The organism is Rufibacter roseus, from assembly GCF_001647285.1.
Lineage (GTDB): Bacteria > Bacteroidota > Bacteroidia > Cytophagales > Hymenobacteraceae > Nibribacter > Nibribacter roseus.
Map to the genome: position 1 here is coordinate 115,344 of NZ_LRML01000004.1, position 57,671 is coordinate 173,014.

Here is a 57,671-nt window from a genome sequence, read left to right on the forward strand (position 1 = left end):
AATGGCTCAGTTGGGGTAACGGCATCAAAAGAAGGTCCAATTCTTATCTCATCTACTTCTATGTTGCCAGTACCTCTTCCGGCTGAATTAAGTTGCCGGAAAGCAATACCCGCCAACGCAGTAGTAGGGGCACCAGCAGTAGCAGTGTACATTGGCTCCGGCTCTTCCGTTCCACCAAGGGTTGGATTCACCCAGATGCTGGAAGAGTTAGAGGTCATATCATGCCGGAACACAATGAGGTATGTTTCTCCAATGGTAAAGTCTATAGGGCTGGTACCAAACATTTCTGTGCCAGATACTGGAGTGGTTGGGCCTCCGGCATTAGTGTTATTCAAGATACCAATGTTGAATGTGTTTGGTGCACTACCGGCTCTTACATATACCCGGGCCTGATAAGGAGTAGATCCTGCGGCTCTCACAAAATGCATGAAGTAGTTGCCTATGGTGCCGTTATCTAACAAGCCGTCGGTATCTAATACTCTTACTAAGGCTGAACCATAAAGGGTACCCGAGGTAACGGGCGTATCAAACAAACGGTTTAGATATTCTGAGTTAGTAGATCTCAGCACTACTTTATCACCCTGTGAAGTTTTCAAACCTGAGTAGGACAGGCTACCACTTTGCTTCATTGTTTCATCAGGCGTGCCAAGGGCGGTTATCCATCCGTTATAGCCAGCTAAGGTACCAGGTCCAGTAAAAGGCTCGTAAAAAGTTTGGGCAGAAGCCTCTAAACTCACTAAGCCAAGACCTGTAACTAAAAGTAATTTCAATGTTTGTAAGGGTTTCATCATAGAATAAAGTAAGGGGTTAATTAAAACACATTTGTATAAAAAATACTGAAAAAGAACGCTTTAACTATAGGCAAATATATTTATTTCAGTTGCTTCACCTAATAATTACCACATAATTTTATAACCACTACCATAAGTTTGACCAAACATCTTACTGCCGCAGCGCCTGCAGAGAGGTACTTGCCTTTGCACATTCAACATAGGCATCAGTATATTAAGCATTAGGTTTATATACAAAATCTCTAGCTTCAAAGCAGATATTACAACCAATACCCTTCTCTTTTTCATTGACTTCTCTCTTTGAAAGCTAATAAAAAAATTCATAACAATCTGTAAATCAATGCATAAAAACAAAGCATTACTGCTAATCATGCAACTTTACCTCCTTCAAAAGTGTTTTCTAAACATGAAGAAGGTACACGAAGAAAATGTAATTCCGCTCTTTCAGGAAGAGCAAAAACAACAGGATTCGGCGTGGCGGAAATCTATTCCGGCGCAGGTGTTCCTGAACTACTTTTTTGCCATCAACTACCATATAAACCATAGTGCAGACGAGGCAGGCTTAGGCCATCAAGTGTTTTTCCGGCAGCATTCTGCTGAATTAACAGAACAGGACTTAAGAAGCCTAACCAAAATTCTGCACAACTCCTGGAGCACTGAATATGCTCTAAGAGCTACGGCAGAGTTAGGCGATGACACTTACCTGCGGAATGCGTTACACTGGACATTCCCGCAGGCTTATTATGCGGTGTTTGCTGGTTTGCAGGCTTTTTTGTTCACCTTGGGCATTAAAACAAACCAAGAGGCTGCCATTAGAAGGGAAGCTGGAAGATTAGTGGTGAAAAACGCCTACCCTAGAGCTATTGGCTTTTACGCTGCCGGCCCCTACGGTGACTTCAGTATTCACCGGTTGCCACTGGCTGGCTATAAGCCAGGCCTACAGATTGCCGGTAAAGAAATAGAGGCACAGGCACAGGTGGGGCAGTTTTTACGCACTACCAGAAAACTAGCAGCCACTACTATACGGCAACAGGTACAGAGTAACCCGGCAACCGCTATTAGGAGCAACAAAACCGGTGAAATTCTGGAGAAATGGTCGGCGCAGCATTGGCAACAGATTACCTGGCGCATGGGTTACACTACTCTTTTCGACTTGCTGAGTCGCTTACGAATCTCCTCAACCCAAAAAGAAATAGACCGTTTTGTTGAGGCAGAGATAGATTTTAAGCTATTTCATGAGTCGCTGCTGTCTATTGTCAGCTACTTAAATGGTATACATGAAAGTTATGTGGCAAAGGCCATGGGCATAGAACAGTATCAGCAGCTGGTAAAAGAGCTGCCAGAACACTTAAAGCACAGCTTTGTAGAGGCAAGGCTGCACAAACAGGTAGAACCACTCTTTTTAGAAGGAGGCTCTACCATGCAATTGTCTGCAGCTGCTTAATGCTATGAGTGCGGGAGTAAATTTTAAGATTGCTGTTTTCGGCCTGTTTTTCTAAAAACAGCGAAAACGTTTTATCCTCCCAACAATTCCTCACCACCATCTTCAAATTTCTAAGCTATTCATAACTGAAGCGCTCAATAGAAACACCTTTGGCTCCGGCCTCTTTCAAGGCCTCTATGGCACATTGTTTAATTTGGTTTAGCTTCAATTCATGATCTCTGAAAAGATTCATCACTTCAGGTGCTACAGAATCTGGGTCGGCGGCGGCTTCCATTTGCCCAGCCTGGGCAATAGTAAAACACATCGCTTTTATTTTTTCGCCGGTCATCCGTACCTGCCCCGCATTGAACTTGAGAAGATCCTGGTTGATGTAGTCCCGTACAAAATCACCCTCGTCTATATCTGTTTCGGCCAATCTGATCACCTCCTGGTAGCTTCTTTTGTGCAGAAATTCTTTTAAGGTAGGCTGCAAAGCTTTACGTACCTGAGGGTCACTTATTTGGTGGGCATAGATAAGTATATTGAACAACCAGCGTAGAGTGCCGTCGTTTTCTTCAAATATCAAACTTAATTCACATTTCATAGTTCAGAAAATTAGTCCTGTCTTAAACGTAGTTTTCACGCTTGTGGTCGGTTTGGTGGCAAAAGGCATCTGTTACCCTGCTTTACTTTCTGAAGTTGAAGAAGTGTTTTAGACCTAATTTTCCAAAAAGAGGCCTAAAACACTGCTGTAGGGTTAGCTTTAAACTGAAAAACCTGCTGTTGGCAATAGAGTATGTTTGAAAGAAACGAAAACTGCCTAAACCTCTTCATGTCTGCGAATTATTTCCGAAATTTGCGGTTTGATTTTTAGAATCCACTGAACAAGACGTTTCCATGCAATTAAGCGAACAGGAACTGCGCCGGCGCCATGAGCGCGAAGAGCTACAGAAGATGGGCATTAACCCCTACCCTTCCGAACTTTTTGACGTGACTGCCACGGCCAAAGAAATAAAGGACAACTACGACCCAGAGCAGAATAATTACCAAGAGGTAAGCCTGGCGGGCCGCTTAATGAGCCGCCGCGTCATGGGCAAGGCCTCGTTTGCCGAGCTTATGGATAGCTCAGGCCGCATCCAGATTTACGTATCTCGTGATGACATCGCCCCGGGCGAAAACAAAGACCTGTACAACACCGTGTTCAAGAAGATGCTGGACATTGGTGACTTTATTGGTGTAAAGGGCTATGTGTTCAAAACACAGGTAGGCGAAACCTCAGTGCACGTGACGGAACTGAAACTGCTCACTAAGTCATTGAAGCCATTACCTATTGTAAAGCGTGAGGTTGACGAGAATGGCGTAGAGCACGTATATGATGCCTTCACCGATCCAGAACTGCGTTACCGTCAGCGTTACGTGGACTTGGTGGTAAACCCTGAGGTGCGTGAGACTTTCATTAAGCGCACCAAACTGGTGAACACCATGCGTGATTACCTGAACGAACGCGGATACTTAGAGGTGGAAACCCCTATTCTTCAGCCGTTGTACGGCGGTGCTGCTGCCCGTCCGTTCAAAACGCACCACAACACCCTTGATATGACGCTGTACCTGCGTATTGCCAATGAGCTGTACCTGAAGCGCTTGATAGTGGGTGGGTTTGACGGTGTGTACGAGTTCTCCAAAGATTTCCGGAACGAAGGCATGAGTCGTTTCCACAATCCAGAATTCACGCAGGTGGAGCTTTATGTAGCCTACAAAGACTACTATTGGATGATGGATCTGGTGGAAGAGATGGTAGAGAAGGTAGCCTTAGCGCTTCACGGAACAACTGAGGTGCAGGTAGGGGAAAACAAAATCAACTTCGCCCGCCCTTGGAAACGTTTCACCATGTTTGAAGCCATTGAGCACTTCACCAAGATTGATATCTCTGAAATGGACGAGCCGCAGTTGCGCGAAACTGCTGCCGGCCTAGGCATCAAGCTTGATCCGAACATCGGCAAAGGCAAAATCATTGATGAAATCTTCGGCGAGATGTGTGAGGGGAAATTGATCCAACCAACCTTCATCACAGACTATCCGGTAGAGATGAGCCCGCTGGCAAAGAAACACCGCAGCAAAGAAGGTTTGGTTGAGCGTTTTGAGGCAATCTGTAACGGTAAAGAGATCTGCAACGCCTTCTCTGAGTTGAATGACCCTATTGACCAGCGCGCCCGTTTTGAAGAGCAGTTGGAGTTAGGAAAACGCGGCGACACTGAAGCCATGGTGCTGGATGAAGACTTCCTTCGTGCTTTGGAATATGGTATGCCGCCAACGGCTGGTCTGGGCATAGGTATTGATCGGTTGAGCATGATCATGACCAACTCACCGTCTATACAGGAAGTACTGTTCTTCCCACAGATGAAGCCAGAGAATAACTAATGTGCTGATGTGCTCCTAAAGTACGTCAGCTTGAAAACAGAAGCGGCTGCCAAGAAGGCAGCCGCTTCTGTTTTAGGCCTACTATTAGAAAAACAAGCTCAAAACGTAACAGCGAGCCCCTGCTCCTCAAGTGAGATAACCTAAACAGAACCTGTATAAATGCAGAAAGCCTTCCCCGTCTGGGAAGGCTTTCCATATTGATTAAATGATTTCTTATTTGCTACTGTTGTTCTGCTGACTAAACCATCACCGCATCCCTTACGATTCTTCGCGAGTTTCAGCGCCGACTTTCTGCTTAGCTTAGCTTCATCGGTTTCGCATAAACCATTTAACCAATCATTCTTACTTTCTTTAACGGCACTGCCTACACAAGGTTACAGAACGGTTAAAGATTTTATGTCAGATGTTAGGCACTAGCGTTAGATCCTCCGCCAGAACCGGTAGAATCTCCGCTTCCGCTTGAAGCAGCTTTCTTACCTTTTCCTCTTCCGGTGGTACCACCTTTGGTGTTTCCATCGGCAGAACCATCGTTCCCGCCGTTAGGTATACCATCTAAGTGCGAAGTTGGTGTAGTGTTAGAACCGGTTTGAACCACATCGGCACTTCCGCCGGCATTACCGCCAACAGGCAGTTTGCTCAACAGTGCACCTGCGCTTGTAGAGAGTGCCTGTAATTGCTCCATGCTGGCTTGCAGTTTAGACTCCAGGTCTTGCCCTAATTTAGAAGCTGACTTTTTCAAGTTGCCACGAGAAACCTCGCCAGTTTCAGGGGCCATTAATATACCTGCCACTACTCCGGCACTAGCACCGGCCAAAAGAGCCAGGATGATTTTTCCGCTATTGTCTTTCATCGTTTTATTTGTTTTAAAGGAACAAGATCATTCAGATACACCGTATATGCACTACATAGTGTATATACCATATTAACGGGAAACCATATATTAGGTTATCTGCCACAATTTATGGGACTGAATGCAATGCTTTTCCTTAGGCTCCTGCGCCAGTTCCACCGTCGGCGGTAGTACCGGTAGAGGCATCGGCTCCAACAGAGGCAGTAGTACTTGCATCGTTTCCTTCGCCGTTCAACAAGCTAGTCAAGCCACCTAATTTCTCAATATATGTAGATAGTTGTCCGTTAAAGCCTTCGGCCACTTGTCCGGCCAATTTCAATAGGCCATCACGAGAATCTTTTCCGGTGGTAGGTGCCATTAAAATTCCGGCTACTACGCCAGCGGCAGCTCCTGCGGCAGCGGCAATCAAAATTTTGGTGTTGTCGTTTTTCATGGTTTTAAAATATTAAGGGTTTTAGTTTAAGAATGAACAAAGCTTAAAGTTGTCGCATTGCCTGCGTTCTTTAGAAGCATAACGCAAATATTGTAAGATATATATATTCAATTCCTTTACGTATTAATTTTGATGAGGTTAGGTGTTTATCGCTTCCTTTTCAGAAATTATCCGAAAAAGATCTAAACCCAGCTTCAGCCCCATATCTAACCAACGTATACGCTACAAGAACACTGCACTATGAAAAATTACCTTTACCTCCTTTGCTTGGGCACAGCCCTCACTGCGGCATCATGCAAGAGTACTCAGCAAGACGACACCGCCTGCGTTGACCCCTCTAAAATTGACCCCAATGGCGCTTGTACCATGCAGTACGACCCCGTGTGTGGCTGCGATCAGAAAACTTATAGTAATGCCTGCATGGCCGACAAAGCTGGAGTAACCTCTTACACCAAGGGTGAATGCCCAGACGCTAAATAGACTCAAGACTCAAGATGGTACTGCATGTACCGACACCAGATGCATATGAGCGAAAAGAAATATATTTTACAAAACAAACCTTTTGTGGTACCCACCACCGACGGCAAGCTAATTGAAGAACACTTCGGTTTAGCCAGTACCCAAACCCAGACTTTTAGCGTTGCCTACATGGTGGCTCCGCCTAATTGGTCAGAACCTCACCAAACGCCAGAATTTGACGAAGTAACCATAGTGCTGCGTGGCCGGAAACAAATTGAGATTGATGGCGAAACGGTTGTACTGGCAGCAGGCCAGACGCTTTTGATAAAAGGTGGGGCCCGCATCCGTTACTCTAATCCGTTTGAGGAAGAATGCGAATACTGGTCAGTTTGTGTACCAGCTTTTGACATGAACACTGTTAATCGGGAGGAAGAATAGAAAGTGCGCCTATTCTAGATTGTAAAGGTTTATGAAGGATGTTGTTAGTTCTTCACTGAGGCTACAAATCCTGTTTTATGCCTACTTTATGAAAAACACCTCAAAATCGCTACAGATTATGCCGATTTTGAGGTGTTTCTTATTCAATTGTAAAGGAACTTGTAAGGCCCACACAAAAATTACGAGGCAGTTTGTCTACGCCAAAAATTGCTCTGGAATGAATTCCCTTTTGCCCGAGGAGTTCCATGAATAGATCAGAGGCACCGTTTACCACTTCAGGAGATTCATCCCAGTCATCTGCTGCCTGAAAGTAAGCATCAATATGGTTGAGCCCAACAATTTTGCTTAAGCCAATTTTCTGGTGGACTTGAGCAATTACATTCAGTGCGCAAAGCTGCATTGCCTTGTATCCCTCCGGTGTTGTTACACCATGGCCCAAGCACCCCTGATACAGGAACTCCCCATTCATGATCGGAAATTGTATAGCTACGTAGGCAATATCTTTCCTGATGTTTACAGAAACATAATTGCCTCCAGGCACAGACACCTGTGGCAGGCTCAACCCGAGCTCCATTAGTTTACTTTCAAAGTCCATCTAAAAGAAATAATCGAACTCTTCATAACCATGAAAGAACTTGCCTACACACTTAGCGCCAGAAGTTCTTTGGCACTCTGGAAGGCGTTTTCTGAAGGATTGGCTCCGGCAATCATCTGCGCAATTTCAAGCACCCGCTCCTCGTGGCTCAGCTGCCTGATGCGGCTAATGGTGCGGTCGGCGCGGTCTTCTTTGTACACAAAGTAATGAGTATCGCCCTGGGCAGCCATTTGTGGCAAGTGCGAAATACAGATCAACTGGTGCTTCTGAGACATCTGCTGCATCATGCGGCCCACTTTAACAGCTATCTCTCCTGAAATACCCGTATCAATTTCATCAAAAATAATGGTGGGCAGCGCGGTTTTATCGGCTAGCAGGTACTTTACGCAGAGCATGAGGCGCGAGAATTCACCTCCTGAAGCTGCTTTGCTTAGGGTTTGAGGCGCGGCACCTTTGTTGGCACTGAATAAAATGTTCACCACATCAATACCCGTTGGTCCTGGGGCAGAAGTTTTATGCTCTACCACCACGCGCGCGTTTGGCATGCCCAACTCAGTAAGCAAGCCATGGAGTTCGTTCTGGAACGTTTCAAAAACTTTGGTACGGCTCTCAGACAACTGGGCAGCACGCTCATTTACCTCGGCTAAAGCCAAGTCTAAAGCTTTTCTGGTTTTCTCCAGCGCCACATCAAGACTGTGCACGCTGCCCACCTTAGTTTCCAACTCCGCCTGAATAGCCAGCAACTCTTCATTCGTACGCACCTGGTGCTTCCGCTGGAGGGTGTAAATCAGGTCCAGACGCTCCTGCAACTGCTCCGCCCTTTGCGGGTCGGCCTCTGTTTTGCGTTCGGCATCTTCCAGTTCACCGGCAATATCAGATAGCTCAATCAGGCAGCTGTCCAGACGCTCTTTTAATGTTTGAAAGTTAGCTCCAAACTCAGTTACCTGCCCAACCAAATGGCTGGCTTCTTTGATAGCTCCGGCGGCATTGTATTCGCTTTCGGTCAGGTACTGCAAAGTCTGGCTCAGCTTCAGCTTTATTTCCTCGGCGTGCTCCAGTTGCTTTAGCTCCGTTTCGTGACTTTCCTGCTCCTCAGGCTGCAGGTTGGCATCGGTTAGCTCGTTCAACAAATAGGTATTGAAATCGAGTTCTTTCTGCGACTGCGCCATTTGCGCTTCCAGATTCTGGTACTCGCGCTCCAGTTTCCGGTAGGTCTTGTAAGCCGAAGTATATTGGGAGCGCAGGTTCTCGTTCTGGGCGTACAAATCCAGAATGTTTAATTGGTACGCAGGGTCTCCCAGCAAGAGTGTATCATGCTGCGAGTGAATATCCATCAGGAACTCACCTATGCGGCGCAAGGTCTCCAGCGTTACAGGAGTGTCATTGATGAAAGCCCTTGACTTACCCGATGGACTGATCTCGCGGCGCAGCAGGCTAATGGGCTCAAAGTCCAGGTCTTCCTCTTCAAAGAAAGACTGCAGCTTGTATTCAGCAATGTTAAAGGCCCCTTCAATCACACATTTCTGCTCCTGATTGAACAAGAGCTTTGAGTCGGCGCGATTACCCAGCAGTAACCCAATAGCCCCCAGCATGATAGATTTACCGGCCCCGGTTTCTCCGGTAATAATATTAAGCAACGGCGAAGGCTGTAACTCCAGCTGCTCAATGAGGGCGTAATTCTTTATTTTTAAATCTACGAGCATAGAGGTAGATACACCTGATTCAGGGCTTGAGGTTCTGTCTTTTTACAAAGACAAATATGCCAATTTATTTAGTATGAATGCTAATATATATAGCCTTAGTTCCAGCTTTTTGAAGGAAAATTTTGCTCAACACAACAACTCCAAAAATCCTTCTTCGGCAGCAACTGTATCTTCTATTTTCACTGAAAGTAAAGATATCAATTGACTGTTCCTCTACGAAGCTGTTTTAGAGCTACTTTTTCAAAATTAGGCAAAAAACGGAAAGAATGAGTAGCCGCATAAAGGGCATGAAGCTCAGGAAAGAGCTATCTTCTGGTCAAGGCTTCGTACTTGGCTCTGTTAGTGGGATCAATTTGAGTCAGAAGCTCAAAGGCCTGCTGCTTCTGTTCTGGAGCTGCCGCCGTGAAAACGTTGGTTAATTCAGATGATTTTGCCTCGAAAAAAGAACGGAGGGCTGCCGCGCCTGGCCGCACGCGTACTACCCGCTGTATGTTCTGTAGTGCTTCCAGAACGTTTTGGCGGGCTACCTCTTTGTCCTGCGCCATAACATCCAGCCCCTGACGGTGGTACAGGTAAATGGCAGCGCGCAACGGCTCAAACTGCGGATCAAGCAGATTGTTCAAGAGCCAGTAGCGGCTTCGGGCGTCATCATTCGCGCTCCAACCCCCACCGGTATTACCCGCCGATTGCACCAGGCTCACAATGTTATTGGCCTCAGTATAAGCGTTGGCTCCACCCAGTCTCGCAAATGTGTCTTGGTCTACGCCTATAATTGTATAAGCATAGAAGGAGAGCAATGCCATTAAGTTAGAAGTGTAGGTGTTGGGAGAGAACTGTAAAGGTTGGGCAGGGTTGTACTCAAAAGCGAACTTAGTATCTACAAAAGATAGAACAGTGGTTTCATAACCAGAGCCGTAGGTTGGCCTGCTAGAGATAATTTGGGTATTTGCCTCAAAAAGCCCAACCCTTGGCATAGCCCGCAAGGTGATAAACATCTTGCACCGGATCTTTTCTTCGTTCTGGTAGTATTCATTTGTCCAGCGGGTGTTGTTCATTATTTCAGAAATGGCGTTTTGCATTTGCTGAAACACCTGCCGGTCAGTGGCCTGTACCTGATCGCTGTTCACGATCACTTCACACCGCAGCTCTTGCGCCTTCACCGCAAAAGGCAGTAGAAGAAATAGCCCAACCACCCATATTAATCTTTTTGCCAACATGCCCACTCAGTTTTTATTGATTCCAGAATATCCTGCGCTACCTGTTCTTTTGCTTTCAGCTCGTACTCCTCTACCGTGTGCGGCTTTACAATGGTGATTTTGTTTGTATCATGCCGGAAGCCAGCCCCTGTGTCACGCAGAGAGTTCAGCACCACCATGTCCAGATTTTTCTTCTGCAGTTTCGCTTGGGCGTTCTGCAACTCCTGATCCGTTTCAAGAGCGAACCCAACAGCAAATTGATCTGACCTTTTCTGCTGCCCCAAGGTTGCTGCTATATCAACGTTCTTTACGAGTTGAATAGTAAAAGAATCGTCGCTTTTTTTTATTTTGGAAGTAGCCACCTGCTGTGGTTTATAGTCAGCTACGGCAGCGGCAAATACCCATACGTCGGTTTCGGCGGCCAAAGGTTGGCAGGCAGCAAACATATCATCTGCTGACATTACATTGATCACCTCCACGTTGGGGTGTTCCAGCCTTAAAGCGGTTGGCCCTGAAACTAAAAACACCTGCGCCCCCTGCTCAGCAAAACAACGAGCCAACGCATAGCCCATTTTACCGGTAGAGTGATTTCCTATAAAACGCACCGGGTCTATGGGTTCATAGGTGGGTCCAGCCGTAATTAAAACTTTCTTGCCGCTAAACAATTGCACGGGAGGTAAAATACTGTTCTAGGTGTTGCACAATTTCTTCTGGTTCCGCCATACGCCCCTGCCCTACCAAACCGCTGGCCAGTTCGCCGTAACCAGCTTCTATGATATGGTTGCCATAAGACTTCAACAACCTAAAGTTCTCCTGTACCGCCGGATGTTGGTACATGTCCAGATCCATGGCGGGAGCCACAAACACAGGGCATCTGGCTGATAGATAAGTGGCCGAAAGAAGGTTATCACAGAGGCCGCGTGCGAATTTAGCTACCGTGTTAGCACTGGCCGGTGCCACCACCAGAGCATCGGCCCACAGCCCCAGTTCCACGTGGTTATTCCACTGGCCAGACTGGTCATTGCGCACAAACTCTGTAAGTGCCGGTCTTTTAGATAAGGTGGCTAAAGTAACAGGGGTTATAAAAGCAGAAGCAGAAGTGGTCAGGATCACCTGCACTTCTGCTTCTGCTTTTACCAGCAGGCGTACCAGCATGGCCGCTTTATAAGCCGCAATGCTGCCGCACACCCCCAGTAGTATTTTCTTATGCCGAAGCATACCAGACTACCTTATAAGGCGGAAGAGGTTTGCTCTTCGTCGTCAGCTTTACGGAAGTAAACTTTTCCTTCCACAAACTCTTCAATGGCCATGTTGGTAGGCTTGGGCATACGCTCGTAATACTTAGAGATTTCAATCTGCTCGCGGTTCTCGAATACCTCCTCCAGGTTATCAACGGTAGTGGCAAACTCAGCTAATTTAGAGTTCAATTCTTCTTTCACCTTTACCGCAATCTGGTTTGCACGCTTTGAAATGATGGATACAGACTCATAAACGTTGCCGGTTTCAGCCGCCAGGTCAGAGACATTACGGGTAACGATGGATGCTGGTACTTGTGCCATATATCTAGTGAATTGAGTGTTTACAAATTATTTATTAGTGGCCGTGGCAGCGGCCGGTTCATTCTTTTTCAGCCTTTCAATCTCTTTCAGGCTTGAATCATAAAGTCCTTCGGCAGCCCGTAGATACTTGCTCTGCGGGTATGCATCTACAAATGCCTGATAGAAGGCAATTACCTCCAGAAAACGTTCGCGTTGCTTAGCCTCGATACTTTGTTTAGCGTAACTATGCTGAGCATCTATACGCAGGTAAGCGGCTTCTTCATTAAATGAGGAAGACGGAAAATCTCTGCGAAAGTTCTCCAGGGCTACAACAGCAGCTTTGAAATACTGCGGATCATATTTTGTGAGCTTATGATTCAGCTTGGCGTTTTCAAAAGCTTTTAGCTCAATCTTGTAAGCTAGCTCATCATACACAGAGTTTGCCTCTGGCATAAATTTACTTTCAGGGTAACGGCGCATAAACTCCTGTAAAGCCGACATTGCCTGCACGGTATTTTGCTGGTCCAGGTTGTGGCTAGGAGATTCATTCACCAATGACTTTGCGTTCATGTAGGCAGCTTCTTCCGCATACTGACTGCGCGGGAACGTCTGACCAAATGAAATAAAGTGGTACGAGCTCTCTAAGTAAAGCCCCTGATGGTATTTAGTGTTTGCGTACAAGAAATTAGCCCGCTCATACTCGCTGCGGCCTTTCAGCAAAGGCATTAAGTCTTCTAAAAGCGAACCCGCTTTATCGTACTCCTTTTCTTCATAGTACTGTAGTGCCGCCGCGTATTTTTTATCTACGTCGTCACTTTTCATTAATTTATTGAATTTACCGCAGCCGCTCAACAGTATTACAGAGAGCAGCAAGGGCAAAAAGGAAAGGATGCGTTGGGTCATAAGCGCGCAAAAATAACAAAAATCTTTTATATAATCACTGAACGATTGGCAAGCCTGCTAAGTATACTGCCGGTTTACTCTACTTCAAACTTCTTTAAGCCTGTTCCCTTTTGCTGAACTGGTGTCTTTGGAGGGGGGCTTTGGGTACGGGTTGGTTGTTTTTTAGGACTAACAGCGGGGGTTTTGGCTTTGGGAGTACTTTTTGCCGGAGTTGCCGCTTTTGTGCTTTTCGTGGTGCCCGATTTAGGTTGCCCTTGGTCAGCTACGTTTCTCTTGCCTGTTCTTGGCTCCAAGACCACGCTACGGGTGGGTCTTTGCTCTGAGAGCCACTCAAAACCTTTAAGCCTCCGCTCAGGCTCTTTCAACTCATGCGGAGGCACCAGTTTGGCATCGGGCTCGGTTAAGAAAGTAATGAATTGCACCTGCCCGTTATCAAACAACATGCGCATGTCACTGCAAAAGGCACGGTTCATTCCCATATTGGTTGTGTCACCTTGCAAAGCAAAATACAGGCTTTCTCCGTTTCCGTTTACATCAACCCGTCTGATCTTACCTTCCCCAAAATGGGCTGTCATGTTACGGCCTTTTATCTGGTTGAAATTCTCCAGCGTATCTTGTGACACGGCAAATGAATTACCAAAAAGCTGCATCTGGCGCAAGGTATTGTTTTGCAGACGCAGAATCACACTATCAGCCGTCAACTGGTTTTTGCTGGCCCATAGCCTGGGGTTGCGGTTCATGTAAATAACCGAGTCGTTCAGGTTGTAGGTCAGTGAATCGCACAGCGCCTGCATGTCTGACTTGAAAATGCGCACATCTGGGTAGGCATACAGCATGCCTTTCTTGGTTTTATCAACCATGTTTTCTACTGAATACAAGGTATCTGCTGAGAGGTACATGGTGTCTTTTGCGGAGATAGAACGCATAACCGGGCTACCGTACACCTTCGCCCGCCCCTGAGACCGCCAATATTTAGCTACATTTCCGGTGATAACGGTGCTGTCTTTTATAGCGGTCATAGACACGTTACGGGTGGCCGTGTAGAACTCCTGCACTTTGTCATAGGTCAGCACGTCTCCCCTAATCAGATAATCCGGAGTTTTGATGCTGGCATTACCTCTGAAATTAGATTCACGCGTAACGGTATTATAGGTACCGCGGGTGGCGTATAATGTACCATCTGGAGATTTGATAGTAGTGGGTCCGAAGAATTCCACTACTTTGGTGACCGTATTGTAGGCCATGGTATCAGAAAGCACCTCCGCATTCTGCCCCTTGTACACCACGTTCTTTTTAAAAGAAAGCACTTTATCAGTGGTGGTATAAGTACCGAACTGGCTTTTAATGGTGTAGTCTGGGCCTACAATATTGCCGGTTTGGGTATAATATGCCCGTTTGGCATTCAGATCATAGTCAAGTGCCGGAGTTGACAAGGTCATTTCCTGATCGCGCAGCACTACGTTGCCCCGCATGTTGGCAACCCGCTTGGTACCGTCATAGCTGGCAGTATTGCTGGTGGCATGCATGGTTTCCTGGGTAATGTTCACGTTGCTGAACACCTCCAGCCGGTTACGGTCGTTTGCGTATTGATAGGCAGAGTCTGATGTAACAGTGGTACCGCCCTGACGCATGACCACATTGCCTAATAACCGGCGAATGGGTTCTCCATTATAAGTACCGGCCTGTAATGTATTGGCAGAAACCTCTACCGGTTGGCCCCCGCCCTGCGCAAAAGCAGTTACCGACCAAAGCACGGATAAAAGAGATACTACTATTACCTTTGTGAAATTCATTAACAACTTAATAAAGAGTTAGGCCAGTTAAATAGGTGCTCGGCTGGTAAGCCATAAGCATTAAAGCTAAACTCAGAGACAAAACTACTAAAAATACCCTTCCTTCACTGATGCTCCAGAAAGTTTTACACTATATAAATACCCACCAGTTGGCTGGTACAGAGACCAAAATCTTGGCGGCCGTCAGCGGAGGCCTAGACTCTGTGGTACTGGCCGATGTGCTGCACCGTCTCAAGCTGCCTTTTGCCGTGCTGCACTGCAACTTTGGCCTCAGGGGCGAAGAGTCAGACGCCGACGAGCTGTTCGTGCGCAAACTGGCGAAGCAATACAGCGTGCCCTTTTACTCAGAGCAGTTCCAAACCCAGGCTTTTGCCGAACAGGAGGGCATTTCCATTCAAATGGCGGCCCGCGCCCTGCGGTACACCTGGTTTGAGCAAATGCGCCAGCAGCTGGGGTATGATGTCATTGCCACGGCGCACCACCAATCTGACGCGCTGGAAACGGTGCTCCTGAACCTGGTGCGTGGCACCGGTTTGGCCGGTCTTCATGGCATCTCGCCCAAGAACAACCACCTCATCCGGCCATTGCTCTGTCTGGCAAAAGACGACCTGTACGACTGGCTCACTTCTAAACGCCTGGCTTGGAGAGAAGATTCCAGCAATGAGAGCCGAAAATACTCCCGAAACCTGATTCGTCACGAGGTGATTCCGCACCTCAAGGAGCTAAACCCCAACCTAGACCAAACATTTACCCAAACACTGGAGCGACTGCAAGGCGCCGAGGCCGTGTTTTTGGCCTCTTTTCAAGAAATCAAGGCTAAAACGCAACGCACAGAGAACGGTGTTACCTACCTGCGTATTGCCCCTTTGCAAAACAGTCCTTCCCCGACCGTGCTGCTACACGAGCTGCTAAAACCGTTCCACTTTTCTTATGTACAGGCGCAAGAGATTGCGGCTGCCTGGGATGGCCAATCAGGTAAAACCTTCACCTCCCCTACCCACGTGCTGGTAAAAGACCGCGAGGAACTGGTGATTACCCTTAAAAATCTGGAAAGCTTTGGTAGTATCAACTTACCCGAAGAAGCCACTGAAGTCCGTTTTGGGCCTTATTTAGCCAAAATAAGCCGAAAACCTGCCGAGGGCTATAAAGTACCGCGCGGCAAAAACGTAGCCGCCCTTGATGCCGATTTACTTAAGTTCCCTCTTAAACTGCGCCCCTGGAAAGAAGGAGACTGGTTTATACCATTGGGCATGAACGGCAAAAAGAAAGTGAGCGATCTGCTGATAGACCGAAAGGTGCCGGCTAACCTGAAGCCCAATGTCTGGGTTTTGGTTTCAGATGCCTCTCTGACCTGGGTGCTGGGCCAACAACTCGACAACCGGTTCAAGGTCACCGAAAACACCCAGGAAGTGCTGGAAATCACTTTACATTAATTGTTGATTGCTGATTGATAATTTGCCCAGCTTGAGGATTAGCCACCTAGCTATACCTATAGGTAACGAAATGACAGTAGCAGACTGTTTTGGGTCTGTTTTTCAGAAAATGGCCTGAAAACAGGGCAAAAATTATCTTTACTTAAAAGAACAATCAACAAATAGCAACCAACAATTAGCAATTAATTTCCTAGCTGACGCACTTTTATTTAATTTCGCCGCAAACATTTTAATATAGTCTAACCAAACCCAAGCATAATGAAAGTAACTGTAGTTGGAGCCGGAAACGTAGGGGCCACCTGTGCCGACGTGTTGGCATACCGCGAAATCGCCAATGAAGTAGTGTTAGTGGATATCAAAGAAGGCTTCGCTGAAGGCAAAGCTCTGGATATCTGGCAGAAATCACCTATCAACTTGTATGACACCCGCACCGTGGGTGTAACCAATGATTACAGCCGCACCGCCAATTCAGACGTGGTAGTGATCACTTCTGGTTTGCCGCGTAAGCCAGGCATGACCCGCGACGACCTGATCAGCACCAATGCTGGTATTGTTCGTTCCGTGACCGAGAACGTGATAAAGCACTCTCCGGAGGCTATCATTATAGTGGTTTCTAACCCGCTAGACGTAATGACTTACGCCGCGCACCTTACTTCTAAGCTGCCACGCACGAAGGTGATGGGTATGGCCGGTATCTTAGACACTGCCCGTTACCGCGCTTTCCTGGCTGAAGAGCTGAACGTGTCCCCAAAAGACATTCAGGCGGTATTGATGGGTGGCCACGGCGATACTATGGTTCCGCTTCCGCGTTACACTACCGTAGGTGGTATTCCAGTAACTGAACTGATTGACTCTGCCAAATTAGACGCTATTGTAGACCGCACCAAAAACGGTGGTGGCGAGCTGGTGAAACTAATGGGCACTTCAGCCTGGTACGCTCCGGGTTCAGCAGCTGCTCAAATGGTAGAAGCCATTGTACGTGACCAGAAGCGCGTATTCCCGGTTTGCATTAAGCTGGAAGGCGAGTACGGCATCAACGGCACTTACTTAGGTGTGCCAGTTGTGTTAGGCAAAAACGGCATTGAGAAAGTAATTGAACTGCAACTGAACGAAGACGAAATGGCGCTTCTGAAAGCTTCAGAGAAAGCCGTACGCGAGGTAATGGATGTGTTAGACAACATGCCTGCTAACTCCTAATCATAGTTGATTCTTATAAAAGAAGCCCGGCCACAAGGTCGGGCTTCTTGCGTTTTAGGGCTATTTTTTGAAAAACAGACTAAAAACAGCGCCTTTACCGCATACATTATATTTCACTGCCTTTTTCTTAATGCAGCAATGGTATGGCACCCACTCTGCCTTTACAGATAATTTATAATCATTCAATTCTGGCCAGCTTACCGTAAGAAACCAGTCTTAAAACCGACTAACAGAGTAATAACTTCTGATATCGGTTCAGATTACCTGATTCCTACTCAGTTTCGTAATCATATAAGGAGTGGGGAAATTCCCGACGTATCTAACTACTTGTGAATTAGATCAAAATTTGTATCTTACTGCTATAATATTTAAGACAATGGATATTTCAATTTGGTGGTTATGGTTAGTGGCCGGCATTCTGCTTATAGTGGGCGAAATGTTCACGGTCAGCTTTTATTTCCTCTGGCTGGGTATAGCTGCTCTGGTTGCAGCCGTTCTTTCTTATTTCTTCCCTGAAACGTATTGGCTTCCGCCCGCTGCTGCCAGCGTAACGGGCCTCTTGCTTATAATTTTCACCAAACCGCTTACCGCCCGGGCCAGCATAGCCAAAGGTTTTGATGACCCTGTCCATTTTATGGCCAATCGGGTAGGCGAAATCATTGAGCCCGTGACTCCTACCCGGCTGGGGCTAGTTAAAGTAGGCACGGAAGTGTGGTCGGCTAGTGCTCAGGAAGCATTGTACCCCGGGCAGCAAGTCTTGGTGGTCAGCCAAAGCAGCACGGTGCTGCAGGTGAAACCCTTGGTGGATGAGTTACAGGCAAACCCTCCTCAGCAAGCAGGTATTTAACATCATTCTCCTTAACTAAAGCTTTTTATTTAACCAGCAGCTCTGAGCGTACCAGCTGGTCCTTTCCTTTCTAAACCCACCCTTAAAAAAACTATGACCACATCTCTTATTATTCTTGGTGCCGTTATTCTGTTGATGGCCATGTCTATCCGAATCATCCAGCAACAGCGGGTGGCGGTGGTAGAACGGCTGGGCAAGTTCCAGCGCCTCATGCACCCCGGCCTGAACCTCTTCATACCTTTTATGGATAGGGTGCGGGTGTACCACGATTTACGCATTCAGCAGGCCAATGTGCCACCGCAGACGGTTATTACCCGCGACAACGTACAAGTGCTCATTGACACCATTGTCTTCTATCAGGTTGTGGGACCAGAGCAGGCCACTTATGGTATTTTTGACTATGTAATGGGCGTGCGGAACATCACCACCGCCACCATGCGCCAGATTATCGGAAATCTGGAACTAGACGAAACCTTGTCAGGACGCGAGCGCATTTCCGCTGAAATCAGAACCGCTTTGGACGAGGCCACCGAGAAGTGGGGCGTGCGTATTGAGCGTGTAGAGGTAATTGACATAAAGCCGCCGCTTGACATTCAAGAGGCCATGGACAAGCAGATGAAAGCCGAGCGTTACCGCCGCGCCACCATTCTGGAAGCCGAAGCCGCCAAACAAGACATGATCCTTCGGGCTGAAGGTGACAAGACCAGTAAGATTCTTAGAGCCGAAGGGGAACGTGCTTCCGCTGAGTTACAGGCCTTGGGTGAAGCCCGCGCCATTTCAGACGTGGCTGAAGCCGAGAAAAGACGAATCCAACTTCTTATTGAGGCCGGCCTAGATGATAGGGTGCTAACCTACCAATCGTTTGAGGCACTGGAGAAGATTGCCATGGGGCCAGCTAATAAAATTTTCATCCCTACCACCGCTGTGGAAACCCTGGGCAGCATTGGCGCCATCGGCGACATGCTGAAAGCCAGCGGTACAGGGAAAGCTTAAGCTGTTTTAGACCTATTTTAGAGAAAACAGTCCCAAAACAAAAAGAAGGCCCTGATGGATAACCATCAGGGCCTTCTTTTTGCCTAAGCTTTGTTGTTGTTGTTGTTGTTGTTGTTGTTGTGTGTAGAGTTAGCGCAGCGCTCTACGCACAGCCGGACAGCCAATCTCCAGATTGGCGTTGCATATCAGATAGTATAGCTTGTCAGAAGCAAGATTTAAAGGATGCAATTGGCAGCGGCTACTGGCACAGACACTAGCAGGTCTGAAAGACACTGCTAGGTCTTTTGGTCAACCCTTGATTCTGTCTAAATAGAAAGCTATGTTTCTTGCCCCCTTAACCCCAAAATCGAACAACGAATAACTAATTACGCCCCCCTACTTCTGGCTTGCCTTAAACAGTTTCTGCTTTTCTTCTTTCGTAAGGCTTTCGTAACCTGATACAGAGATCTTGTCTAGAATCTGATCTATTTCTATTTGGGACGGGGACATGGAGCCTGAGTGAGATGGGCTCTGCGCTCTTGTGGAAGCAGAGGTACCAGAGCTGTATGGCCGGCTGGGGTTGTTATAAGCCACCTTTAGCGGACGGCGCTTCTGGAACAGGCCACTGAAAAAGCCCAATACCGCCTGCACCGGACGCCCCAGGTCAGTGCCGCTTTGCAGTTGTTTTATGTACAGGAACCCGAGCAGAGCACCGCCAATGTGCGCAATATTTCCGCCTGCGTTACCGCCTGTTGCCCCAGAAATAGACAAGAGCACCATCACCGCAGCTATGTACTTTATCCGCACCGGGCCTATCAAAATCAAGTTGAAGGTGTAGTTGGGCAACAATGTGGCGGCGGCTACCATTACGGCAATCACACTGCCAGATGCACCAATCATAACGGCGTTTCCCTGGCTGTACAAATAGGGAATAGTATTTTGAGCCAGCAGAAACAACAGACCTCCGGCCAAGCCACCCAACACATACAAGTTCACCAAGCGCTTATCTCCTAAATACTCCCGCACCAACATCCCAAACCAATACAAATTCAGCATGTTGAAGATGATGTGCAGAAAATCCAGGTGCGTGAAGAAATAGGTAATGATCGTCCAGGGCCGGTACGCAAACATACCCATGTCTGATGGTATCCTGAAAAAGCTCATCAGATACGCAAAGGCGGCGGGGCCGGCGGTGAAATACATTATCATCCGGAGAACGAGCAGCACCGCAAACACCACCACATTGATAAGAATGAGCTGGTGCAGAACGTTGTTCCCGCGGCTGAACGCCGATTTTATATCGTCAAAAATGCTGGTCATAGATATTAGTAGAAGTTATTGCGTTGCCGCTCCCAAATCTTGAGTAGGATATACGCGAAAATCATGCCCCCGATATGAGCAAAATGCGCCACGTTATCTCCCGGATTCCGCTGCACACCCGCATATAACTCAAATGCACCGTATAAAAACACAAAGTACTTGGCTTTGATTGGGAACGGGAAAAACAGCAGGAACAGCTTTGTGTTGGGGAACAGCATACCAAAGGCCATCAATATCCCAAACACCGCCCCAGACGCACCTAACATACTGCCATTCACCACCCGCTCAGACACGAGTTGGACAAATTCTTTTGTTTCTGCAATTAGCTGTGGATTTTCAGGGTTGCGGTAAAAGTCTACCAACACCTGCTCATACCGTTGGGTGTTCAAATTTGCCGCTTCCAGCAGCCGCTTAAAATCAATTGGGTCTGGGTTCTGCAGGAAAGCGGTGGCAGCATCCATCACCTGACTCACCTCGTAGTACCTAATGCCCATGTACAGCAAACTGGCTCCCAAACCGGTTACAAAATAAAAAATAAGAAAGCGCTTTCCGCCCCAGTGGTGCTCCAGCATGGGCCCGAATATAAACAAGCTGAACATGTTGCTGAACAGGTGCATGGTGTCACCGTGCATGAACATGTGCGTGATAAACTGGTGAGGTCTGAAGTACTCAGACCTTGGGTCGTGCAGGGCAAATAAATCAACCGGAAACAAGTTGCCGCTCGCGAAGTACAAAAGCACGTTCACAATCAGCAGGTTCCGCACCGTTGGTGTGATAGGTGGCATATAAGTTAGTTCTTAGAGCTGGTACAACTTTAGCAACAGCTTCTTGTTAGTTTTGATAGTTTATAAACTCTCCCCCTCTTTCTGTCATTATTCGTTTTTGGCTTCTTTTTAGAAAAACAGACCAAAAACGGGCATTAAAATTATTTCAGAAACAGGTCCTGCAACTGGTTTGTCTGCAAAATAACCAAAGTCTTCTGACCGCCGGGCGTATAGTTAGGAACTTGGCACGCAAAGAGCCTATCAACCAGCGCATTCATTTCATGGTCAGTTAAGCGGCCGGTCTGGCGGGAGGCTACGCGTTTGGCCATGGCCCTAGCCAAGTTTTCCTGCCTGTCTACCTTTAACGACGAAAGATTGTTCTTATATTGTTCCAGGAGCCCCTCAATCAGCTCCCGCTCGTCGCGCAAAGGCACTTCGGCAGGTATACCGTTCACCACCAACGTATTCTGCCCGAACTCATTGAAGATAAAACCCAGCGCTTTGAATTCCTCGGCCAGCTCCATCACCAGCGAATAGTCGGCGGGCGAAAGGTGCAGGGTTTGCGGGAACAGCAGTTGCTGGGAGGCTCCTGAACGTTTTCCCAACGCCTGGCTGTATTTTTCAAACAGAATCCGCTCCTGGGCTGCCTGCTGGTCTACCACCATCAGTCCGCTCTTCACTTGCACCATAATGTACTTCTGATGCACCTGCAGGGTTTTAGAACCGCCAGTTGCCGCTGAAGCAGTGGCGGCAAAACTATCTTCTTCCTCCGCAAACAATTTACTCTCGCCGGTATTTGCTTCTTGCTGCGCCTGTCGCAAAGCAGAGGGGGTGAAAAAGCTTTCATCCCGCCCGCTCCCGCCCGCAGAGGCGCGGCTGGTAAAGGTGTTGCTACCTGTGGCAGAGGCGGCAGAAACTGGCCGCGCCGAAGGCGAAGAAAAAGCAGGAGGCATTGAAGATGCCCGTGGAGCCTGTGCCGGAGCGGCCTCAAAATCCATGGACGCCGGAAATTTGGTTGGCTGTAAGGGGATATAATTCACATCGGCCCCAAAGTCTAATGAAGGCGCAATATTGTGCAGCCCAAGGCTTTGCTTTACCGCCGCCCGCACAATGGCGTATACCGTTTTTTCGTCCTCAAACTTAATCTCGGTTTTGGTAGGGTGCACGTTTATGTCTATCGTTTCGGGGGCTATTTCCAAAAACAAGACGTAAAACGGAAAGCTGTCTTTTGGCAGCAGCCCCTCATAAGCCGTCAGCACCGCGTGGTTCAGGTATTGGCTTTTGATGTAGCGGTTGTTCACAAAAAAGAACTGCTCCCCGCGGCTTTTCTTCGCAAACTCCGGCTTCCCGATATAGCCTTTGATGGTCAGAAACGGCGTGTTCTCCTCACAGCTGGCAAGCTGCTCTTTATACTCTTTCCCGAAGATGGAGACAATGCGCTGGCTCAGCTTTCCGGCCGGCAAATTCATTACCTCCACCTCGTTCTGATACAGCGTGAAGGCAATCTCAGGGTTTGCCAAGGCTACCCGCTGAAACTCATCCAAAATGTGCCGCATCTCCACCGGGTTACTTTTTAGGAAGTTGCGGCGAGCGGGCACGTTAAAGAAGAGGTTCTTCACGCACACCACGGTACCCTCGGCCATGGCCACCGGCTCCTGCTTCAGAACTTCGTTGCCTTCAATGGTCAGGCAGGTACCCAGCTCCGTGCCGCGGGCGCGGGTTTTCAGCTCTACCTGGGCCACGGCGGCAATAGAGGCCATAGCCTCGCCCCTGAACCCCATGGTCCGGATGCGGAACAAGTCCTCTGTGCTTTGTATTTTAGAGGTGGCGTGGCGTTCAAAGCACATACGGGCATCCGTCTCGGTCATGCCCAGGCCGTCGTCTACCACCTGAATGAGCTGCTTGCCCGCGTCTTTTACAATCAGCTGCACGCTGGTACTCTTCGCGTCTACGCTATTCTCCAACAATTCCTTCACCACCGAGGCCGGGCGCTGCACCACCTCGCCGGCGGCGATCTGGTTGGCCAGGTACTCGGGCAACAAACGGATAATATCTGCCATATAAACCTTACTCTATTATAAACGCCAAAATCAGGCAGAAAACATGGGGCTAAAGGAAGCTTTTAAATAAAGCACCTCTATTTCCACACATACAATTTGAAACAATACTCACTCAGGCTCATCAAAATCTTAACGCGGCCTTTCGTTAGAAGCTGGAACGATTTCACAAAAGTCTCAAGCTATTCTGCAGGCGTGGCTAAAAGCAGAGAGCTAACTTCATTATCTTAATGAGCAACGGGCGAAGTTCGCCATTGGCCACTTTAAAGGCAAATATGTTTAGGCCTTGGAGATGTTATTCTTGATAGTCATCATGTTAATATCTTACAGTTAAGTAATTGATCTCGAATGTTCTTAAGCAGCCTTTATGAAGCTTTTTCAGAAGCAGTAATATTTATCAAATTAACAAGGGTCTTTAAGTCCCTAGTCATTTAAAAATTTATTGTTGATTATATATAGAAATAATATATCTAAATTACTTATCCTTATTACCTATCTCGCTTTTAAAATGAGCTTAACCATACTCCGTGCATCAGCTGGTAGTGGCAAAACCTATGCCTTAACCATGAACTACCTGCAGTTACTTCTGGGCCAAGATGATCCTACCTATTTCCGGAGTATCCTCGCCGTAACTTTTACTAATAAGGCAACGCAGGAAATGAAAACCCGCATTCTGAAGGAACTGGAATTGATTGCTTCTGGCCAAACAGATAAGGGTATGGGCAAAGCCCTTTTAGAATCTATTGATATAAATCCCGTTGACCTTCAAAACCGAGCTAAAAACGCTTTGGTTAGCATATTGCATAACTTCAGCCATTTCAACGTCAGCACCATTGATAGCTTTTTCCAGAAGGTAGTCCGTTCTTTTGCACGCGAGGCCAATTTGTCAGCTGGCTATACGATAGAATTAAACATTGCCAAGGTTTTGGAAGAGCTGACAGACCAACTGATGGATAATGCGGAGAAGGATGATTTTCTGCGCAATTGGCTTGTAAGATTTTCAACAGAACAGATAAGCCAGGGAAAGCCTTGGGATATCCGCAAAAATCTGCACAAGCTAATTGGAGAAGTGGTGAAGGAGGGATTTGCAGACCAAGAGGAGGGTCTGAAACAATTATCAAAAGACAGAACTGTTTCTCAGAAATTCTTAGACAGCCTGATTAAAATTAAGAGGGACTTTGAGGCGGAAATGAGGCAAATTGGCGAAGAAGCTTTAGAAGCAATTGATAATGCAGGTCTTTCGGTTGATGATTTTAGGGGTGGAAGTACAAAAAGTGTTGCGAAGTATTTCAAGAAAATAGCCAGCGGCTCTAATTATGAGCCAACCAAAACAAACAGACAAATTCTTAAGGAAGGATTAACATGGTTTACTGGAGATATAAAAAGAGATAAATCTGGAAAACTAGCGTTAATAGCAGCTCTTGGCTCAGCCTGTTTGGACGCCTGCCTTGAGGAAGCGATAAGCCTATATGATAATGGACGTTACAAAGAGTACTGTTCAGCCTGCGCCGTACTGGAGCACTTTACTACTTGTGCTTTATTAGGTGAGTACTTGCAATTACTGAATGACTATAGGAAAGACAACAATGCACTACTCATATCTGATGTAGCGGAAATACTGAATGAGATCATAGGGAAAGATGAAGCTCCTTTTGTATATGAGAAAACCGGCAACCGCTATAACCATTTTCTCATTGACGAGTTCCAAGACACCAGCCGCATGCACTGGAACAACTTCTATCCATTATTAGGAAACAGTATAGCTTCGGGTAACAAAAACTTAATAGTTGGGGACCCAAAGCAGAGCATATACCGTTGGCGCGGCGGTGATCTTAGGCTAATGCTACAAGATGTTGAAAAGGATCTACACTCTGTCACTAAGGAACAGCTACAGCACAATTGGCGAAGCAGCAAAGAACTAATAGCGTTCAACAACTGCCTATTTAAGCATGCGGCAGAAGTGGTAGCGGAAGTAGCTGAAGTAGCAGCAGCAGAAAAAAAGCAGTTCCCTAAAGAACGCGAAGATATCATAGACGGCCTGTTAAATAACATAGAAGCTGTATATGAACAAAGTGAACAGTTATTCCCTGAAGAAAATGCCATCAACAATAACAGTGGATTTATTCAGGTGCAACTTGTGAGTGACCAAAACAGAGGTCAAAATGCTTTGGGGCTTACATTTAAAGAGCAGGCCAAAGCATTATTAATAAACAGTATAACAAAGAGTTGTAACGCCGGTTATGTCCTTCAAGACATAGCACTACTCGTACGAAGCAACGGTGAAGCAAGAGAACTAGCCTCCTTTTTAGCTGAGCATGGGTTTGATGTTTTGAGTGAGGAGGCCCTGCGGTTAGGTGCTGCTACTTCTGTGCAGTTAATGGTAAACCTCTTGCATTTGCTGCACAACATCAAAAATAAGCCTGCTATTGCTGCCGCAGTAAAATTATATGCCGCTGTTAGAAATTTGAGTTGCCCGGATGCTACCACACTAGCAAAAGCAGCTACGGCAGGCATGAGTGATATGGCAGGTCTATTACCCGAAGAATTTACCAGAGAGCATATCAGCCTGAGCCGGATGGCCCTCTATGACCTGTGCAGCCGCTTATCACGCATATTTGGGCTCAACACGTTGCGTGATGAAGAGCATTACTTGGAAGCCTTTATGAATGAAGTGCACCGTTACAGCCATGAAGAAAACGGAGACCTCGGCGGCTTCTTGGAATGGTGGCAGGAAGAGGGCGCCAAACAAAGCCTCAAACGTGACCAGGCTCCTAATGCTATCCGAATCTTAACCGTTCATAAAAGTAAGGGATTGCAATATCCGGTTGTCATCATACCATTCTGTAACTGGAAACTTGATGTAGACACCCAAGGGAAAACCAACATCATTTGGGCTGATTGTAAACCGGAAGGAGTTACCGCTATGCATAAACTCCTCTTCCAAAGCTTGCCTCTCTCGGGTGTACCAATTACTTATAAGAGTGAGTTGTCCTCTACTTATTTCAGCTTCGAGCATCTGCAGGAAAAGCTTCAGGCTTATTTGGATAACCTGAACCTGTTATATGTTGCCCTCACCCGCGCAGAAGATGCCTTACTTATCACGGCGCAAGATGTAGACGAAGGAGGTAGAAGCCGTCATGTTGGTTGGTTAATCAAGGAGTGCCTTACCAGTATGAACGCACCATCAGAGGAACAATATAGCTCTATAGGTGTTGAAGAATTTCAATACAAACAAGCTGCTTTCGGTAGGTTAACTCAAAAAACAGTGAAGGAAACAGTTACTGCTTCTGAAGAGAACTCTTATCATACGCCACTAAAGAGCTGGGATCATGTGCTGCGTTTGCGCCGCCATGCCAAACCTGTTTATATAGAAGCCAATGAGCACATAGCCCAAAGCATAGATTATGGCACATTGGTACATGATGTATTGGCTAAAGTAAAATACCTAGACTCGTTACCTACAGTACTGAAAAGTATGCAGCTTACGTCAGAGATAACACAGAAGGATGCTGAAATCCTGGAAAATAAAATGAAGACACTGCTCCAAAATACACAAGTGGCGTCTTGGTTCAGTACCGATTGGCAGATACTCAATGAGCAACCCATACTTGGTGTAGGTGGTGAAATTCACCGCCCAGACAGAATATTATTAAATGGGAAACAAGCAGTTGTGATAGACTATAAAACGGGTGCACACAGCAAGTCACACCATAAACAGCTTAGGCGGTATATGAGCCAACTAGAGCAAATGGGATTTGAAGCAGAAGGGTACCTCCTTTACATCAAAGAAGAAACTCCTGTAGTGCAAGTAGAAAAAGAGGCCCTTCTTGCATAAAGTGCTAGTAGCTTCTTTTCCTTTACCAATAACAACACCCTTTTATGAGCATTGATTTTCTACAGGAAGTAGCCAATACCCTATTCAAAGATTACAGCGGACGTTTTCATCAATTACAATTAGTTTTTCCCAATCGCAGAGCAGGTCAGTTTCTTCTAAAGCATTTGGCTCAAAAAAGCCAAGTTCCTACGTGGGCTCCACGGGTGCTGAGTATGGGTGAATTCCTGGAACAGTTCTCCGACTTAAAGCGGGCTGACACCCTCCAACTTTGCTTTAAGCTATACCCAATCTACAAAAATCTAATGCCTGGGGACGAGTCCTTCGATCAGTTTTATGCGTGGGGAGAGATTATTTTAAAAGATTTCAATAACCTGGATCAAGCCTGCGTTGATGCTGAAAAAGTATTCTTCCACCTGAAGGATATAAAAACCCTAGAAAGCGATGATCTGTTAAGTGACGAGCAAAAGACCGCTCTTCAGGCTTTCTATGGCAGCTTTACTGAAGACAAAAAATTATCTGGTCATAAAGAAAGATTTCTGGCTTTTTGGGAAGTATTGCCTAAGCTTTACAAAGAGTTCAGGGAAACGCTCCTACAGGAAAAAGTAGGATATAGCGGGCTTATCGCCAAAAGCGTAGCTGAACAAGCCCGATATCTTGACACCCTGGAGGACCAAACAATTTTATTCTGCGGATTTAATGACTTAACCAAAGTTGAAGAGAAAGTAATAAAACAGCTAATTAAGAAAGACAAAGCCCGAATTTTCTGGGATGTAGATGCCCATTTACTAAAACCAGAACAAGAAGCGGGGCTATACATGCGTCGGTGGTTAAAAGATGAAGTACTAGGTCCTACTTTCCCAGCTCAAGTTCCGAATCTCTTATCTAATAAGCTGCAAGAAACGATACAGCTTACAGAGCTGCCATTGGAGCATGCGCAGGCGCGCGAGGCTGGGCGGCAGTTGCAGCAGCAGTTAGCAGAAATTGGCGTGCCCAATGACCAGGAACTAACTCGTACGGCTGTGGTACTCCCAGATGAAAGCCAGTTGTTTCCTTTTCTATATCAATTGCCTACCGCCCTTGAAAACTCTACGGTAAATGTTACCATGGGCGTACCCCTCCGGGTAACTCCTGTCTACAGCTTGTTAGATGCTTTGCTGGAGCTTCAAAAGACATGCGTAAAATCTGAAACAAATCAGTTTCATTACAAACCTATTACTACATTGCTCCGGCACCCCTATGTACGTGGCCTAAACCCGAAACTCACCTATGGTGTTCTTCAGGAAATTGAAAAGAACAGCAAACGTTACGTAAGCGAAGCTGAACTGCAGCAAGACAAACAACTCGCAGTCATCTTTAAATGTACCTCTTCTGGAAAAGGGATTGGGAAATATTTATTAGAGGTTCTTGAGGTGGTAAACAAGCACCTTAGAAAGGACCAGGCTGCACAGCGAACTCTGGAAGAAGAGTATATTACCCGTACCCGGACTCAGCTGGAAAATATGCTGGAAACAGCAGAAGAAGCTGACATAGAAATGAGTTCTGATCTGTTGGAAAAACTAATACGGCACCTTCTCCAACAGCTCTCCATTCCGTTTACAGGTGAGCCTTTGCAAGGCCTTCAGGTAATGGGTATGCTGGAGACCAGGTGCCTAGATTTTGATAACCTATACATCCTCAGCTTAAATGAGGGTGTATTGCCAGCCGCCTCTGATGAACCTTCTCTGATTCCTTACTTTATACGGAGCGCCTATGGGCTCCCTACTACAGACCAGCATGATGCCATTTACGCCTATCACTTTTACAGGCTTCTGCAACGAGCTAAAAAGGTACATTTGTTTTACAGCAGCTATCGGGCAGGTGGCAAACAAAGTGAACTGAGCCGCTTTGTAAAGCAGTTATTATTTGAGTTATGGCCATGTGTAACACCACAGCAACTCCATCTAAAAGCCAAACCGGCTGCAACTTCAGCACTTGACCTTAAAAAATCTGATGTACTGCCTGCGCTTTTAAAGTATATAGATAACGGTGAGCAAGCGAAGCCCCTCTCCCCTAGCGCTTTGAATACCTGGCTCCATTGCCGCACGCAGTTCGCTTTCCGATACCTTGTCGGAATTAAAGAGCCTGATGAAGTACAAGAAGATGTAGATAACTCTGTCTTCGGTAAGCTTATGCACAAGGTACTACAGGATTTCTATGAAGAGTATAGAGAAGGTTCTAAGGTAACCAAAGAAGGTATTGATCAGAAACTAAATGAGTTGCCGCTATTAGAAAGAGTTACTAACGCTTATCAGGCGGAGTCCGGGACAGTACCTTTTCTGGGCCGCAATAGCTTACCATTGCACATGGTGGCTGAAATGGTAAAGCAGGTATTGGAAGTAGATATGGCCTATGCCCCTTTCCATATTATAGGATTAGAAAAAACCTACAATATGGCAATTGATGTTCCTTACGGAGACTCAAATCAAACCATGCGCTTGAAAGGACACATTGATAGAATAGACGAGAAAAACGGAGAAGTAAGAGTCTTAGATTATAAGACCGGTAAAGATATTCGCGCTTTCAAAACCATACCAGAGTTGTTTGACCGGGAAACAAAAGACAGAAACAAAGCCGCCATGCAGGTGCTTCTATACTCGTTGCTTTTTAGACTTAACAACAAAGAGGAGCTTGATGGTAAAAACGTGGTGCCAGCACTATACAATAGCAAAGAGCTATACAGTAAGGGCTTTGATGCTAAGTTAAGTGCAGGAGATGAAAAACTTCTTTCTTTGACAAAGGCACAAGCAGATGAGATAGAACATCAGGTTAAAAAACTGTTAGAAGAAGTACTATCTTCAGATGGTGTTTTAAATCAGCGTGAGGAAATCAAGGGTTGTGAGTATTGTGGGTATGCAGGAATTTGCGGGAGGTAGTTAATTGTGAGGTACATACTACCTAATAGTAAAAAATTACTATACAATAATAAAAAAGTGAATAATGCTTAAAGCTTAAGACATGGTATATTTGTATATGGTTATTATTGATTAACTAGTTTATGTGGCTACTCACATCTAAGATGAGTTGCAGAAAAATGCTGTTACGCTTAGAAAGCATAGTCTATCATAAAGCCCCCACTTATAATGAAATTCAACAACAACGCATACTTCAATTCAAAAGGTGATAGCAAAATTGGGCAAATTACGAAAGCTTCTTTATAAATAATATAGGAAGTCAAATGGCCTGTGACAAATGGCACGTTTCGCTAGAAAGCAATTTTATTCATTACTGAGAATAGTGGGTCTTAGCTAAAGTTTCTATTTAGCAGTCGTAAATCATAAATTTTTAATGGCGGGCTAACAGCAGGAAGAATAGTCTAATAGGTGTTAGCTACTACATGAATACTTTTTAAAAAGGCGGAAACAAAAGTTCTTGATGAACCAACTATTCTTAGCAAGATAAAAAGAGATAATAAATTGCTAGCAAGGGACAGATTAAGTCATTGATTGTTTTTACTAGAATAAAAACAATAGAATGTTTATTATTTGGCTAATTGACAAGTTGATTAACCAAGTGGAATATTGATAATTGTCATTGCAGCCAATGTTGGCCGCAGATGGAAAAAAGTTAAAATAGTTTAGAAAAAAATGAATGCACATCAGGTAATAGATAAGATCTTTAGAGATCCTAACGTAAAGTACGAACTTACTGAATTTGAAGGATTAGGTAAGCCTATTCACGAAATGTTAACTATCTACAGTAAGAACGGGACCGGAAAACAAACTGGAAAAAAACTTTTTTACATCAAGCCTCTTGCTCCTTTACACTCTGGGAAAGAAGAAGTTTTAATATATATCGAGGATGGAAAATCTTCACCTGAAGAAGTAGTTCGTCAACTTTGGTTGTACAAATTGATTAATTATTACAATTATAAAACAGACCAAATTGAATGTGAAATTCCGGTTCAGTTTGGCACAGAAGTCAATACTAAGTTTGCAGACATTGCGGTATATCGAGATAACACCAAGCAAACTGTAAAATTGCTTTTCGAAATTAAGAAGCCGAAAAGAAAAGAAGGCATAGAGCAACTTAAAACTTATTTAGGTGCTAAGGGAAATCCTATTGGCATTTGGTCCAATGGTTCAGATAGGTTGATTTTGTACAGACCGCAAAACAGGGATTTTGATACCTTATCTGAAATACCAAAAGTTAACGAGGAGGAAAAAGATGTATTAGAGGTAAAGAGAACACTGGCACAGCTTAAGACTTCTTTTAATTTCAAGAAAATCATTCAGGATCTGGAAGAACTTGTGTTGGCTGATAGTGGAGTGGATGAATTCAACGAAATTTTTAAAATCATTTTTGCCAAGATCTGGGACGAAAAAGAAGCAAACGACAACCGCAGAACTAGACCTAACAAAGAAGTTGAATTTAAAAAATTTGAAGATGCAGAATTGACATACGATACGATTAATGGACTTTTTAGAAGGGCTTGTAACGAATGGCAAGGTGTTTTTGAAGAAAATGAAAACATCAAGCTAAGAAAAGACCACTTGCAAGTGTGTATTGGTCCGGTAGAGCCTGTGCGCTTGATGGGGTCCAACCTCCGCATTATGGATGATGCTTTTGAATATTTGCTGCCTACCGAAGCCAAGAAAAAGAAAGGACAGTTTTTTACGCCACGCCATGTGATAGAAATGTGTGTGCGAATGCTTAACCCACAAGATAATGAATATGTTATGGACCCAAGTTGTGGTTCGGCAGGATTCCTTTTGCACGCTATGGAATGGGCAGTGCCCGCAGTTACTACGCAAGAGCAGGAACTGAGAAAACACCGATATGCCAGCAAATATTTGTGGGGAATTGATTTTGAAGCCAGAGCCGCCAAAACTTCAAGAGCCTTGATGTTAATTGCAGGTGACGGACATACCAACATTTTCGGACCCGATGTGAGCAGCATTGATCCACGCACATGGTACACCACTAAATCAGGACAATACCTGATGACTGAATTAAGCAAACATTCTTCTCTTCTTAAAGCACGTGTACCCGAAGGTGAGACATTCAAAGACGATGACAAAGCTTGGGAATATTTCGGAGAAATGAATTTTGATGTTATTCTAGCCAATCCGCCCTTTGCAGGAGAGATGAGAGATAAGAAGATGCTTTCTCAGTACGATTTGGCTAAGCCTGCTCTTAAAAGAGCTAAAGATAAAACAGCCAAAGAAGAAAGAGATGTATTGTTCATTGAACGCATCGTTAAAATGCTACGTCCCGGAGGTAGAGCGGCTATCGTGTTACCACAGGGTAAATTTAACAATTCATCGCTGGCATTCATACGTGAATGGATTTTGAGAAAGGCCCGTTTGTTGGCGGTTGTGGGTTTGCACGGAAATTCGTTTAAACCTCACACCGGAACCAAAACGTCGGTGCTCTTTATCCAAAAATATACCCAAGCTCAACTGGATAATATCATAAAGATTCAAAGGGAAGTGGAAAACAGTTGCCCTGATTATGCAAATCAAATCCAAGAATTATTATATCAATTTGAAAATACATTAGACATACCCGAAGAAGAAATTCCTGAAAATATTTACGAGTTAATTTTAGAAGAATATCCCGAACCAGAAATGGCTGAGGAAGAGAATGCAGATAGTGAAAAGGAAACTTCAGAAGATGAGGAGACAGAAGAAACTACAGAGCTCACCTTAGAAGAAAAACTCGATCTGTTGGATGAGCGCATTTCTGAATTAAAAGATAGTTTGCTGAAGACAAAAACTAAATTGGAAGGCTTAAATGATGAAGTAGAGGCCCTGGTACTTACCCAAAAGGCGGAAATAGAAATTGCCAAGGACAACTGGGAAGGAACTAAGGCTGCCTGTACTGCACACATTAAGTCCATCAAAGAAGCGCACAAGATAGCCTTAAAAACTTTGAAAGATGGCCAAAAAGAAAAAGCGAAGCAGTTAAAATCTGAAATAAAGAGTTACGAAAATGCCATTCCGTTGGCAGTAGAAGAAAAACTTCTACTTACCAACAAAGGTAAATTACAACTCCTGCTAAACAATGATGACAGTATAGAAAAATTACGAAATCGTTTTATAGATGCCGAAGTAGCCAAACGTTCAGATTATGACATTTTTATGGCCGTGAGTGAGCGCGGTGGCAAGAACAACAGTGGCGACTATATATATAGGACCGATAAAGACGGCAACATAGTAGAAGATGCCTTCGGCAACCCTGAGATAGACCAAGATTTGGTAAACCATAAAATTTCCAGAAACGAACTGCTTTCAATGGTAGCCGCCCAAGGACACTCCTTACAAACGGCAACAGCAGAAGCAAGCACACTGCCCATGGCCGCTGACTCTAACGGAAAATACCTAGCCAAAGAAAAAAAACTGTGTATAGCCGAAGCCTTTGTACAATTTGCGATTGAACAAGAATTTGACTTCTGGAAAAATTAATATTATGGCATCAATAACACAAGTTCGTTTAACCGATACAATTTCAGAAAATAGATGGGCTGCTGAATATTTTGACCCAAAATACGCCTTTCAACCTAACGAAAAATATAAATGGATTAGATTGGGAAAGACTTTTACAAAGTGTCAGTATGGAATTTCTATATCGATGAACGAAAAGTTAAAAGGATTCCCAATATTTCGGATGAATGAAATCAATAACTGTGTATTAGAAAAAGCTAAGAAATATGCTAATATTCCTAAAGCTATTTTTGAAAAGTACAAGTTATTGCCTAATGATGTATTATTTAACAGAACTAATTCTATTGATTTTGTTGGAAGAACAGGGATTTTTAAAGAAGGAGAAGAAAGTACTTTCGCATCTTATTTAGTGAGAGTAAACACGAATGAAGACTTAGTTCTACCGGAATTCTTAACAATGTACTTAAATACAGAATTTGGTAAAGGTCAAATTCGTAGAAGAGCAATGCCATCCATTAACCAAGCAAATGTCTCTGCTGCAGAATTGAGGAGGATTTTTATTCCATTAGTTGATTTAGTTGAGCAAAACTCTTTAAAAAAAATATTTAATAGATCATACAATCTAAAAAAAGAATCCCAAGCCCTCTATCAAAAAGCCACCCAACTTTTGGAACAAGAATTAGGATTAGATAAAATCACGTTTGAAAAACCTAAACGTTATTCAGCTAGGTTTAGTGAGGTAGTGAATAGCAATCGAGCGGATGGAGAATTTTATAATCCAGAGTTAAAAAACTATTATAAATATATTACTGAAACACAGGGAAGGATTTTAAAACCGCTTACTTACTTTACCAAGGTAATAAAGTTCAGTAATCCAGATTATGCGTCAGAAGGTGTACCCATTATTACTCAAAAACACCTGACAAAAATTTCTCCAGAAGGTTATAATAGCTTCCCGATTGCTTCTGAAGAGTGGGTTTCAAAGAATTCTGCTGCTTTACTGCGAGAAAATGATTTACTATTCTATTCAGTAGGAGCTTATCTTGGTAAAACAAACATTTGGTTTAGTGATGACAGAGCTGTCCACGCAAGTTTCATCACCATGTTGAGGTGTGATAATAAATTTGATGCAGGATATTTGATGGTTTTATTAAATTCTAAATACGGTATTCTTCAATCTAAAGTATACCAAAGCGGTTCTTCACAGCCATACATATACCCAAAAGATATTCGTCAATTTTTGATTCCAGATATTAACGAAGATTTAAAAAAACAACTTTATGAATTGATTAGATCAAGCTATGATTCAAAAATTGAATCACAGAGATTGCTTGAAAAAGCTAAAGCAAGAGTGGAACAATTGATTGAAGAAGGAAGTCAAACCAAGGTACAATCTTCTACTACAGCCTAAGTTCTGACGCAATAGAAGTATTGGCGTATTATAAAGCGGCTGAATATAGTGGGCATTAAATGAAATAGGGTAAGCTTATTGGACTTTATTCGCAAAAACATTTATACAATGAAACAAGAAGATAACGAACTGCTCAAGGAGCTTTGTCTCCAATATAATGTTTCGCTTGAAATAGTAGAAAAGCTATTGGCTACGGTAAGAGAATATCAATTCAAAGACCGCAGAACAGGTATATATGATGCTCTGAAAGAAATTCTGAAATCAGACATAAAAAAATAGGCGATGAAGTTCAATAAGCTCACCATAGAAAATTACAAATCGTTTCAGTTTCCAACAGTTTTCAACTTTCCGCAAAGTAGCGAAGGCAAGAGCATCTTTTTGGTTGGTGGTATGAACGGTGCGGGTAAAACCTCTATTATGGAAGCCATCAATGTTTGCCTGTATGGAGCCAAGCCCGACTGGCTGTACAAGTACATTAACCGCAAGGAATTGAGCAAAGGCAACGCCTATGTCTCTTTTGAACTGGAGCTGGAAACAGGTGAGCATGAAACTATAGTAATTCACCGCTCTTGGAGTGCCGGTGTTACAGAAACACCACGATACAAAGATCTGGAGGAAAAACTGGTGGTAGTAAAGGACGGTAAAAGAGTGAGCGTACAAAATAAAGAAATGTGGCAGGATTTCATTAATGCTACAATTCCAAAAAGTATCACTCAATTCTTTTTCTTTGACGGTGAAAAAATACAAGAAATTGCCGCAGACGATCATTCAGAAGTACGGCTGCAAACTTCACTCGAAGCGGCTTTGGGCATTCAGTACATTTCCCGATTAGCAAATGATATTTTGTATTTGAAACAAGAAGAGCGAAAAGGATTTGTAGAAATTTCGGATGAGGACATTGAATACAAAGAAAGCGAACTTAAAAAAGAGCAACGCAAACATCATTCTAAAAAACAAGAAAGAGACGACCTGAGCCAAGAACTTGAAAACTTTAAAAGTGAAAAAGAAGAAGCACAGGAACGATTCAAAGCCATATTTAGCATTGATGCCGAATCGACGGAAATAGTTAAACAGAAAGAAAAAAAGCGTATCCAGCTTTCCAACAAGAGCAATCAGTTGGAAAATCAAATTAAAGTACTCAACGATCAGTTCTTACCGTGGGCTATAGCAGGAAAACTTTTTGATAGTGTAAAGAAACAAATAGAAGCTGAAAGAGAAAGTCAGAAGCAAAATGCCCTATCTGCCAATGCACAAGATTTAGCCAAACAAATAGTAGATAAATTAGAACTGCCCGAACCCATCATAGAACACCCTTTGACCACGGAGCAAAAAGCAAAGTTAGAAAAACGGGTTCTAGACATATTACAGCAAAACAAAAGTGCCGGGGATATCAAGAAGATTCTAAATCTCTCGGAGCGAGATGCTGCCAAGGTCTTAAACAGAATAGAAGAAATTGAGCAAAGCGATGTACTTCAGTTAGAGCAACTATTAAAAGAAAAAGAAGAACTTGATTTTGAAATTCGCTCTATTGAAGCTAGCCTGAGCAGTACTGCCTCCGAAAGCGAGAGAGAGTTGTTTGACACACTACAAAACACCATAGAGAGTTGTCAAACTCAAATAGGTAGAATTTCGGTAAGGCTTTCTAATGTAAATGAAGAAATAGTCGTAATTGAAACCCGAATTAAAGACATTGAGCTTGAAATTAACAAGCTATATGAAAAACACAATGTTTCTAAAGAGCGAGCAGACTTCATTCAGGAATGTGATACCATTGCCAATTTGTTAAATACTTACATTGTAAAGCTCAGAAAAAACAAAGTGAAGGTGCTTCAAGAAAAAACTCTTGAAATGTACAAGATGCTTTCCAGCAAATCAGGCTTAATCAAAGATTTAGAAATTAACGACAAGACTTATGAAATAATCATACGTGACAGGAGCGGACACGAAATGAAAAAGTCAGGGCTTTCTGCCGGAGAAAAAGAGGTTTTTGCTGTTTCTTTGCTTTGGGGCTTAGCTCAAACTTCTCAATTAAATCTACCATTGATTATAGACACTCCCCTTTCTCGCTTAGATAGTATTCACAGAGACAATATTGTGAACCATTACTTCCCTAATGCAGCAGAACAGGTAATAATCTTATCAACTGACACAGAAGTAGATAGTAATTATTTCAAAAACTTAGAACCCCACTTAACAGGTGCAGCTAGGTTGGAATTTAGTCACATTAACGAAATAACGAGTATCAAAGAGGGCTACTTCTGGAATTAAGAAATTGAAATTATGGCAGATAGACTATATACATCACAGCAAGCAGACGAAATTATAAGCTCTTTAAGAGTTTTAACTAAATTAGACAAAGCTGTTATTGCGCGAATGGCCTTTTCGTATTCTTTAGTCCAAAATGGCAAGGATGTTAGTTTAAGTACAAACTTTTCAGGAGGCGAAATGAAGCGCCCAACTTTTATTGCATCAGATGAAGTACTGATAAAGACATTAATTAGTCAGGTTTACGAAAACGACAGCATAGATGAAAACGAATTCTACAGTAATAAATCTATTATCAAAAACCATATAGATAATGGTGCTACTCTCCTTTGGAATGTTTTCAAAAAGAATGGCGAAGACATTAATAAATGGTATACTGAAATAGTAACTGGAATTGAATTAAGAGGAGCCAAAACGCTAAAGACAAAAGACCTTGATATTTTTATTGGTCGCAACATTTTGCAGAACAATGAACTGATCATGCACCTAAACGACACAACCAAACACGCCAATTCACATTTGGCAATAATGGGAAAACCAGGTGTAGGTAAAACACAGTTTTTATTAAAACTTTTGGCTGACATACGGATTCAGTCAAACTACGAGACAAACTTCATTTTCTTTGATTATAAAGGGGATGTTGTAGACAATGAGAATTTCATTGATATTACCAGATCAAGAACTTACAGGCTTTTGCAAAATAATGAAACGCTCCCCATTAGTCCTTTCATTCTGGCAAACTACAAGGAGCAAGACATTCAGCTTTCTGCTAGAGAAAAGGCGGAAAGTTTTGCATCTATCAATTCTAAATTTGGTCCGGTTCAAAAAGGTGCATTAACCGAAGCCATCATAGCAGGTTATACCACAAGAGCTTTAATGACTCCAAATCATCCATTCCCAGATTTTGGCGATATTCTTCAGATAGCTTTAGCCAATTATGAAGATGAAGGTAAAAACGATGATACACTTATCGAAGTATTACGTGACTTAGCGAACTTCAATTTGTTTTGGGCGCACGGTTCATCAGTTCCTCCGATCGAAAAAGTAAGTAACCGAACGATGATCATTGATGTTCACAAAATGCCTGTATTGAAAGAACTTGTGGGTTATTTAGTTATTGAGAGACTTTACAAAGAAATGGCATCTTTGCCCGACAGTCCAATAAAAGATGGCCGTAGAACAATCAGAACAATTTTGGTAATAGATGAAGCTCACAACTACTTAGGACAAAAAAACATTTTCCTTGAAAAAATTATAAGAGAAGGACGTTCAAAAGGAATTGTAGTGTTTTTCGCTTCACAATCTCCATCAGACTATCAGCAGAAGTTCTTCAACTTCCAAGAGTTACTTGAATTTTCATACATATTTCAGTGTGAAGGAGCATCATCCAAAGCATTACAAGATATTCTAGGGTGCAGTACTAAAACAGCGAAAGACCTTCAAGCAGAAGTAGCAAGACTTGAGCCGTTTCAAGTGATAAGTAGAAGCAATATCAAAACCGAGGAGTTCACGAAGTTTGTAGCAGAACCGTTTTATAAAAATTATTAGCTAAAGTCTTTTTAGGCTCTATAGATGGGAAGGTCTCTTTAGCTAAAAGAATAATGGATAAAATAATTATCAAAACTCTGACAGACACAAGGCTAACAATCATTTATATCCTGTTTATGAATGGCGATTTTCTGAGAAAAAACTATTTCCCGCAGCACAACTATCTAATTACGTATCAGTCTGTAAAATGCCACACTGCTTATGCCAAGCAAAATAAGCAGGTTATTGGAACTACTGGTTTTTAAGCTAGTAGATGTTTTTATATTTTTTATAAAATTTCACTAGTTCACAAGGGCTAGCACCTCAAGATAACCCTCTGTCAATGGTGAGATATAAAGAAGGTGTTGCAGCCCCTTTAACTGATGGGCTTCGTATAGACGGTCAACAGTTGAAGGAAATTCAACAAAGTCAGGGAGCGAGGCATACCAGGGATCAATGGTACAATTCCCTTTTTGATCATACTTAATAAAGCCATTGGCATGGCACCACGCTAAATAGATAAGAAACTTGGTCAACTTATCGTTAGTGGGTGTATTATAAAAACGGTCGAGGTGATTTATAAACTTTTCTCTGATGATAGGGGGTATTTCATTAAAATTATAATACTTAAAAATAGGCTCCTCCATTTCCAAGTCACTTGCTGGGGAGTTTGGCTTACCAGAAGTATGAACTGCTTCTGTTACTACTTCTTGAGGAATAAAACTGTTTAAGAAATTGTCTTCATCTATTTCTCTGTCCGCCTCAGTTAAGTAATCAAATTTTGGCAACTCCGATTTTACCACGTATCCATGCTCATCTTCAAAAAGGCAGCGCTGTTGAAGGCGGTCTAAAGCCTCTTTTGGCTTTTTCCCATTGTACTTCCTTATTTCCCCGTTACGCAAAATCACAAGAATACCCTCGGGAGACAGGACTAATAGCCGATTACCTTTCCAAAGCAGGAAGTCACATACTTCTAAATATTCTTTAGTTTTTATAAAAACCCCAGGATGTGTGGAAACAAAACGCGATTTCGTGACTAATGCACCCTCTTTATCATTAATCCTCTGGAAGTAAGTTACCTCCGCGCTTAAAGTTGCATCATGCAGGATTCTGTTCTCAAGCGTAGAGTAAATACCAAACTGGTTGTCTTGCCGGAATCCAATTAAATCTTTTGTTATCCGCCAAAGCTTATTGTTATTGCAGGGAATAACTTCTGTTCCCTGGTACTTCAACCCAAAATAGTATCCATTAGAAGTTATCTCATATTGTAAAGGCATAGGCTATAAGTTATTGATTTATGTAGATAAAAATTAAAAAAGGGGCTAAAAGATGGCAGAGAGTAATTTAAAGCCAAAACTATTAATGAGGCTCCCCTTGCCATCACAGTACCTGCAAGTATCTTGGGTCCGGGTTTTTATACAATTACAAACTGAATTTTTAATTATAGTAGAACTCCATTCACCTTCTTCCTCCTCTGAGAGCTCTATTCTTGTCCCCTTCAAGTCAATGCCATAGTATTGCTCCAGTTGGTCTACCACAACAAACTCCCCTTTCTCAAATTTGAATACATGCAAGAATACTGGCTCCAGATAGGTACCTGCAATGTTAATATGCACCCCGTACAGATCCTTAACGGTGTCGTAAGTTTTATAGAAAGTGCTCCGCCCAGCCTGGTGCAGCACTTCGTTCAATAGAATCATCACCATACACTACTATTTAGAACTAGATTCGCTAGAACTAATGAGTCTTGGCAGGGAAGGGTCCTGAAAAATTCTGATAAGGTTAAGTAATACGGCAGAGTCTTGTGCTAACTGTATTTGCACATCAGTGCTCAGGCTTGTATCATGCAAAAGGGCAAGCATAACATCGGCTCTTTTACACAAGGCCACTCTGATTTTATAAAGTAGTGCCAAAAAATATTCCTCAGGGAATGCCAGACACCCATTTTTATCAGGGTTCTTGTTTAGGTAGGCTTCTATGGTACTTTTAGAGAACTGAGCTTTTTTAGCCACCTGAGTTAAATTTTCTGCATCTTTGATGGTGGCATCTAAATAGGGAATGGATTTCTCAAGCAGCTCCCTGATCAAACTTGCTTCCTGTACATTTAGTGGTATTGTGGGGTTATTCATGATATATACAGTTTAAAAGTAAAACATTACATTAATGATTAAGATTTAGCATACAGAGGCTATGCTGCCTGCCTTTGAATGCGTAAAGGGTCTCGGGCTGAAGGCAAATCTTCCCATTGAACCTTGGCAGCTGCTTTGGCGATCTGCTCCACAATTTTAATATTGACATATTCTCCCCTTCGGTGTTCGTTCCACACCCCCGCAGATAGATTTGTACATTCCGGGATAATATCTGTAAAAACTGCTGTATCAGTGAACACTCCAGTAGGATCTGCTTCATAGCCCAATCCATGCAAGCCAAACTCATCTGCCAGTGCCACTGCAAACTGGTCGCTGCAGCACCTCGCTCCTCGCTGGTGTGTTATAATGGAGCCCTCCCCTCTTCTGTCAAAAGCCACTGCCCTTTTGAATTGCGAAAAGAAAAGTCTGTTGGCTCGTAATGCTGCTCTGCTGCCTACGGTGCCTATCTCTTCTCCTACAAAAAAGTAGTAAGTACCTGGCACACCCTGGCTGATGAGGTACAACAGTATGGTAACACCAGCCTTATTGTCTCCTCCCAGAATAGTGGTGCCATCAGTAGCAATGATATCTCCATTGATAACATGGTTTACTTTCTCTCTGGAAAAAGAACAGGTGTCCAGGTGGGAAGTGAACAGCGTGGAAGACTCACCAACGGTGATGAAATAGTTACCATCCTCATCCTGTTGTATGCCCTCCGGCAAGTGTTGCCTATGAGTATATTCGTCTCCATAGGGCACCGTATACTGTGTTAGATTCAGGAAAGTGTTTTTGAAATCGAAGTGTTTAGTTTTAAACATATAGTTGTTTTAATTGGTGAAAAGTTTAGACATAGCTTTCCTGGCCCTCTAAAAATGAGGCTATAACAATAGCTTTGGGAAGACAAAGCCATAATAGAAAAGTTATATTTATGAAACTACCCTTAAAAACAGGTAGCTTTAGAAGCATTCTTCTGTATAATTAGGACTCCCGCAACAATTTGCCAGAAGTAAAGCGCGGCAAGTGAATGGCTAACAATACTAAACACCTCAACCTACCTGCTTAGCAGGTAATCTATCCTGTTATTGCAGCATGATACAAAGGTACCAGGTTCACTTCTTAAATGGCATTCTTCGCAAGCTTGTAAGAATGTCCGCTTGCGGGAATCAACTTTTGGCGCACCATAATCTTAGCATCTTATTTTTGTAGATAAGCCCTTGAGGCAAAATTCACATATTACATTTAAAGGAAGCCCATCAAAGACGCTACGGGAACCTTAACAGATGACAAAAGGTGGTATTTGTGTCTGCCTAAGCTGCACTGGAATTCTCTCTTGACTATACAAGTAAGGCTGGCTTCCGGAGGAAAATGGCAATGGAGAAAAAACAGTACAATGCCCTTACTGTTGTCTTGATGCAATCTTGGGTGATGCTTCTGGATTTCCTGTTACTGAACAGGATTTTATTACTGCAATGAATAAGGCTGGTTTTGGAGGGCAAATAGGCTAAATGTTCTTATTTAACTCTTTAGCTAATCACTCAATAGCAAAGCAATACTGCCCGCCTTGTAATTATAAAGGTATATTAGAAATTCCTGTCAGTACACCTCTTCTGGTTTATGCGTTCTTGAGAGCTCTTTTTCACTTATAAGGTAATAATAATTTGTTTTTTCTTTAATGCATGAGGCCCAAGTACTTTCTATAAGAAATGGATACCCTTCTATTTCAACAGAATTCCAGGCATGATTTCCTGCAGGGCGCCCCTCTGCATATCCTTCTATACGGTATGCTTTAATACCTGCTTTCAAACACATTTCTTTAAAAAGATAGCTAAACCCACTACAGACTCCCTTATTAGCCTTAAAAGTGGTTTGCGCATCATAAATCTTATAACTATAATCGTAAGATATGTTTTGTACAATCCATATATATATGGCCCGTACTTTTTCGAAATCATATTTAAAATCTTTCGTTAAAGCAAAAGCCTGATTTTCAATACTAGATTGTTTCTTCACCATTAAAGCTTTTCTATCAATTTCAGAATAATCATAATTCTTAATAAATTCATGGAGCGCTTCTTTATTTGCAAGGTACAACGCTTCTTTTACAGGGTATACTTTTCTATAAGCCGCGACTGTATCTCCCTGTAAAGCTAAAACGTCTACGAACAGCCTGGAGGCGGCTAAGTTATTTTTGTCAACCGTACTCTCCAGTGTTTTTATTATAAGTTGTTTAAAGTCTTGATATTGTGGCTGATTTACAAATTGCTTTGTACTGTCTAAAAGAAATAGCCTTTTATATAATCCTACGGATTCCTTTAAGGAACCTATTTTTTTCAAAAGGATACGGCTTGACAGTTTATAGTGGTAGTACCGTACTTCTTTATACAAAGAATACTTCAGCCTTCCCTCTTTCGAAAACCTATTTCTTTCTAAAAGTCTAATTTGGTCTAGTACTTTTTCATACTTCCCTCTAGAAAAAAGTTTTTCTGCCTTTTTAAAAGAATAGTCTTCCGAAGCCGCAGTCAGCTGACCAGGACATAACAAAACCAGCACAAGCAAAACTACTATGGGCAGCATTACTGTTTCCTTATACAATAAACCAAAAGGATTTCTGTTGGGAATTACCTGATAGTGGAGGGTCATTGGTTTATTGATATTTTAGTGTTTACCGGACTAACTAACTTTTTTAACGCAGAAAAGCGAAAAATTATTGAACGCTATAAAGATTCCTGGCCCTGTCCTCCTCAATACCTGCAATTGCTTACTCCATGGCCCTGAATCAGTTACAAACTAAATCTTTAAATAATACGCAACCCCATTTCTTATACTTTCCTGGGAATTCTGCGTTTTATGCCTTTCCAATTTATGCCATAACAGAATTTTTCCTGATCTGTCACTATAAATTTACCGGCTCAAAAAGGGAACGCGCAGGAAAGCAGGCGATAAATACGCGCTCACCGAATTTGTGTACCTACGCACAGGTTTTTTACAGTGTTGGAAGTTTTACAGAAAGTGCACCCGCCTAAATTATAGAGCGCACTTTCTCCCTATATCATCAACATAGGTTAAACAGCATCTTTTTCAAATTGTAGCGTCTCATGTGTCATGCAGTGCATCATATTGAGCAACCCAATACCGCGCATAACCACCTGAAACTGATTTTCATTCTCCAGGCTTTCGTCCTGCATCAGGTCCACCATGATTTTCATCTGGTTTTCCAGCATGCTCTTGAGCTGAAGTAATACTGGCACGAAAAGCACATCGGGCATGCTAACTACCGTTTTGCCCTGCTGAAGCGCCTGAAGCAAAATGTTAGTGCATTCGCTTTTAAACCGTACCCTGTTGCCCACAGGACTGATACTATCGGTGCTATTGATAATTACTTCCCATTCGTGCAAGGCTTTTTGCAGAAGCTCCTGAGCAAGCTGGGACTGCTCATGTGTGAGAGATAAAGTTAAAGTATTCATACCTGTAGAAATTAGAGTGAAAAAATATGGTGAAGAGACATGATAAATTATGCTACCTGGTTATAGTCTATTGGAATATTGCGATGTGCCGGCAAGCCTTCCCAATTAACCCCTTCAGCGGCTCTGGCTATCTGCTCAAGCAACAGGATATCCACGTACTCTTCTGAAGTATGTTCGCCCCATACCCCTGAAGACAGGTTCGTACATTCCGGGATCACCTCCACAAAAACAGCCGTATCGGTAAAGACCCCATATGGGTCGGCATGGTAGGCCAGGCCCTGGTTTAAGAACTGAAGCGAAAGCGCCTCGGCAAACTGGTCGCTGCAGCAACGCCCACACCGTTGATGGGTAACAATGGAACCAGCCTTTCTGCGGTCAAAAGTAACAGCACGGTCAAATTGGGCGAAAAACGAAGCGTCTGATTTTAATGCGGCACGACTACCCAGGCAGCCCACTTCTTCCCCAATAAAAAAGTAATAGGTACCTGGCACACGCTTGCTTATAAGATAAAGCAGAATGGTCACACCTGCCTTGTTATCGCCCCCCAATATGGTACTGCCATCCGTGCGGATGATGGTGCCATCCAATACATGGCTTACCTTCTTGCGCTCTCTTGAGTAGGTATCCAGATGGGCCGTAAAAAGCGTGGTTGACTCCCCTATTCTGATGAAGTAGTTGCCGAAACTATCTTTTTGCACACCTGCGGGCAGACAAGGCTCTAGTTGGCTCTCATAACCATAAGGCACAGTATACTCTGTCAGGTTAAGGAAGGTGTTTTTAAAATCAAATGAATAGTTATTGCGCATATAAAATTGATTTGGTTTTGGTTAAACAATAATTTAATGACATAGGGGGCCTGTGCGGCTTCGGAAGAGCCGTAAAACAAAAACACAAAGCCAGAGATAATTATATTAATCCTGCAAAGACTGCAGATACTGTTGCACTAAATTTCCAGTGAAGTGCAGAAAAAAATCAGGTTAAATGCGGCAGTAAAAGAACAGAGAAGCTCCGACTCCAAACGCCTTATTTATTTTAATAATACAAAGATAGGGTACCCATAATCGCTTTCCATTTCTTTACAAGCTTGTCGTCTATATTCCGACATCGGGTTCAAAACCTGGTCCGCAGCCTTTTTACATCGTTAAGAAAAGTCACTACCTGTTGTACTGTAGTGGTCTCAAGTACCCTTGAGTGGTCGTTAAGCGTCCGGCTGAACTCCAGTGCCGCCATATTGCCAAGCTGCTGCTGTTTCTCCATCACAAAGCCATAGGAAGCGGCTAGCTGCCTCAACTTCTCTATACTTTCCCTTATCATGTCGGCTACATATACAGCCGTACCATTCAGGGCAAAGCGCCTTCGCTCGTCGTCAGTCAGCTCCAACTCAAGCACGGTATCCACTTTGATTACTGGCATACAAAATCTATCCTGCACCAAATTATAACTTATGCGCTCCTCCCCACCGGACTCTATTTCTGAAATAATAGTAACTGTGCGCCTGAAATCTTCGCGAAGTGTCAACAATTGATAACTTTCCCGTTCCTCTATTGGCCTCCCCTCCTTCAGCTCCCGCACCACCTGCTCCAAAGGCACCGCCAGCTCTTTTTCAGGAAACATTTTCCTGAAATTATTCAGGTAGCGCAACATGGCGCCAGTTGTGAATCCGTCAGGTTTCTCCCTGGTAAACCTGCCATTGTTCATGGAATACCCTACGAAGTCTGCCACATGTCCACTCAGCGGACTGCCAGCTCCCCGCAATGGCAGAATATCACTTCCGCCCCATCTCTCTAAGAAGTTTTCCCAGACCATTAAATACCCTCCTAAGTGGCAATCAAAGATGGATGTATGGTTATCCCCGATATAGCATTTACCCAAAGGGCGCATCATCCTAAGGCGCAACCTGCTGCATCTGTAGGGGGCATGGTCCAGGATCTCGTGCTGATTTTCCAGGATCAGATCAAAATTGTTTACTAAAGCTGATATACCGCTCATAAGTTTTGCGTAAAAAGTGAAAGATATAAATCCTGGGCCCATGCTATTGGCATAAGCAGCACGGCCTGGTTAATTTTCAATAAAAACTGTTAAGCTATTCGCAGTAAACCGCTTTTAGCTTTTTTTCGGAAGAAGCCGCACATTGTCTTGGCACCGATGGAGCTTAAACCCGGTTGCCGTGCCCACTGGCACTCTGAATGCTTTTATGAATTGAAAGATGCTACAAGGAGCATCTGTATATGAATTTCATTAAAATTTATTACCTTTCTATCCGGGTATTTTTATGGTGCACTTATTAATTTAGCCTGGTCGCACCCTTAGCTTGATCTTTTACTCCATCTCCTTTTAGCCACACAAACAATAGCCAAGCATGGATAATTATCCTTATGAGTACATAAAGGATGCACACAGGAAAAGTTATAATAACCTAATGCAGGTAAAAGCCAGTTCAACCTGCTGTTGCTTTGCCTGCCTGGAAGTCTTTACCTTATCTGATTTCCCCGATGGCTGGCTTGGAGAAGAGGATCCGGAGAAAGAGCAGACCGTGCAATGCCCCTATTGTGGTATGGATTCTGTATTAGGTGATTCCTCCGGTTTTCCGGTTTCAGACAAAGGCTTTGTTGAAACAATGAACGAGATATATTTCGGAGAACCTTTATCTCAGTTTTCCCAAAACCCTGATTAAGTCCCTTATTTTAGGCAAACACAATTTATGCTAACCGCTATTCCTTATTGACACAATAGCCCTACTGTTACAGAAAGTATATTGCGCAACAAGAAAGATAGTTACCCTAGTAAACTGCTTAGGAAGTTCTCAACCGCAGCCTGGCTGTCAAGTCTAGAAACACCTTTCTGTTGAATTAAAGCCTTGTTGCCGGCAAATGCTGTTTCACTTGTTTCATTTGCTTGCGTCGGACACAGGCAGGCAAGTGATTTTTTTTGTTTTAGTGCATAATCTACTGTATGCCTGGTGCCGCCCGTCAAACCTGTTTCCAACACTACCACTCCACGACTCAAACCTGTCTGTATCCGTTTTCTTAATTTGAATGAACTCCTGGATGGATTTGTCCCAAAGGAGCATTCGCTGATCAACAAGCCTCCGGCTTCTACTATGCGATTGGCCAATGCAACATTTTCATTTGGGTAAATGGCATGCAACCCACCCGCCATAACAGCAATGGTAGGCTTTCCATGCTCTAAAGCCGCTTCGTGCGCGATGGTATCGCAGCCTAATGCCAACCCACTCACTATGGCGAACCCTGCTTCTGCAACAGACTCCGAAAATCTTCTGCCTTCCATCTTTGTATAGGCAGATGGCTCCCTGGTTCCAACTACGGCAACTGCAGGGTTTTCCAGTGCAGCCAGATTTCCTTTGAAATGCAATAGCAATGGTTTATCAGGAAGGAAGATCATCATTGAGGGGTACCCCTCCTCCAGATAAGATATAATCTTTACTCCATTCGCTTCTGACCGTTGCATGAACTGCTCGCTCTTTTTGCGAGCTTTAGCAACTGCATCAAGAGTTGCTAATTTTAACCGCGGGTAATATTTCTTTACTTCTTTAAGTAGTTTAACCACCCCATCGTCAGTTGCAGGGAAGGTTACACCTCGGTCTAGATACGCTATAATTGCATTGATAGCAGCAGGACCAATGCCAGCTAAGTTTTCCAGTAAAAGAAGCTGTGCTACTGAAATTACAGGTTTCTGTTTTGTCATAGTGCAAAAATCAGCATTATGACGGCCAGAATGAATTCTTTACAAGCTTGTGAGGCTTGGCTTAGTTTTGTAATTGAGCTATTTTTAGCTGGTTGAATAGAGCTCTAAAGGATAATGCATATAGAAAATGTATAGTTTTGATATTCAGACCAATAAATAAAAACCCCTAAAGTTTTTTATGCTTACAAGCCTTAGGGGTGTAAATATGTATTTAATACAATAGCATCAGGTATGCTACTACTTCACACCTACTTTTTCAATTTAGCAGGAAAAACAGTTGTGCCGTAAATGTCGCTATCACATGTTACTAATGACCGATCTAGGTTGATTTTATATGGCTCTTTATCTGCTCCTAATATTATGTAATAACTGGCAGCATCTTGCCCTATAACGTTGATGAAGCTAGCTTTAATATTTGACCTCTTTTCAGACATTGAGTTGCTAGTCCTTTTAATTAGAGCAGTTACACTACTTTCAATCTTATTCTTTATTTTTACCTCGACTTCATTATATCTTTCTTCAATAGCAGCTTCTACAGTCTTAGAATCTGTCCCTTTTAACTTTAATTTTATTGCTGCTATTTCTGCATTATTTACTGTTGGAATATTATTATTAAGTTGTTTATAAATTTCTTCGATTTCTGTTCGGTAGTTAGGCAAATCCTCATTTTTTATACCATCCGGATACATTAGGTAAAAGAGAAAAACGGTTTTTTCCAAAGGAGTTAATCTAATTATTGAATTTCTATAATCTCTTAGAACAATCTCATTCTCTTTAGTTATATATAATCTACTTGGCCGAGGTTTATGATGTTGTTTATAAAGTAGTTTTCCTCTAATCTCCTCAAATAAAGAAAATGCTTGATTAAGTAGCTTGTCATTTTTTTTATTTAAAGTAAAATCGTCTAAACATACGGGGCAAATATCAGCAGTTCTAAGTTTCAAACTAATTTGAGATTTAGTCTCGCAAAAGTCATTCATACAACCTAAGGCCTCGTAGTGCACATGTTTTAATTTCTCATCGATTGTTTGATACACCGTTTTCTGTATAACCTGTGAGGTAACTAAATAAGTTATCGGGTAAATGGCAGGAGTATTAGCCAAATAATATTCCCAATCCGCGGTATGAGCAAAAATATTATTTGTTTCGTCAGCGTATGAAGCAAACCAGTTATTTGTATTGTAATGAGGTGTAAGAAGTACAACAAAATCTTCTTTCCCCAATTTATTTTCTTTCCTATAAACGTCACATAGCTTAAAAAAATCTTCCCACTCCAAAAAGGTTGTGATCTCGTCAAGCTTAAATTGCGATTCAGGTGACAAGAAATCCTTAGAGGATGTGGCTAGGATAGCGTTCTCCTGTTCCCACATTGTTTTGTGTGCCTCTTTTAAAGCCCCATGAAAAGTCAAAGGACCAGGCTTAGAATTTAAAAGCTGCAATACTTGTTGGTAATCTTCTTCAAGGAAGTAGGCAGACCGGATAATATGTACGTTCATAAAATGTTAATAATATTAGTAATACAATATATGTTGTATCTATCTTATTTTTGAGTTTTAAAAAAAATATCATTGACTTTTAGGTCTTATTAAGAAAAGGAAGGCTAAGCTGCCGCCTTCCTGCCTGTGAATGGCAACCTTGCCAGGTGCAATTCACCTTTTACATATGGCTGTTTCTTTCGTGTAAGGTAGTTGGTAATAGTGTACTCATTATAATCAGGATAATACTCCAAGAAACCTTTCAAAGAGCTGAACACTTCCATTTTGCCTGATTCACGCCAGGTAGCAACAATTACATTCTTCATAATAATAAAAATTAAGGTTACACATTAGGAGCAGCGCCAACCGCCTGCCCTTGGATCTGAAACAAAGGTAATGGATATACCTGCCTAGGCCGTTTTTATACAAGCTTGTAGAGAAAGGCACATGGTAGAAAAGAAAAGACTTTCTATAGGCATACCACTACCTGTTAAGTGAAACCCGGGCCACCAAACTGCCTTATTGGTTAGCATCCGTTTCTTAAGGGTACAGGATTTATGGCCTTTTCTATTATTCAAGAAATGACCGTCAACCTTAACAAGCTTGTAGAGAAAAGTATAAGTTCTGTTCTATGTGCAACTTTGTGGTGTCGGATCGGAAACACCGGTTCTTTTATCACCATTCAACTTCGTATATGCCCAAAATACCTTCTCAAAAAACCCAATCTGATGTACAATCGTTGGCTGCTATGCTACGTGAGCGGCTGAAAACCGGCAGAAGCCTGGTCTACTTTGCTTCAGGACGCATAGTCCGTAAAGAGTACTATTCCCTGCCCTACGACCATATTGTGCTGGTTGATTATAACTTCCGCTCTACATTTGCTGTGCGGGGTAAGGTTATAATTATTGGGATGACTGCCCTACAGGCTACTGCTGCCTTCACGGCCGCCGGTGTTAAGTTTGACGCCTTTGTATGTATAAATGAGGGGCTAAGTGAAGGGGGCGGTTACTATCCTATTAACGGAAACTGGAGCATGGGCACCATCCTGCCTATACTGAAAGACACTTATCTGCACCTTGCCTGCCCCGGCTACTATGGCCGGACCCGCTGGTGTGAGAAGATGTTTAACTTGCCTCATCAGGTATCTTTACTGACTGCTACCGATCCGGATTATATTGACCCGGCCATTTTCTCAGAGTACAGCCGCTACGGCAAAGAAGCTGGTGTCTGGCGTGTAACAAAGCAACCCGGCAAGGCTGTGTCTTTCAAGGTGGGCAATAGAACAATTACCCTGCAGCGCAAAAACATCTGGGACGATTATAACCTATTGGATTCCCTAATGGTGCGGTGCTCACCCAGTGAGGAAAGGCAACTGCAGCAAATGGCCCCGAAGGCAAAGCCGCTTTACCGTCCGAGGTACTACCGAAGCGAAGAGCAGGACGCTAACTTCGAGTCGATTCTAGACTTTTGCAATCAGCACCAAATAAGTAAACTGGGCCTTACCCCCTGGCTGGGTGGCAACTACAACCGCTTCATGAACTATCTGAAAGATAACGAAGCGCGCTTTCCCTATCCACAGGAACTATACCTGTACCACCTGCACCACAACGACTACCAGCAACTGTACCAGCAGGCCGGCGAAAACAGCAGGATACCCCGTCCTGTTGTAGAACTTCCTTAGGGCATGTTTAAATTTTGACCCTGCGCTGCAAAAAGGCAAGTTCCTACTATCAACTTTTCTCCTACAAATTCAAGCCCTTAACCCGACTTTATGAAGAAGAATATACTTTACCTGCATGGCTATAATGGCTCCCTTACACCAGCAAAACAAACTGTCCTGGAGCGTTTTGGCTATGTGATGGCTCCTTCCATAGTTTATGATAATCCTGACTACTTTAATAAGTTGGTCGTTCCAGCGGCCACAGCTGATATTATAATAGGCTCCAGCTTTGGCGGGCACACAGCACACTTACTTTCTTTACTGTACAATAAGCCGGCCCTGCTCTTTAACCCCGCGTTTGTCACCAGTATTCCAAATCCTGATCTGTCAGGGTTTGCGTTTCCCCATTTCAAAAGCAGCAGAACCCACATCATACTCGGCAAAAAAGATGACGTAATCTTTTACAAAGACAACCTTGAATATATTAACCGCACGATAACACAAAAGGATATGTCACTGATTAGCCTTGAGCACTTGGGGCACCGCATTCCGGAAGATGTATTTGCGGAACAGGTGGCAACCTTCATGGAAGAGGTTGCTGCTGAACCCAAAACATCCACACATTAGGTGCATGGATGTTATCAGCCCAATGGATATACCCTCAGAATTTGGCAGGGAATTTCCTTAATGACTGTTCTTCAAGTGAATGTATCTGAAATCTCATTTAAAGAAATCAATTACACACCTATTGCTAAACCAAAGATATAAACACCATAAAAATGGATTCAGCATCAAAAACAGCAAGGCTACACAAAATTGCTATCAAATAAATGACTAACTATAATAACCAATGAAAACGAAACAAATGACTAAAAGCAGTACAATGCTTATCCATGGATATAAAATGGAAAAAGTTTTAAATTACTTGAAGTATTTAGCAGGTATGGGGAAATTAGCCACCTATCATGTAAATCTTTTGACTGTAATTGAACCAACTTTAACCTCTTCTGCCAGCCTTTCTGAGAAAGCTAAAAGCAAGGAGTATTTAGGAGAAGTACTTACTGATCTCCTCCATAAATACGATTTTGCAGTCACATTAAGTGAACGCAGAAAAACTATAGTTGGAGCACTATAGTTGGAGCGATCCCCACTTGACACCACCTTATCTAAGAGCACCTTTACATGCTGCATTACAAGGGATAAAACTTGTAATGCAGCATGTAATGATGCAAAAATTGTTTCGCCACGTATCTTCTTAAGCATTTGAAGATAAAGGGCTCCTATTTAAAGCCATTATTTTCCAGGAACTCAATCAGGAAAACACAAACGAAATTCCAGTTATTTGCCCGGAAAACCAGACGCAATCAAGGTCACTCGGATATTGTCCCCAAGATAAGGATCAGTTCCGTGACCAAATATTACCTCTGCCTCTTCTCCCGCTTTTGCCTGGATTGCATCCGTTATTTCTATCAACTCCTCCATATCCAATTCGGTTTCTTCACCTGACATAACGGAGATCAAAATCTTTCTTGCACCAGACAGCTCTTTGTTCAGATTACCATTAAATCCAAGGGCTTCCTCTATTACACAGGCAGAGCGCCCCGGTCCTGAGGCCACAGCAGTTCCCACAAGGGCCTCGCCCGCGTCGGCCAACACATAACGAACATCCTGCAAATCAACATTCACCTCCGTTTGTACATCCTGAAGATGTACAATTGATTGGATTGTTGACATTATAACTCCCCTTGTCTGCTGAAGCACCATCTTGGAATTGGGTTTTTCCTTTGTACCCAAGGAAGTATCAGGAAACAAGCTAAGAATAGAATCATAAGATTTTCTTATTTCGAGCAGGCTTTCGTCAGAAGGCAATGCGTTGGCAGCATCCCCAGGGGAAAAGGGAAGGCACACAACACCAATGGTGAGTACCCCCAGCTCTTTGGCTTTCTTGGCAATCAATGGGGCCGCCAACACTGCACTGCTATGGCTAGAATCAATAAGCACGAAAATTATTTCAGTGTCCTCTTCCAAAAATGCCTGAACATCCGGCAAAACATTTTTGGTGACAATTTTACCGCTCAAGTATGCAGGCTCAAGTTTAAGGACAGGAATTTTGTAAGGCTTGTTTCCTGGCACAACTACTGAGGTCGAGTTCAGGGGCGTAGATTCACTAGTTACTAAAAGCTCCCCGTGTAAGCCTTCTTCCACATCAGGAAAATTACTACCTGTTACGATTAACTTGATCAATGGCGTATTTGAGTTAATGATTTGAACCTACACTTAATATATGCCTTACACTCTGCCTTGGCAAGGTATAAGCCTTTAATGTGCTTTTATGTTAGCTTGCCTCAGAGAATAAATTGGTGCCTCCAAAACTTGAAAATGACAAGAACTACTCTAAAAGAAGGGCAGCCAAATTCCTTCATTGAGTTTTCTGCAAGCTTGCAAACACCATTCTGCAGAAACTTACTTCGTGTAGGGAGAATAAATCAAAAGATTTTTACCTTTTCCCAAACAAGACAGGGCTGAGGCCTTCCAGCTGCTAAGGCCACGCTCAATCAAATCACTTTACCCTAAAAGGATCAAAAACTGGCAGAAAAAGAAGTAAAGCTGCTCTGGATCTTAATTCCATACTTGAATACCACAAAGGTTCAATATGATAATATCTGCCATACAACTCTCTCCTGCGTAGTAACTATTTGAATCACAAAAATAAGAAAAAAGACACCTGTAAATCTGGCTCCTGTCTCTCTTTTTTTGCGGTGTAAAAGCAAAATTTTCAGTAATATTACAAGCTTAATCAGCGGCCTTGGCTCTCTGATAACATTCTTGCCTGCTCTACGGTTATGTATTTGACGGTGTATTGGTTTTACCACTGCCGCCGTTTTAATTCTGAAGAGCAAAGTTTCTTTGCGAACACCCGAACAATTCTTGTTTTTGGGCTGTTTCCGGAAAAACGGGCGGAAAACACCAGAGAATCGGCAAAGATCCAAGGGCTTCAATTCCTCTGCGAAATTAGCCCTATGAAACAGTTATTCAAATTTTATTACGCGTTGTGAAATGCTAAGACGATATAGCCTGGTGCTGTTGGCGGTGGTGATGGGCACATGGTGGGCTTTGTCGGGATTTAGACCGACGGGGCGCGGCAAGGTTTCCCTGCAAGAGCAGCGTTGGGTAGACAGTGTGTACCAGAGCCTTACGCCTGACCAGCGTTTAGGCCAGCTCTTTATGGTGGCAGCCTATTCTAACAAAACCCAAAGCCACGTAAAAGAAATTGAACAATTAGTAAGCCAGTACGGCATTGGGGGCATCATGTTTATGCAGGGCGGCCCGGTGCGCCAGGCTAAACTAACGAACCATTACCAAGCCTTAGCCAAAGTTCCGCTGCTTATTGCCATAGATGCCGAGTGGGGGCTGGACATGCGCCTGGACAGCAGCATGCACTTTGCCAAGCAGATGACTTTGGGCGCGCTGCCCGACGACCGCTACGTCTACCTGATGGGGCGTGAGATTGCCCTTAAGCTGAAGCGCCTGGGCGTACACGTTAATTTCTCGCCGGTGGTAGACGTGAACAGCAACCCCAGCAACCCCGTTATCGGCAACCGCTCTTTCGGCGAAAACAAGGAGCAGGTAACCCAGCGCAGCATTGCCTACATCAAAGGTTTGCAAGATCATGGCATTATTGCGGTAGCCAAGCATTTTCCCGGCCACGGCGACACTGATACTGATTCTCATAAAACTCTTCCGGTTTTACAGCATGATTTTGCCCGTCTTACAGAGGTTGAGTTATATCCATTCAAGCGTTCTTTTGAGGCCGGGGTAATGGGCGTCATGGTGGCGCACCTGCACGTACCAAAGCTAGACTCCATCGCTAACCGTGCCGCTACTTTATCACCGTACCTGGTAAATGACCTGCTGAAAGGCAAAATGCAGTACGAAGGGCTGGTGTTTACTGATGCCCTGAACATGAAAGGCGTGACCCGTTACCACAAACCCGGTGAGGTGGATGCTCTTGCTCTCCAGGCCGGAAATGATGTGTTGCTTTTCTCTGAAGATGTACCCAAAGCCATTGCCAATATTCGCCAAGCCATTGAGGAAGGCCGAATAAACGAGCGGGAAATTGAGCTTCGGGTACGTAAAATGCTACATGCCAAGTACTGGGCTGGTTTAAACCAGTTCTCTCCGATAGAACTGGAAGAATTAACCAATGACCTGTCTCGCCCTATCAGCACCGTACTGCAGCAGCAACTATATGAGCAGGCCGTAACGGTGGTAGCCAACAAAGGAAATTTACTCCCTTTCCGGGTGCTCGACACGACTGAATTTGCCTCGGTTTCTATTGGTTTGGGCTATAACAATACCTTTACCCGCACTTTAGAAAAATACGCCCCTTTCCGTAATTTTTCCATCACCAATCGCTCTGCCCCTGACAGTGTGTACGCCAGCATAAAGCGTGGTTTGGCTACCGCCGATGTGGTGGTGGTTTCTCTGCATGGCCTCGGCAACACCCCAGGCCGAAATTACGGAATCCCGGGCAATGCCCTTGGCTTTATCAAAGAGCTGCAGCGCGACCCCACCAAAAAAGTAGTGGTGGTGGTGATGGGCAATGCCTATAGCCTCAAGAATTTTGAAGACATCAACTGGCTGGTGTGCGGGTACGAAGACAATGAGATTACACAGCGTGTGGTGCCTCAAGTGCTATTCGGAGGCTTGCCCGCTAATGGGAGGCTGCCAGTTACCGCTTCACCTAAATTTAAAGCAGGTTCTGGTGTTGCTACGCCTTCGCTCAATAGGCTTAAATATTCAGTGCCTGAGAGTGTGGGTATGAACTCAGCCACCTTAAAGAAAATAGATAATATTGCTCTGGAAGCCATTGCCTACGGTGCCACGCCTGGTATGCAAGTGTTGGTGGTAAAAGATGGCACGGTGATCATGGACAAAGCCTATGGCTACTACACCTATGACCGTACCCAACCCGTCACTGACAAAACCATCTATGACTTAGCGTCCATCACCAAAGTGGCCGCCACCCTGCAGGCTGTTATGTTCCTGAAAGACATGGGGCGGCTTAATTTAGATGCTAAATTGGTGACGTACCTGCCTGAGTTGAAAGGCTCTAACAAAGCCAACCTGACGGTGCGCGACGTGCTGCTGCACCAGGCTGGTTTGCCTGCATACATTCCTTTTCATAAAAGAACCTTGATTGGCGGCAAGCCCAATCCTATCTATTATGATACCGTACCCTCTGTTGCTTACCCTAACATGGTGGCCCCAAATTTATTTGCAGGGAAAAGAGTGGAAGACAGCGTCTGGAACTGGATTGTAAAATCTGATTTAGTGGGCAAGCGTGTAGCCAGCGGGAAATTTGAATACCGCTACTCCGACCTGGGGCTGCACATCATGAAACGGTTAGCCGAGCGGTTGCTCAACCAGCCGATTACTGATTTTCTGGAGCAGAACTTCTACGGTCCGCTGGGAGCCAACTCCCTTACCTATACTCCGCTTCGCAAATTCCTAAAAGAACAGATTGCGCCCACCGCCCTTGACCCTGAATTCCGCTGGATGCAGTTGCAAGGCACCGTGCATGATGCCGGAGCCGCCATGCTGGGAGGTGTTGCCGGACACGCCGGTTTGTTTTCAAATGCCAATGATTTGGCCATTCTTATGCAAATGAACCTGCAGAACGGCAAGTACGGCGGGCAAGAGTATTTCCGCTCACCGGTGGTGTCAGAATTTGCCAAAAGCGCCAGCAAAGACAGTAGGCGTGGCATAGGGTGGGACAAACCCGAACCTGATGGGAATGGTCCTACTTCAGACCTGGCCCCGCTTAGTACTTTTGGGCATACTGGTTTTACCGGAACCGGCGTCTGGGTAGACCCAGAAAACAAGCTGGTATACATTTTCCTATCGAACCGCGTACATCCTGATTCTGAGAATGATAAGCTCCTGAAGTATAATATCCGAACCCGCATTCATGATGTGGTGTATCAATCGTTAGAACCGAAACCGTAACTTCGCGGTAAACACATACACTCATGAAGATAGGAATTGTATGCTATCCCACGTTTGGCGGTAGCGGAGTGGTCGCCACCGAACTAGGCAAAGCCTTGGCGCAGAAAGGCCATCGGGTGCACTTTATCACCTACAGCCAACCAGCCCGGTTAGACTTTTTCAGTGAAAATGTTTTTTACCACGAGGTCAACATCCCCAACTACCCCCTTTTTCAGTACCCGCCTTATGAGTTGGCGCTGGCCAGCAAGATGGTAGATATTGTGCAGTTTGAGAAGTTGGATGTGTTGCACGTGCACTATGCTATACCGCATGCCTCGGCGGCGTTCATGGCCAAGCAGATTCTTAAAACCAAAGGCATACACATACCAGTTATCACCACGCTGCACGGCACTGATATTACCTTAGTAGGCAAAGACGCCTCTTTTGAGCCGGTGGTTACGTTCAGCATCAATCAGTCTGATGCAGTTACGTCGGTGTCGCATGACCTGCGCAAAGAAACATATGAGTACTTCCCTATCGATAAAGACATAGTTGTCATCCCAAACTTCATCAACTTAGAGCGGTTCCAGAAACAGCGGAAAGAGCACTTTAAATCGGCTATTGCGCCTTTCGGCGAAAAGCTTTTGGTGCATACTTCCA

General features: G+C 43.8%; 48 protein-coding genes and 1 riboswitch (2 of these 49 cut by a window edge). Of the genes, 21 read left to right on the plus strand and 27 right to left on the minus strand.

All coding sequences use genetic code 11. The features are described from left to right. On the minus strand, positions 1 to 791 hold the 5' portion of the coding sequence (locus A8O23_RS06790) for a T9SS type A sorting domain-containing protein (RefSeq protein ID WP_066618600.1). It extends 280 nt beyond the left edge of the window; 791 of the gene's 1,071 nt are visible here — the first part of the coding sequence; it begins with the start codon at positions 789 to 791; its stop codon lies beyond the left edge, outside the window. Between the two features lie 406 nt (positions 792 to 1,197). Between A8O23_RS06790 and A8O23_RS06800 the strand changes: the two genes are divergently transcribed. Next, entirely contained in the window at positions 1,198 to 2,235 is a 1,038-nt protein-coding gene (locus A8O23_RS06800) for a hypothetical protein (RefSeq protein ID WP_066618607.1), read from the plus strand. Between the two features lie 115 nt (positions 2,236 to 2,350). Here the strand turns inward: A8O23_RS06800 and A8O23_RS06805 are convergent, their stop codons facing one another. Beyond that, complete coding sequence (locus A8O23_RS06805) at positions 2,351 to 2,818, minus strand: hypothetical protein (protein ID WP_066618610.1); 468 nt, start codon at positions 2,816 to 2,818, stop codon at positions 2,351 to 2,353. Positions 2,819 to 3,111: 293 nt separating this feature from the next. Between A8O23_RS06805 and lysS the strand changes: the two genes are divergently transcribed. Next, the gene (lysS, locus tag A8O23_RS06810) at positions 3,112 to 4,632 is read left to right on the plus strand and encodes a lysine--tRNA ligase (protein WP_066618612.1); all 1,521 of its coding nucleotides are present in this window, start codon (positions 3,112 to 3,114) and stop codon (positions 4,630 to 4,632) included. 406 nt (positions 4,633 to 5,038) lie between these two features. Here the strand turns inward: lysS and A8O23_RS06815 are convergent, their stop codons facing one another. Continuing rightward, positions 5,039 to 5,482, minus strand: a complete 444-nt coding sequence (locus A8O23_RS06815; RefSeq protein WP_066618614.1) for a YtxH domain-containing protein — start codon at positions 5,480 to 5,482, stop codon at positions 5,039 to 5,041. A gap of 136 nt (positions 5,483 to 5,618) precedes the next feature. Then, the gene (locus tag A8O23_RS06820) at positions 5,619 to 5,915 is read right to left on the minus strand and encodes a YtxH domain-containing protein (protein ID WP_066618616.1); all 297 of its coding nucleotides are present in this window, start codon (positions 5,913 to 5,915) and stop codon (positions 5,619 to 5,621) included. Positions 5,916 to 6,155: 240 nt separating this feature from the next. On the opposite strand from A8O23_RS06820, the gene A8O23_RS06825 reads away from it, so the two are divergent. Together A8O23_RS06825 and A8O23_RS06830 are read left to right on the plus strand one after the other, a co-directional pair. Next, positions 6,156 to 6,395 (plus strand): Kazal-type serine protease inhibitor family protein, encoded by a 240-nt coding sequence (locus tag A8O23_RS06825; RefSeq protein ID WP_066618619.1) that lies wholly within the window; start codon positions 6,156 to 6,158, stop codon positions 6,393 to 6,395. A 45-nt stretch (positions 6,396 to 6,440) separates the two neighbouring features. Then, the gene (locus A8O23_RS06830; protein WP_066618622.1) at positions 6,441 to 6,812 is read left to right on the plus strand and encodes a cupin domain-containing protein; all 372 of its coding nucleotides are present in this window, start codon (positions 6,441 to 6,443) and stop codon (positions 6,810 to 6,812) included. 139 nt (positions 6,813 to 6,951) lie between these two features. On the opposite strand, the gene A8O23_RS06835 is transcribed toward A8O23_RS06830, so the two are convergent. The 8 genes from A8O23_RS06835 to A8O23_RS06870 form a co-directional block, all read right to left on the minus strand. After that, entirely contained in the window at positions 6,952 to 7,386 is a 435-nt protein-coding gene (locus tag A8O23_RS06835; protein WP_239693357.1) for a RidA family protein, read from the minus strand. Positions 7,387 to 7,451: 65 nt separating this feature from the next. Continuing rightward, positions 7,452 to 9,110 (minus strand): DNA repair protein RecN, encoded by a 1,659-nt coding sequence (gene recN, locus A8O23_RS06840; protein WP_066618627.1) that lies wholly within the window; start codon positions 9,108 to 9,110, stop codon positions 7,452 to 7,454. 305 nt (positions 9,111 to 9,415) lie between these two features. Next, entirely contained in the window at positions 9,416 to 10,327 is a 912-nt protein-coding gene (gene porD, locus A8O23_RS06845) for a type IX secretion system protein PorD (RefSeq protein ID WP_066618629.1), read from the minus strand. Then, positions 10,309 to 10,977: a bifunctional phosphopantothenoylcysteine decarboxylase/phosphopantothenate--cysteine ligase CoaBC gene (coaBC, locus tag A8O23_RS22045; RefSeq protein ID WP_066618631.1), complete on the minus strand. Its 669-nt coding sequence runs from the start codon at positions 10,975 to 10,977 to the stop codon at positions 10,309 to 10,311. Before coaBC ends, porD begins: the two co-directional genes overlap by 19 nt. Further along, on the minus strand, positions 10,964 to 11,524 hold the full coding sequence (locus A8O23_RS22050) for a flavoprotein (RefSeq protein WP_066618633.1): 561 nt from the start codon (positions 11,522 to 11,524) through the stop codon (positions 10,964 to 10,966). Before A8O23_RS22050 ends, coaBC begins: the two co-directional genes overlap by 14 nt. An 11-nt stretch (positions 11,525 to 11,535) precedes the next feature. Next, positions 11,536 to 11,865 (minus strand): DNA-directed RNA polymerase subunit omega, encoded by a 330-nt coding sequence (locus tag A8O23_RS06860; RefSeq protein ID WP_066618636.1) that lies wholly within the window; start codon positions 11,863 to 11,865, stop codon positions 11,536 to 11,538. Positions 11,866 to 11,892: 27 nt separating this feature from the next. Then, entirely contained in the window at positions 11,893 to 12,747 is an 855-nt protein-coding gene (locus A8O23_RS06865; protein WP_066618639.1) for an outer membrane protein assembly factor BamD, read from the minus strand. 74 nt (positions 12,748 to 12,821) lie between these two features. Continuing rightward, entirely contained in the window at positions 12,822 to 14,540 is a 1,719-nt protein-coding gene (locus A8O23_RS06870; RefSeq protein ID WP_066618642.1) for an OstA-like protein, read from the minus strand. 110 nt (positions 14,541 to 14,650) lie between these two features. Here A8O23_RS06870 and tilS point away from each other — a divergent pair, with 110 nt between their 5' ends. The 4 genes from tilS (at position 14,651) to A8O23_RS06890 (ending at position 19,010) form a co-directional block, all read left to right on the plus strand. Then, positions 14,651 to 15,973 carry a tRNA lysidine(34) synthetase TilS gene (gene tilS / locus A8O23_RS06875; protein WP_066618644.1) on the plus strand — a complete coding sequence of 441 codons (1,323 nt, stop codon included), beginning with the start codon at positions 14,651 to 14,653 and terminating at the stop codon, positions 15,971 to 15,973. Positions 15,974 to 16,231: 258 nt separating this feature from the next. Then, positions 16,232 to 17,170, plus strand: a complete 939-nt coding sequence (mdh, locus tag A8O23_RS06880; protein WP_066618646.1) for a malate dehydrogenase — start codon at positions 16,232 to 16,234, stop codon at positions 17,168 to 17,170. 376 nt (positions 17,171 to 17,546) lie between these two features. Next, on the plus strand, positions 17,547 to 18,017 hold the full coding sequence (locus tag A8O23_RS06885) for an NfeD family protein (RefSeq protein ID WP_082882937.1): 471 nt from the start codon (positions 17,547 to 17,549) through the stop codon (positions 18,015 to 18,017). A 93-nt stretch (positions 18,018 to 18,110) separates the two neighbouring features. Then, the gene (locus A8O23_RS06890; RefSeq protein WP_066618649.1) at positions 18,111 to 19,010 is read left to right on the plus strand and encodes an SPFH domain-containing protein; all 900 of its coding nucleotides are present in this window, start codon (positions 18,111 to 18,113) and stop codon (positions 19,008 to 19,010) included. Positions 19,011 to 19,385: 375 nt separating this feature from the next. Here A8O23_RS06890 and A8O23_RS06895 read toward each other — a convergent pair whose 3' ends face one another. The 3 genes from A8O23_RS06895 to mutL all read right to left on the minus strand — a co-directional run bounded on the left by A8O23_RS06895 (position 19,386) and on the right by mutL (position 23,133). After that, positions 19,386 to 20,309, minus strand: a complete 924-nt coding sequence (locus A8O23_RS06895; protein WP_066618652.1) for a rhomboid family intramembrane serine protease — start codon at positions 20,307 to 20,309, stop codon at positions 19,386 to 19,388. Between the two features lie 5 nt (positions 20,310 to 20,314). After that, positions 20,315 to 21,094, minus strand: coding sequence for a rhomboid family intramembrane serine protease (locus A8O23_RS06900; RefSeq protein WP_066618654.1), 780 nt, complete (start codon positions 21,092 to 21,094; stop codon positions 20,315 to 20,317). A gap of 140 nt (positions 21,095 to 21,234) precedes the next feature. Continuing rightward, complete coding sequence (mutL, locus tag A8O23_RS06905; protein WP_066618657.1) at positions 21,235 to 23,133, minus strand: DNA mismatch repair endonuclease MutL; 1,899 nt, start codon at positions 23,131 to 23,133, stop codon at positions 21,235 to 21,237. Between the two features lie 505 nt (positions 23,134 to 23,638). Here mutL and A8O23_RS06910 point away from each other — a divergent pair. The 7 genes from A8O23_RS06910 to A8O23_RS06935 all read left to right on the plus strand — a co-directional run bounded on the left by A8O23_RS06910 (position 23,639) and on the right by A8O23_RS06935 (position 38,611). Further along, complete coding sequence (locus A8O23_RS06910) at positions 23,639 to 26,965, plus strand: UvrD-helicase domain-containing protein (RefSeq protein WP_066618659.1); 3,327 nt, start codon at positions 23,639 to 23,641, stop codon at positions 26,963 to 26,965. Between the two features lie 44 nt (positions 26,966 to 27,009). Then, on the plus strand, positions 27,010 to 29,877 hold the full coding sequence (locus A8O23_RS06915; RefSeq protein WP_066618662.1) for a PD-(D/E)XK nuclease family protein: 2,868 nt from the start codon (positions 27,010 to 27,012) through the stop codon (positions 29,875 to 29,877). 711 nt (positions 29,878 to 30,588) lie between these two features. Then, on the plus strand, positions 30,589 to 33,408 hold the full coding sequence (locus tag A8O23_RS06920; protein ID WP_066618664.1) for a restriction endonuclease subunit M: 2,820 nt from the start codon (positions 30,589 to 30,591) through the stop codon (positions 33,406 to 33,408). A gap of 4 nt (positions 33,409 to 33,412) precedes the next feature. After that, the gene (locus A8O23_RS06925; protein WP_153042103.1) at positions 33,413 to 34,798 is read left to right on the plus strand and encodes a restriction endonuclease subunit S; all 1,386 of its coding nucleotides are present in this window, start codon (positions 33,413 to 33,415) and stop codon (positions 34,796 to 34,798) included. Between the two features lie 108 nt (positions 34,799 to 34,906). Beyond that, a complete protein-coding gene (locus A8O23_RS21685) occupies positions 34,907 to 35,077 on the plus strand; it encodes a DNA modification system-associated small protein (RefSeq protein WP_192849035.1) in 171 nt (56 codons plus the stop codon). A 3-nt stretch (positions 35,078 to 35,080) separates the two neighbouring features. Next, positions 35,081 to 37,066 carry a DNA sulfur modification protein DndD gene (gene dndD, locus A8O23_RS06930; RefSeq protein ID WP_066618669.1) on the plus strand — a complete coding sequence of 662 codons (1,986 nt, stop codon included), beginning with the start codon at positions 35,081 to 35,083 and terminating at the stop codon, positions 37,064 to 37,066. Between the two features lie 12 nt (positions 37,067 to 37,078). Continuing rightward, the gene (locus A8O23_RS06935) at positions 37,079 to 38,611 is read left to right on the plus strand and encodes a DndE family protein (protein WP_066618672.1); all 1,533 of its coding nucleotides are present in this window, start codon (positions 37,079 to 37,081) and stop codon (positions 38,609 to 38,611) included. A gap of 281 nt (positions 38,612 to 38,892) precedes the next feature. Here the strand turns inward: A8O23_RS06935 and A8O23_RS06945 are convergent, their stop codons facing one another. From A8O23_RS06945 to A8O23_RS06980, 8 genes are all read right to left on the minus strand, one after another. Beyond that, on the minus strand, positions 38,893 to 39,867 hold the full coding sequence (locus A8O23_RS06945) for a hypothetical protein (RefSeq protein WP_066618683.1): 975 nt from the start codon (positions 39,865 to 39,867) through the stop codon (positions 38,893 to 38,895). A 45-nt stretch (positions 39,868 to 39,912) separates the two neighbouring features. Continuing rightward, positions 39,913 to 40,296: a hypothetical protein gene (locus tag A8O23_RS06950; RefSeq protein ID WP_161486703.1), complete on the minus strand. Its 384-nt coding sequence runs from the start codon at positions 40,294 to 40,296 to the stop codon at positions 39,913 to 39,915. 6 nt (positions 40,297 to 40,302) lie between these two features. After that, entirely contained in the window at positions 40,303 to 40,719 is a 417-nt protein-coding gene (locus tag A8O23_RS06955; RefSeq protein ID WP_066618689.1) for a hypothetical protein, read from the minus strand. A 59-nt stretch (positions 40,720 to 40,778) separates the two neighbouring features. Beyond that, entirely contained in the window at positions 40,779 to 41,537 is a 759-nt protein-coding gene (locus A8O23_RS06960) for a zinc-binding metallopeptidase family protein (protein WP_066618692.1), read from the minus strand. Positions 41,538 to 42,312: 775 nt separating this feature from the next. Continuing rightward, positions 42,313 to 43,359, minus strand: coding sequence for a transglutaminase domain-containing protein (locus tag A8O23_RS06965; RefSeq protein WP_082882938.1), 1,047 nt, complete (start codon positions 43,357 to 43,359; stop codon positions 42,313 to 42,315). A gap of 422 nt (positions 43,360 to 43,781) precedes the next feature. Further along, positions 43,782 to 44,183, minus strand: a complete 402-nt coding sequence (locus A8O23_RS06970) for a hypothetical protein (protein WP_066618702.1) — start codon at positions 44,181 to 44,183, stop codon at positions 43,782 to 43,784. A gap of 47 nt (positions 44,184 to 44,230) precedes the next feature. Further along, positions 44,231 to 44,989 carry a zinc-binding metallopeptidase family protein gene (locus A8O23_RS06975; protein ID WP_066618704.1) on the minus strand — a complete coding sequence of 253 codons (759 nt, stop codon included), beginning with the start codon at positions 44,987 to 44,989 and terminating at the stop codon, positions 44,231 to 44,233. Positions 44,990 to 45,293: 304 nt separating this feature from the next. Beyond that, complete coding sequence (locus A8O23_RS06980) at positions 45,294 to 46,172, minus strand: hypothetical protein (protein WP_153042104.1); 879 nt, start codon at positions 46,170 to 46,172, stop codon at positions 45,294 to 45,296. 110 nt (positions 46,173 to 46,282) lie between these two features. Beyond that, positions 46,283 to 46,378, minus strand: a riboswitch (SAM-I-IV-variant riboswitch). Between the two features lie 164 nt (positions 46,379 to 46,542). Between A8O23_RS06980 and A8O23_RS06985 the strand changes: the two genes are divergently transcribed. Then, positions 46,543 to 46,857: a hypothetical protein gene (locus A8O23_RS06985; protein ID WP_066618710.1), complete on the plus strand. Its 315-nt coding sequence runs from the start codon at positions 46,543 to 46,545 to the stop codon at positions 46,855 to 46,857. Positions 46,858 to 46,958: 101 nt separating this feature from the next. Here the strand turns inward: A8O23_RS06985 and A8O23_RS06990 are convergent, their stop codons facing one another. From A8O23_RS06990 to A8O23_RS07000, 3 genes are all read right to left on the minus strand, one after another. Beyond that, positions 46,959 to 47,888: a DNA-processing protein DprA gene (locus A8O23_RS06990; RefSeq protein ID WP_066618713.1), complete on the minus strand. Its 930-nt coding sequence runs from the start codon at positions 47,886 to 47,888 to the stop codon at positions 46,959 to 46,961. A gap of 248 nt (positions 47,889 to 48,136) precedes the next feature. Then, entirely contained in the window at positions 48,137 to 49,384 is a 1,248-nt protein-coding gene (locus A8O23_RS06995; RefSeq protein ID WP_066618715.1) for a hypothetical protein, read from the minus strand. 104 nt (positions 49,385 to 49,488) lie between these two features. Further along, a complete protein-coding gene (locus A8O23_RS07000) occupies positions 49,489 to 49,689 on the minus strand; it encodes a hypothetical protein (RefSeq protein ID WP_066618718.1) in 201 nt (66 codons plus the stop codon). A 368-nt stretch (positions 49,690 to 50,057) separates the two neighbouring features. Between A8O23_RS07000 and A8O23_RS07005 the strand changes: the two genes are divergently transcribed. The 3 genes from A8O23_RS07005 to A8O23_RS07015 all read left to right on the plus strand — a co-directional run bounded on the left by A8O23_RS07005 (position 50,058) and on the right by A8O23_RS07015 (position 52,158). Continuing rightward, positions 50,058 to 51,044: a hypothetical protein gene (locus tag A8O23_RS07005; protein WP_066618723.1), complete on the plus strand. Its 987-nt coding sequence runs from the start codon at positions 50,058 to 50,060 to the stop codon at positions 51,042 to 51,044. Between the two features lie 90 nt (positions 51,045 to 51,134). Next, entirely contained in the window at positions 51,135 to 51,650 is a 516-nt protein-coding gene (locus A8O23_RS07010; protein ID WP_066618724.1) for a YqiA/YcfP family alpha/beta fold hydrolase, read from the plus strand. A gap of 223 nt (positions 51,651 to 51,873) precedes the next feature. Beyond that, positions 51,874 to 52,158 carry a hypothetical protein gene (locus A8O23_RS07015; RefSeq protein ID WP_066618727.1) on the plus strand — a complete coding sequence of 95 codons (285 nt, stop codon included), beginning with the start codon at positions 51,874 to 51,876 and terminating at the stop codon, positions 52,156 to 52,158. Positions 52,159 to 52,361: 203 nt separating this feature from the next. Here the strand turns inward: A8O23_RS07015 and A8O23_RS07020 are convergent, their stop codons facing one another. After that, complete coding sequence (locus A8O23_RS07020) at positions 52,362 to 53,267, minus strand: FtsZ/tubulin family protein (protein WP_153042105.1); 906 nt, start codon at positions 53,265 to 53,267, stop codon at positions 52,362 to 52,364. Positions 53,268 to 54,080: 813 nt separating this feature from the next. On the opposite strand from A8O23_RS07020, the gene A8O23_RS07030 reads away from it, so the two are divergent. Further along, a complete protein-coding gene (locus A8O23_RS07030; protein ID WP_066618732.1) occupies positions 54,081 to 57,032 on the plus strand; it encodes a glycoside hydrolase family 3 N-terminal domain-containing protein in 2,952 nt (983 codons plus the stop codon). Between the two features lie 23 nt (positions 57,033 to 57,055). Beyond that, positions 57,056 to 57,671: the 5' portion of an N-acetyl-alpha-D-glucosaminyl L-malate synthase BshA gene (gene bshA / locus A8O23_RS07035; protein WP_066618735.1), read on the plus strand. It continues 521 nt past the right edge of the window; only the first 616 of its 1,137 coding nucleotides appear in the window; the start codon lies at positions 57,056 to 57,058; its stop codon lies beyond the right edge, outside the window.

What these genes read in the sequence shown, in the direction of transcription:
- A8O23_RS06800 (WP_066618607.1), top strand. Translation starts at nt 1,198, where the DNA reads ATGAAGAAGGTACACGAAGAAAATGTAATTCCGCTCTTTCAGGAAGAG.
- A8O23_RS06805 (WP_066618610.1), bottom strand. Translation starts at nt 2,818, where the DNA reads ATGAAATGTGAATTAAGTTTGATATTTGAAGAAAACGACGGCACTCTA.
- lysS (WP_066618612.1), top strand. Translation starts at nt 3,112, where the DNA reads ATGCAATTAAGCGAACAGGAACTGCGCCGGCGCCATGAGCGCGAAGAG.
- A8O23_RS06815 (WP_066618614.1), bottom strand. Translation starts at nt 5,482, where the DNA reads ATGAAAGACAATAGCGGAAAAATCATCCTGGCTCTTTTGGCCGGTGCT.
- A8O23_RS06820 (WP_066618616.1), bottom strand. Translation starts at nt 5,915, where the DNA reads ATGAAAAACGACAACACCAAAATTTTGATTGCCGCTGCCGCAGGAGCT.
- A8O23_RS06825 (WP_066618619.1), top strand. Translation starts at nt 6,156, where the DNA reads ATGAAAAATTACCTTTACCTCCTTTGCTTGGGCACAGCCCTCACTGCG.
- A8O23_RS06830 (WP_066618622.1), top strand. Translation starts at nt 6,441, where the DNA reads ATGAGCGAAAAGAAATATATTTTACAAAACAAACCTTTTGTGGTACCC.
- A8O23_RS06835 (WP_239693357.1), bottom strand. Translation starts at nt 7,386, where the DNA reads ATGGAGCTCGGGTTGAGCCTGCCACAGGTGTCTGTGCCTGGAGGCAAT.
- recN (WP_066618627.1), bottom strand. Translation starts at nt 9,110, where the DNA reads ATGCTCGTAGATTTAAAAATAAAGAATTACGCCCTCATTGAGCAGCTG.
- porD (WP_066618629.1), bottom strand. Translation starts at nt 10,327, where the DNA reads ATGTTGGCAAAAAGATTAATATGGGTGGTTGGGCTATTTCTTCTACTG.
- A8O23_RS22050 (WP_066618633.1), bottom strand. Translation starts at nt 11,524, where the DNA reads ATGCTTCGGCATAAGAAAATACTACTGGGGGTGTGCGGCAGCATTGCG.
- A8O23_RS06860 (WP_066618636.1), bottom strand. Translation starts at nt 11,865, where the DNA reads ATGGCACAAGTACCAGCATCCATCGTTACCCGTAATGTCTCTGACCTG.
- A8O23_RS06865 (WP_066618639.1), bottom strand. Translation starts at nt 12,747, where the DNA reads ATGACCCAACGCATCCTTTCCTTTTTGCCCTTGCTGCTCTCTGTAATA.
- A8O23_RS06870 (WP_066618642.1), bottom strand. Translation starts at nt 14,540, where the DNA reads ATGAATTTCACAAAGGTAATAGTAGTATCTCTTTTATCCGTGCTTTGG.
- tilS (WP_066618644.1), top strand. Translation starts at nt 14,651, where the DNA reads ATGCTCCAGAAAGTTTTACACTATATAAATACCCACCAGTTGGCTGGT.
- mdh (WP_066618646.1), top strand. Translation starts at nt 16,232, where the DNA reads ATGAAAGTAACTGTAGTTGGAGCCGGAAACGTAGGGGCCACCTGTGCC.
- A8O23_RS06885 (WP_082882937.1), top strand. Translation starts at nt 17,547, where the DNA reads ATGGATATTTCAATTTGGTGGTTATGGTTAGTGGCCGGCATTCTGCTT.
- A8O23_RS06890 (WP_066618649.1), top strand. Translation starts at nt 18,111, where the DNA reads ATGACCACATCTCTTATTATTCTTGGTGCCGTTATTCTGTTGATGGCC.
- A8O23_RS06895 (WP_066618652.1), bottom strand. Translation starts at nt 20,309, where the DNA reads ATGACCAGCATTTTTGACGATATAAAATCGGCGTTCAGCCGCGGGAAC.
- A8O23_RS06900 (WP_066618654.1), bottom strand. Translation starts at nt 21,094, where the DNA reads ATGCCACCTATCACACCAACGGTGCGGAACCTGCTGATTGTGAACGTG.
- mutL (WP_066618657.1), bottom strand. Translation starts at nt 23,133, where the DNA reads ATGGCAGATATTATCCGTTTGTTGCCCGAGTACCTGGCCAACCAGATC.
- A8O23_RS06910 (WP_066618659.1), top strand. Translation starts at nt 23,639, where the DNA reads ATGAGCTTAACCATACTCCGTGCATCAGCTGGTAGTGGCAAAACCTAT.
- A8O23_RS06915 (WP_066618662.1), top strand. Translation starts at nt 27,010, where the DNA reads ATGAGCATTGATTTTCTACAGGAAGTAGCCAATACCCTATTCAAAGAT.
- A8O23_RS06920 (WP_066618664.1), top strand. Translation starts at nt 30,589, where the DNA reads ATGAATGCACATCAGGTAATAGATAAGATCTTTAGAGATCCTAACGTA.
- A8O23_RS06925 (WP_153042103.1), top strand. Translation starts at nt 33,413, where the DNA reads ATGGCATCAATAACACAAGTTCGTTTAACCGATACAATTTCAGAAAAT.
- A8O23_RS21685 (WP_192849035.1), top strand. Translation starts at nt 34,907, where the DNA reads ATGAAACAAGAAGATAACGAACTGCTCAAGGAGCTTTGTCTCCAATAT.
- dndD (WP_066618669.1), top strand. Translation starts at nt 35,081, where the DNA reads ATGAAGTTCAATAAGCTCACCATAGAAAATTACAAATCGTTTCAGTTT.
- A8O23_RS06935 (WP_066618672.1), top strand. Translation starts at nt 37,079, where the DNA reads ATGGCAGATAGACTATATACATCACAGCAAGCAGACGAAATTATAAGC.
- A8O23_RS06945 (WP_066618683.1), bottom strand. Translation starts at nt 39,867, where the DNA reads ATGCCTTTACAATATGAGATAACTTCTAATGGATACTATTTTGGGTTG.
- A8O23_RS06950 (WP_161486703.1), bottom strand. Translation starts at nt 40,296, where the DNA reads ATGGTGATGATTCTATTGAACGAAGTGCTGCACCAGGCTGGGCGGAGC.
- A8O23_RS06955 (WP_066618689.1), bottom strand. Translation starts at nt 40,719, where the DNA reads ATGAATAACCCCACAATACCACTAAATGTACAGGAAGCAAGTTTGATC.
- A8O23_RS06960 (WP_066618692.1), bottom strand. Translation starts at nt 41,537, where the DNA reads ATGTTTAAAACTAAACACTTCGATTTCAAAAACACTTTCCTGAATCTA.
- A8O23_RS06965 (WP_082882938.1), bottom strand. Translation starts at nt 43,359, where the DNA reads ATGACCCTCCACTATCAGGTAATTCCCAACAGAAATCCTTTTGGTTTA.
- A8O23_RS06970 (WP_066618702.1), bottom strand. Translation starts at nt 44,183, where the DNA reads ATGAATACTTTAACTTTATCTCTCACACATGAGCAGTCCCAGCTTGCT.
- A8O23_RS06975 (WP_066618704.1), bottom strand. Translation starts at nt 44,989, where the DNA reads ATGCGCAATAACTATTCATTTGATTTTAAAAACACCTTCCTTAACCTG.
- A8O23_RS06980 (WP_153042104.1), bottom strand. Translation starts at nt 46,172, where the DNA reads ATGAGCGGTATATCAGCTTTAGTAAACAATTTTGATCTGATCCTGGAA.
- A8O23_RS06985 (WP_066618710.1), top strand. Translation starts at nt 46,543, where the DNA reads ATGGATAATTATCCTTATGAGTACATAAAGGATGCACACAGGAAAAGT.
- A8O23_RS06990 (WP_066618713.1), bottom strand. Translation starts at nt 47,888, where the DNA reads ATGACAAAACAGAAACCTGTAATTTCAGTAGCACAGCTTCTTTTACTG.
- A8O23_RS06995 (WP_066618715.1), bottom strand. Translation starts at nt 49,384, where the DNA reads ATGAACGTACATATTATCCGGTCTGCCTACTTCCTTGAAGAAGATTAC.
- A8O23_RS07000 (WP_066618718.1), bottom strand. Translation starts at nt 49,689, where the DNA reads ATGAAGAATGTAATTGTTGCTACCTGGCGTGAATCAGGCAAAATGGAA.
- A8O23_RS07005 (WP_066618723.1), top strand. Translation starts at nt 50,058, where the DNA reads ATGCCCAAAATACCTTCTCAAAAAACCCAATCTGATGTACAATCGTTG.
- A8O23_RS07010 (WP_066618724.1), top strand. Translation starts at nt 51,135, where the DNA reads ATGAAGAAGAATATACTTTACCTGCATGGCTATAATGGCTCCCTTACA.
- A8O23_RS07015 (WP_066618727.1), top strand. Translation starts at nt 51,874, where the DNA reads ATGAAAACGAAACAAATGACTAAAAGCAGTACAATGCTTATCCATGGA.
- A8O23_RS07030 (WP_066618732.1), top strand. Translation starts at nt 54,081, where the DNA reads ATGCTAAGACGATATAGCCTGGTGCTGTTGGCGGTGGTGATGGGCACA.